Here is a 54,113-nt window from a genome sequence, read left to right as displayed (position 1 = left end):
CGGAGGCCGGGCGCGGCGCGGCTTAAGCATGATCGGGCTAAGTTCCTGCGAAATTGTCCAATTCCAGACGTCGGGGCTTTACCATGACCTTCGCATCCCGCTTTCTTACCCGTTCCTACCGCCCTGCCGAACCGGGCGCCGCAGACGCGGCAACGGATACGGCCCCGGCCAGCCGCGCCGAGGAAGCGCGCCGCGCGCTATTGGCGCGGATCGGGGAATTCGTGGAAACCCACGATCTTGCTGTCACCGCCAGCAATCTCGCGACCATCTGCGGCGGCCTGTCGGGTTCGCATCCCGAACTGGCGCAGGCTTTTACCGCGCGCGAGATTGCGGGCGAGCCGATCGACCAGCGCTGGCTCGACACGCTGGCGCGGCTCGATCCCGAGGGCCATTCGCGCATCGCCGGACTGGAGGCGCTGATGGACAAGCTCGAATATTCGCTGATGCGCTTCGCTCAGACCGCACGGTCGGCGCAAAACGAAACCAGCGATCATCGCGGTGCACTGGGCGCCCAGATCGAGGCGATGGCCGACATCGATCTCGCCCCGGCGGCGGCCGGCGAGCTGGCGCAGGTGATCGACCTGTCGCGGGCGATGCTGGCCCGGATCGAGCAGGCCGAAACCTCGATGGCGCGCAGCCGCGAGGAAACCGATCGCTTGCGCGAAAACCTCGCCAAGGCGCGGATGGAGGCCGATGTCGATCACCTCACCGGCCTGCCCAACCGCCGCGCCTTCGAACGGCGGCTGGTGTCCGCCTCGCTCGAAGCGCGCGCCAAGGGCGAGGCATTGAGTCTGGCGTTCTGCGATGTCGATCACTTCAAGCTGGTGAATGATCGCCATGGCCACGACGCGGGCGACCGCGTGCTGTGCGCGCTGGCAGGAACGCTGAACGAACACGCCGGAACCGCCTGCTTTGTCGCGCGCCACGGCGGCGAGGAATTCGTCCTGCTGTTCTACGGTATGGACAAGGAGGCCGCGCGCGCGAAGCTGGATACGATCCGCCGCGCGCAGGCAGCCCGCCAGTTGATGAACCGCGACAGCGGCCAGCCCTTCGGGCGAGTGACATTCTCGGGCGGGGTGGCCGAAGTGACCGAGGATACCGACACCCGCAGCGCCTTGGGGCGGGCCGATGCGGCGCTCTATCGCGCCAAGCAGGAAGGCCGCAACCGGGTGGTGGTGGGCTGACGGCTTACTCTGCCGACGATGGTGGCACCTGATCATAGGCAAGGCTGGCGTAGAGATCGTTATCATTGCCAGCGGTGATGATGGTTCGCACCGCAAACCCGCTGTCGGCCGCGCCCGCAGCCAGCGCCCGCGCCGCATCCCATGCCGCTGCTGCGCGCCCCGGCCCGTCTGAAACCCCGTTCCCCGCCTCGTAACGCGCGAACACCGTCAGCGTCGCGCGCGGATCATGCGGCTGGGCGGCGAGCCATTCGCCCAAGGTCGGCCCGCCTGCCATGGGGCGATAAAGCGCCTGCGCGGCAGCGATCTCTGCGGTGACGGAAGCCGCCCGTGCCTGCTCCCCGCGCACCGCCCGGACAGCTACCTTGCGCCCGGCCTCAGCCTCGGCAGCAGGCAGGGCGGACAGCATCAGCAGGAACAGGATCAGTGCAAGGTCGGCCAGGATCAGCTGCCAGCCATGACCGCCGCTTTTGATGGAAACAGTGCCCGCGCTCATGCCACACCCCGCAGATGGGGGCGCCCGTCATGCGGGTGCGCGGCAGGAGCGGCGATCTGATCGACGAACCAATCGGCCAGCGCCTCGCGCTGTTCCTCTCGCGCAAACCCGCGCCGCTCGATCGCGCCCGCCAGCGGATAACAGGCAAGATGGGCCAGCAGCGCGCCGTAAAGGGTCGAAAGTACCGAGGTCGCAACTGCCGCCAGCGTTGCGCCGATCGCATTCGCGCCGCTGGGCGGGGCCAGCTGGGTGAAGGCATAAAGCGTGCCGATCAGCCCGAATACCGGGGCCAGTTCGCCCGCCCATGCGAATACCTGCGCCGCTGTCACCCGCCGCGCCTCGTCGAGTGCGCGTTCGGATCGGCGAGTGCGTTGCAACGCCTCCGTCGAGCCGTGGCGCAGATAGGTTTCGAGCATCAGGGCGAGCGCCCGGTCGGGCGGCAGAGCCGGATCGGCGCGATGCGAACCGTCGCGCCGGATCGCCGTGACCGCCAGCGCCAGCGCCTTGCGATTGACCTCGGCATCGAAACCGGGCTTCGCCAGCCGGCCCGCCTCCCGCAAAGCCGCGCCGAAATCGCGCCAGCCGCAGCGTGCGGCGCAGGCCAGCACGGTACCCGCCACCACGATTGTGAAGGCGCCCGGATCGATCAGGGCGCTGATTCTGTCTGGCATTGGTTTCCCTCGCTGGCCGTCGCGCAAATCAGTGCGGTCGCAAAGGCAGAACGTCAGCGGCGGTGGCGGATTAAGAACTAGGTATTTGCGGCAGGGCCTTGCCGGAGAAGCGGCAAGGACTTGCCACATCGCCGCGCTTGCCCCTGCCCGCGCCCCCTTTCGGGCAAACTGGCACGCTTCGTGCTGATACGAAGCCGCACTGGCAGGCCGCCGCTTTTCATATGGTCTGCACGACACGGGAGGAACCCGCATGAACGAAAGACTGTTCGGTATTCACGGCGCGGCGCTGACCCTGCGGTCGGAACGCATGGGCGTGATCGCCTCCAACATCGCCAATGCCGCCACGCCCGGATACAAGGCGCGCGATATCGATTTCCGCGCCGCGCTCGATGCGCGGCTCGCCAATCAGCGCGGCAACAATGTCGCCGATCCGCAGGCCGGAATGGTGTGGCGCACGCCGACCATGCCCACGCTGGATGGCAACACGGTCGAACTGAACCGCGAACAGGTCGCCTTTGCCGAAAACGCTGTGGCTTACTCGGCGACGCTCAGCTTCGTGCAGGGCAAGGTCAACACCATCACCCGCGCGCTGAAGGGGGAATGAGGATGCCCGAACGCGCCCCGATGACGCTGTTTTCCATGACCACCCGCGCGATGAGCGCGCAGATGGTGCGGATGAACGCGGCGACATCGAACCTCGCCAATGCCGGCTCGGTCTCTACCACCGAGGAAGGGGCCTATCGCCCGATCCGCGCTGTATTCGCTGTCGAACTCGATCGCGCCTCAGGCCTTGCCGGGGTCACCTCAAGCGGGCTGGTACGCGCCGAAACCGCTGCCACCAAACGCCACGATCCCTCCCACCCGCTCGCCGATGCCGATGGTTACGTGTTCGAAGCCCCGGTCGATGAAACCGCCGAAATGGTCGAGATCATGGAGAGCGCGCGCCAGTACCAGAACCTGGTGCAGGCGCTGCAGACCGCCAAGCAACTGATGCTCGAAACCCTGAGGAGCCAGTAATGACCACCACCAATGCCATCACCCCCGCCGCGCAGAGCACGCTCGACCGGCTCAACACCCCTTCGCGGCTGACCGGCGGCGGGCTGGGATCGCTCGACGGCGGCGATTTCCTGCGGCTGCTGACGACGCAGCTGACCTTTCAGGACCCGCTCGAACCGGCCGACAACGAAGCGATGCTGGCGCAGATGGCGCAATTTTCCTCGCTCGCGGCGACCACCGAGAGCGGGGCCACGCTGGATGATATCTCCGCCAAGCTCGACCGGCTGATTGCCGCGCAGGAGGCTGCCTTGCAGCCTGCCGTCACCCCCCAGACCTGACCTCGCCCAAACCGAAAGGATAACCCGACATGTCGTTCTTCACTTCCCTCAGCGGTCTGCGCAATGCCGAGACCGATCTGCGCGTCATCGCCCACAACATCGCCAATGCCGAAACGGTCGGCTTCAAGAAAAGCTCGGCGCAGTTTGCCGATCTGGTCGCCAGCGGTTCGGCCACCGATCCGCGCCGCACTGCCGGGATCGGCGCAACCGTGTCCGCAATCACGCAGGATTTCGCGCTCGGCCCGCTCGAACAGACCGGCCGCAGCCTCGACATTGCGATCGATGGCGATGGATTCTTCGCGCTGGAAAACCCGTTTTCAGGCGATCTCAGCTTTACCCGCAACGGCAATTTCCAGCTGCTCGCCACCGGCGACCTGCAGGACTCGCTCGGCAACCGGCTGCAGGCCTTTCCGGTCGATGCTGCCGGGGTCGCGACCTCGACCGTGCCCGCGCCTGTGGTGGTGCCGCTGACCAATGGCGCGGGCTCGGCGCTGGCCAATGTCACCATCGACAATCGCGGGATTGTGAATGCGGCCTATGCCGATGGCACCGCAACCCCGATTGGGCAGGTTGCGCTCGCCACCTTTGCGGCGCCGGGTGGCCTGCGCGCGATCGGCCAGACCAAGTGGCAGGCATCCGGCGATTCCGGCCCGCCGACCTTCGGCAATCCCGGCATCGGCGCGAATGGCGATCTCATCAGCGGCGCGCTGGAGCGTTCCAACGTCGATCTGGCCGAGGAAATGGTCTCGCTGCTCACAGCCCAGCGCAATTTCCAGGCCAACGCCCGTGCGATCGACACCGCCACGCAGATCTCCACCACCGTCATCAATCTGCGGCAGCAGTAAGGGCGGCTGACCGATGGACCGGATGATCTACACCGCGATGACCGCGATGAACGCGGCGATGGACCGGCAGCGGGTGGTGGCGAACAACCTCGCCAACGCCAGCACGCCGGGCTTTCGCCAGGAAATCTTCGCGGTCACGCCCGCCACCCTGAAGGACGGATCGCTGGAGGCCCGCGCCATGGCGCGCGGCAATGTGCGCGGCGCGGACATGACCGCGGCGCGCGTGGTGCCGACCGGCAATCCGATGGATGTCGCGCTCGAAGGAACGGCGCTGCTGGCCTACCAGTCGCCCGACCTTCAGGGCGAGATCTACTCCCGGCGCGGCGACCTGCGGGTGTCGGCATCGGGTGTGATCGAGAATGGCGAGGGGCTTGCCGTGCTGGGCGAAGCTGGCACGCCGATATCCGTGCCGCCGGGATTCAGCATCGCCATCGCCGCCGATGGCACGATCATGGCGAGCGACCCGTCCGCGCCTTCCGCCCCGGCCGAGGCGCTCGACAAGCTGCGGCTGGTGACGCCCGGCGGCAGCCCGCTGGCCAAGGGGATCGATGGCTTCCTTAAGGTGCCGAATGCCAACGGTCTCGGGGGCGTCCTGCCCCCCGATCCGACCGCGCGGCTTTCCACCGGCGCGCTCGAACAATCCAATGTCGAGACGGCCGATACGCTGGTGCAGATGATCGAAGCCCAGCGCGCGTTCGAACAGCGCGCCAAGATCATCGCCACCGCAGGCGATCTCGATGAAGCCTCCAGCGGCCTGATGGCGCTTCGCTGATTTTCCAAAGGGAGCACTGACCAATGCCCACTTCCGCCCTTCACGTCGCCCGCACCGGGCTTGAGGCTCAGGATGCGCGGATGCGCGTCATTGCCAACAACCTCGCCAATATCGGCACCACTGGGTTCAAGCGCGACCGCGCCGATTTTGCCACGCTGGCCTATCAGGAACAGCGGGTCGCGGGGCAGGCATCGACCGGGCAGACGGCGTTTGCGGTCGGCCTCAATCTCGGCACTGGGGTGCAGGTGCAGGGCACCACGCGCATTTCGACGCAGGGCACGCTGGGCACCACCGGCAATGCGCTCGATCTCGCGCTGGACGGCGACGGGTTCTTTCAGGTCGAACTGCCGCCCGGCGGACAGATCGGCTTCACCCGCGCGGGCAATTTCACGCTGTCGAATGATGGCACGCTGATTACCTCGCAGGGCTATGCGCTGCAGCCGCCGTTGCAGGTGCCGGCGGGCGCGCAGTCGATCACCATCGCGCCCGATGGCACGGTGAGCGCATTGACGCCGGGCGATGCCGCGCCGACGCTGCTGGGCCAGCTGACGGTCGCCAGTTTCGTCAACCCGGCGGGCCTGCGCGCGATCGGCGACAATTTCCTCGTCGAAACCGCCGCCTCCGGCCCGGCCGAACTCGGCTTTGCGGGCGAAAACGGGCGCGGACAGATCCGGCAGGGGATGCTCGAATCCTCCAACGTCAACGTGGTCGAGGAGCTGGTCGAGATGATCGAGGCCCAGCGCGCCTACGAAATCAATTCCAAGATGGTCAGCGCGGTCGACGAGATGCTGCGCAACGCCAACCAGACATTGTGAGACAGATCATGACCGCTCGATATTTGATCCTTGGCGCGACGCTGACGCTGGGCGCCTGCATGGGCACCGGCGGCAGCGGGCCGCAGGCCGGCTTCACCGCGCCCCCGCCCCCCGGTGCACCGATGGTGGCGGCCGGCGTGGCCGACCCGCTGCTGATTGCCGCCCCGCAATCGCTGCGGCAGCAGGCTAGCGCGGGCGCGATCTTTCAGGCGGGCACCGGATATGCCGGCCTCGTCACCGGCACCCGCGCTCGCTCGCTAGGCGATATGGTGACGATCATCCTCACCGAAAACACCACCACCACCAAGAGCACCGCCGGGCAGACCAACCGCTCCGGCAGCTTCGGAATCACCCCACCCGCCTCCGGCCCGCTCGATTTCCTCAACCCCGACGCCCTTAAAGCTGCGGCCGAAGGGTCGTTCAGTGGAGGGGGCAATGCTGCGCAGCAAAGCCGCCTGAACGGTGCGGTCGCGGTGACCATTGCCGCGATCTACCCCAACGGCACCGCCGAAGTGGTCGGAGAAAAGCAGATGATGTTCAGCCAAGGCGAGGAATGGGTGCAGTTCGCCGGGCGCATCCGGCTGATCGATATCGACAGCGATAACCGCTTGGCCTCCTCGCAGGTCGCCAATGCCCGGATCATTTATTCGGGCCAGGGCGCGGTGCAGCAGGCGAGCCGTCCGGGCTGGCTGAGCCGCTTCTTCAACGCCATCTCGCCGTTCTGAGGAGAGCCGACATGATCCGCATTCTCTCCCCCCTGTTCGCCCCCCTGTTCGCCCCGACGTTCGCCGCCGCGCTCGCGCTGCTGGCGGCCCTCGCCCCTGCCCCTGCTGCTGCCGAGCGCATCCGCGATCTTGGCCAGTTCGAAGGTCTGCGCGCCAACCAGCTGACCGGTTACGGCGTCGTCGTCGGCCTGCAAGGCACCGGCGACAACAACCTGCAATACGTGACCGAGGCAATGCGGGGCGTGTCCGGCAGGCTCGGGCTGCAATTGCCGCCTGGCGTTTCGCCGATTTTGCGCAATGCCGCGGCGGTGATCGTCACTGCCGAACTGCCCGCCTTCGCCAAGCCGGGCCAGCGGATCGACATTACCGTGTCCACCCTCGGGCAGGCCTTGAGCTTGCGCGGTGGGGCGCTGATCCTGACGCCGCTCTATGGTGCGGACGGGCAGATCTACGCGATGGCGCAAGGCAATGTCGCGGTCGGCGGGCTGGGCGTAACCGGGCGCGATGGGTCGCAGCTTACCGTCAATGTCGCCACCGTCGGCCGGATTGCCGATGGTGCATCGGTGGAACGCGCCGTGGCGACCGGGTTCGACCAGTCCTCGACCTTGCGGTTCAACCTGCACGAGGCCGATTTCCTCACCGCCGCGCGCGTGCGCGATGCGATCAACAGCCGCTATCCCGGCATCGCCACAATTGCCGACGGGGTCAGCATCGAACTGGCGCTGCCGCTGGGCAATGATGTGCGGTCCGGCGTCATGGCCGAGATCGAGATGCTTTCCGTCACCCCTGCGCCGGTCGCGGCGCGGGTGATTATCAACAGCCGCACCGGCACGGTGGTGATCAACGACGCGGTGCGATTGTCGCCTGCCGCCGTCAGCCACGGCAAGCTGGTGATCCGGATCGACGAGAACCCCACCGTGGTGCAGCCCGAACCTTTCAGCCGCGGCCAGACCGCGGTGGAGCAGGACACCGACATCACCATCAACGAACGCGCGGACCGGGTCGCCTATATGCCCGGCGCGGCGTCGTTGTCGGAAATCGTCGATGCCCTGAACCTGCTCGGTGTGGGCGCGTCCGATCTGGTGGTGATCCTCGAAAGTCTCAAGCAGGCAGGCAGCCTGCAAGCCGAGATGGTCGTGTTGTGACCGGCCCGCTGATCCCCGCCGCTCAATCGCTTGGCCCCCAATCGCTTGGCCCCGCCCCTCGCAGCTCGGCGCGCAATTCGGATATCTCTCCGGAACGCGCCGAGTTGCGGGAAGCGGCCGAAGGGTTCGAGGCGATCATGATCCGCAAGATGCTTGCCACCGCGCGCGCCGCCGGCCTTGCCGAGGAAACTCCGCTGACCGGCGGCGGGATGCAGCAGTTCCAGACCATGCGCGATGAACACTTCGCCGATCTCGCAGCTGCCAGCGGCGCCTTCGGGTTTGCCCGCAGTATCGAGGAACAGCTTGCGCAATATCTTTCTGCGAAAAGCGACGGATAATGCCCAGCGCGATCTTCACCATCGGACGGAGCGGTCTGACCGCATCGCGCCTCAGTCTTGAACTGACGGCGCAGAACGTCGCCAATGCCGCCAACCCCGATTATTCGCGCCGTTCGCTCACACAGAGCGAGTTGGTGATGACCGGCAATATCGGCATCGGCGCGTCGGCAGATTCGCTCGGCGGCGTCCGCCCCGGCGTGGTGGTGCGGGCCGAAAGCGCGCTGGTGCAGCGCCAGGCGCGCGACACATCGTCGGGCCTGGCGGCGGCCGAGACGGAATTCTTCGCCATGCGCGAGGCGGAAAGCGCGCTGGAAACCTCCGGCCTGTTCACCGGCCTCGTCGCATTCGAAGCCGCCCTGACCCGGCTGGAAGGCAACCCGCTGGAACCGGCGCTACGGCTCTCGGCACTGGAAAGCGTGCGGACGATGGCGGCCAATTTCCGGGTCGCCGACAGCACGCTCGCCAATGCCCGCAGCCTGGTTCAGGACGAAGCGGCGGCGATGGTTCCCGATATCAACGAACTTGCGGCCGAACTCGCCAAGGTCAACCGCGATCTGGTCGCCTCGCGCGAAGGCACAGCAGGCCGCGCGGCGCTGCTCGATGCGCGCGACAAGGCGCTGCGGGGGCTGGCCGAAGAATTCGGGATCGCCGCCACCATCAACGCCAACGGCACCGCCGACGTTACGATCGACGCCGCCCCTCCGGTGGCGCTAGTCACAGGCGGGGTTGCCGCCAGCGTCAATCTTGCCTTCGCTGCCGATGGCACGCTTGCCTTCGACATCGGCGGCACCGCCTTTGCCCCCACCGGCGGGGCGATGGCCGGACGCGCCGCCGCGCTGGATCAGATGGTAGGGCTGCAGACCGGGGTCGACAGTCTCGCCGCTTCGGTGATCGCAATCGCCAACACGGCGCAGAGTGCCGGAGTCGATACCGACGGTAATCCCGGTCAACCGCTGCTTTCGGGCACGAGCGCCGCCGATATCGACGTGGCGCTGGCCTCTGCCAACGGGCTCGCCACCGCCCCCGCCGGTGCGCCTGCAGGCAGCCGCGACACCGGCAATCTTGCCGCGCTGCTGGCTTCGCTGGGGGCCGCAACCGGCCCTGCCGCCGGGGCCGATACGCTGCTGCTGGGCCTGTCCAGCCGGGTGTCCGCACTCGACACGCGGCGCGAAGGGCTGGGCATTGTCGCCGCCAGCGCCGAGGGCGAGCTGCTGCGTGCGACCGGCGTCGATCTCGATACCGAGGCCGCCAATCTGGTGCGCCTGCAACAGGCGTTCGAAGCCAATAGCCGGGTGATCCAGGTTGCCACCGAATTGTTCGATACACTGCTGGGCCTCAGGTAACAGGATCGCGCTGCCATGAGCTTTATCAGCAACTCCGCCGGTTCGTTCTTCAACCGCTCGCTCGCGCAGATGGCTGATCTACGTGCAGGAATTGAGCGCCAGCAGACGCAGATCGCCACCGGGGTCAGGATCGAACGCGGCTCTGACGATCCTGCCGCCGCCGCGCAGTTGCGCAGCATCGCCCGGCGCGAGGCACTGGCCGGGGTGGAAGGCGATAATGCCGCGCAACTGGATCAGGATCTCGGCGCGGCCTCGACCGAACTCGAAGCCGTCACCGCGCTGCTTCAGCGCGCCCGCGAACTGGCGGTGCAGGCCGCCAACGACCCGACCGGTGTGGACGGACGGCAGGCGATCGCATTCGAACTGGAGCAGCTCTCGGAAGAATTGTTCACCCGCGCCAATGCCACATCCTTGACCGGCGAGCCGCTCTTTGCCGGCCTGTCTTCCGGAACCGCGTTCACCCGCGATGGCTTGGGCAATGTGATCTACACTGGCACACCCGCCAGCGGCGCGGTTCCGGTTGCGCCGGGCACCGTGATCGACCGCGGATTGCCCGGCAATGCAGTGTTCGAATTTGTGTCCGGCGGCACCCCGACGAGCGCCTTTGCGGTGCTCGGCGGGCTGGCGGCTGCGCTGGGCGGCGGATCGCCCGATCCGGCGGGGGCGGCCAATGCCGCGTTAGAAGGCATCGATGCCGCGCTCGACACCGCGGGCCGCGCGCAGACCATCATCGGCACCCGCATGGCGTGGGTCGATCAGGTGCAGCAACAGCAGGACACCCGCGGCGTTGCGCTGGCGGAACGTCGTTCGCGCATCGGCGATACCGACATCGCCGAAGCCATCGCCCGTCTGCAGCAATCGCTCACCGCGCTCGAAGCGAGCCAGGCCGCCTTCACCCGCGTCAGTTCGCTGTCGCTGTTCGACGCGCTGCGCTGACGGGAGCCCTGAGCGATGTTTGTTGCAATCGGCATAGTCGTGTTGTTGGTGATGGTGTTCGGCGGCTTCATGCTGGCCGGCGGCGCGATGGGGCCGGTGCTGGCGGCGCTGCCGTTCGAATTCATGATGATCGGCGGCGCGGCGGTGGGCGCAACTCTGATCGGCAATTCGATGCACGCGATCAAGCTGCTCGGCAGCGGTGTCACCAAGGTGTTCAAGGGGCCGAAATACACCGACGAGGATCACATTGACGCGATCGCGCTGACATCCAAGCTGATGAAGCTGCTGCGGTCCGAAGGCGCGGTGGCGCTGGAAAGCCATGTCACCGAACCCGGTTCGTCCACCATCTTCAGCGAATATCCGCGCCTTCAGGCCGATCCTGTGGTGACCGCGATGATCTGCGATCCGCTGACTCTGATGGTGGTGTCGTCCGGCACGCTGGATACCCACGCGGTCGAGGAAGTGATCGATTCCGCGATCAAGACCCAGCTTCACGAGATGGACGAGCCTCAGCACATGATCCAGACGCTCGCCGATGCGCTGCCGGCGCTGGGGATCGTCGCAGCGGTGCTCGGCATCATCAAGACGATGGGCGCGATCGACCAGCCGCCAGAAATTCTCGGCAAGATGATCGGTTCTGCGCTCGTGGGCACGTTTCTGGGGGTGCTGCTGGCCTATGGGTTTGCCGGACCGCTGGGGTCACGGCTGAAGCAGATCAACACCCACGACAGCCAGATCTTCCATTCGATCAAGCAGGTCATCATCGCCAGCCTGCACGGCTATCCACAGCCGCTGGTGCTGGAAGCCGCGCGTTCGGGCCTGCCGCCTGCGCATCGTCCCAAGCTGACCGAACTGCTCGACATGATGCGGGGCCGATAGAATGGCGCTGTCCGATCCGACCCAGTCGGGCGAAGGTTCGGCGGCGGCGATCCCCGCTCCGATCATCGTCAAGAAGGTCACCATCGTCGAAGGCGGCCACCACGGCGGAGCGTGGAAGGTCGCTTACGCCGATTTTGTGACCGCGATGATGGCGTTCTTCCTGCTGCTGTGGCTGCTGGGCGCTACGGTCGAAAAGCAGCGCAAGGGCATCGCCGACTATTTCACCCCCACACTGGTCAAGATGCGCAAGGAAAGCGCCGGATCGGAAGGGCTGCTGGGCGGATCGTCGATAACCGATCCGGATAACTATCCCAATGCCATGGGCCAGACCGGCACGCGTGCGATCACCATCCCGCGCGGCGTTACCGGCGGCCCGGTGGAAGGCGGCGGGCGCGGAGAACTGGATTCGGACAAGCTCAAGGAATTGCGCGACACCATTGCAAAGAAACTGGTGCAGCGCCGCCAGCTTGCACACCTCGCGCGGCAGGTGCGGGTCATGCGTGCGCCCGAAGGCATCCGGATCGATCTGGTCGACGATGCCGATTTCTCGATGTTCGAACTCGGCACCACGATCCTGACCACGGACGCGCGCGGGTTGCTCGAAGTCATGGCCGAAACGCTGAAGGATCAGAGCGCTCCGCTGATCCTGCGCGGCCACACCGATTCGCTACCGTGGCGTAGCGGCGTGACAGCCAATAACTGGTCGCTGTCCACCGGGCGTGCCGAGGCAACCCGCCAGGCGCTCGTGCTGGGCGGCGTGCCGCAACCGCGCATCGCCCGGATCGAAGGCGTCGCCGCTACCGAGCCGCTCATCGCCGACAATCCCGCCGACCCGCGCAACCGCCGCATTTCGCTGCTGTTGCTGGACGGCAAGCCCGCCGACAGAGGCGCGGCGCGCGCTATTCGATAGGCCGCTGGGTATCGAGCAGATCGCTGCCGGCTGCACTGCCGCGTTCCTCGCTGACGAGCTTTTCCACTGCGCGATCCGGCTCGGCCCTATCAGCAACCGCCGACGGCGCTTTGGCGGATTTCCGTGCTGCGGGCGCCGGGCTGGATTCGGGGGTAGGCGCGTCGGCGGGAGCTGGCTCTGACGATTTGCGCCTGTCATCAACCCGGATCCTGTAGATCGGCTCGGGCAGTTCGTAGCCAGCCTCTTCCACTGCATGCTTGGCCGCCTGAATCGCAAGGCTTCGCCCTTTGAGGAAATCGGTCGAGCGTTGATCGATCCAGGCAAAAAACCGCAGGATGATGCTCGATTCCCCCACCGTCTGGATGATCGATTGGCTGCGCGGTTCGGCCAGCACGAACGGCAAGGCGCGGATCGCCTGCAGCCCGACCTCCATCGCGCCCAGCGGATCATCGGCGGAATCCACCCCCAATTCGAACTCGAACCGGCGCTGCGGGTTGCGCGTGTAATTGACGATGATCGCCTTGAAGACCTTGGCATTGGGAATGCGCAGATGGTTGCCCTCCAGCGTCATCAGCACCGTGGCGCGCGATGTCAGCCGGATCACGTGGCCTTCGCATCCGTCGATCACCACATGGTCGTTGGCCCGGAAGGGTTGCCTCAGGCTGAGCATCAGGCTCGACACGTAATTGTCGACGGTGTCGCGCACCGCGAAACCCAGCGCGATCCCGATGATGCCTGCGCTCCCCAGCACCAGCCCGAGCATGGCGGTGGCATCCACGATCTGTAGTGCCACGACCAGACCGGCAAGGATCGCCACCACCCGGATCGCACCGGCCAGCAGCTCGGCGAGGAAGGGGTTGGGCGTGGCCCACAGCCACAGCCGTCGCCGTCCGGCGAGCAGGTAGCCCAAGGCAGCGATCACCACGCCGATAACCAGCGCCACGCCGAACAGCGGGAGGCCCCGCACCAGCCCACGCATATTGTCGATCAGCGTTTTGACTGCGGGCGAGACATTGGTTTCCACTTCGTAGGAACGATCGATGCCGTTCTCCACCGTCACCACGCCTTCGATCCGGGCAGCGATGGCCTCGGCCCGTTCGCGGTCGGCCTGATTGGTCACGGTGCCCGACAGCGTGACCACGCCGGATTGGACCGCGATGCCGACATCGCGCAGCCCTTCGATCTGGGTGAAGACATTGGCGAGGCCGCTGGCGATTGCGCGATCGGTCTCCTCTGTCAGGTTACCGATATCGATCGGATCGTCCGGCGCGGCCTCGGTCGGCTCCGCTGCCGGTGCCCCGGTAAGGTCGGCGGCGCTCTGCGCGTTCAGCGCGGTGGAGAGGCACAGCAACAGGGCTGCGACTATCGCCGGGAAGATCGCACGGATTGTCACTTCGTCTGCCGCATCATCATTCACCGCCCTTCGCGGCAAGGCTGCCCCGGCTCCGGCGCGAAAACGACCCGAACGCAGCCGGATTGCCGTGAGACGGTGCGGACAGGCGACGGACCGAGCGCGCAGGCCGCACCTACGAAAGCCCGGAGCCTTGCGGCTCCGGGCTTGGTGGTCGTCCCGAAGGGGGAACGAGGACGACGCAGATTAGTGCGGCGGAATTTACCGCAGCAGCGACAGCACGTTCTGCTGCGACTGGTTGGCCTGGGCCAGCATCGCGGTGGAGGCCTGGCCGAGGATCTGCGCCTTGGCGAGATTGGTGGTTTCGGCCGAGTAATCGGCGTCTTCGATGCGCGAACGCGCGTCGGTCAGATTGGTCGAAACATTGGTGAGGTTGTTCACCGCCGACTGCAGGCGGTTCTGCGACGCACCCAAATTGGCGCGGGTAGTCGAAACGAGGTTGATGGCTGTGTCGAACAGCGCCAGGTCGCCGGCTTGCACATCCGTAACGTCAACCCCCGCTGCGTCGGTCATAGCCCCCTCCGCTGCCAGATCGACCGAAAGGTCAAGTGTGATCACGTCGACCTCATTGGCGCCGGCCTGAACCGTCACCATACCATCGCCCGCTGCGCCAGCCTCACCGGTGAACAACTTCTGGCCATTGAATTCGGTGTTGGCCAGGACCGAAGTGATCTGCGTGTTGAGAGCGGTGATTTCGGCGGCGATGTTGGTGAGATTGCCGGCGGAATAGGTGCCGTTCGATGCCTGGACGGTCAGCTCGCGCTGGCGCTGCAGCATGTTGGTGACTTCGTTAAGCGCGCCTTCCGCGGTCTGCGCCATCGAAATGCCGTCGTTGGCATTCCGAATGCCCTGGCTCATCCCGCGGATCTGCGAGGTCATGGAATCGGCGATGGCGAGACCCGCCGCGTCATCCCTTGCCGAGTTGATGCGCTTGCCGGTCGACAGACGCTCCATCGCGGTGCCGAGCATGTTGTTGGCCGAAACGCTCGCATTGGTTGCGCGCAGGGCCGAGATATTGGTGTTGATAACGGACATATTGGTAACTCCCGAATGGTCAGGCAGGACGAACAGGCCCGTCGCTGCTGGCCCTTAGAGCGGCCGGTCGCCGGGATGTTTAAGCGGCAAAGTTTTCACTCTTCGGCTCGCCTGTTTACCACGCTCGCATCCTGCCCCTCTTTCCCGCCCCTGGCCGGAACCTTCTCCGGCGACCGGATGCCAAATGCGGCAAGGCTCAGCCGTCCGGTTACCCGCTTGCTTCATCGCGCCGACCCCGTACCGCGTGCGACCTAAGGGAAGGTACGGGGGCTTAAATTTGCGACATCTTTGACGTCCGGGCGGCAAAAGCTTGCCATCAGGGACGAACAGGGGCGAATTCATGACCAATCCGGCGCGCACAGGGGCGATATCGCCAGCAAGCCCATCTGCGGGGCAAGACCCGGGCCATGACGCGTTGATCGGCGCAACGGTGCCGCTGATGGGCCGCCGCTGGCAGCGCGAGCGGATCGTGTTCGGCGATGGCGCGGCCCGCTGCCCCGGCATGATCGGGATCGGACTGTCCCGCACCGAAAGCCCCGCGCTGACGCTCACCGGCCCCAACCGCATCACGCTCGCCTATGATCCCGCTGCGTTAACCCCTGCGCGCGCCGCGCTGCTCGCGGCCGCATCGCATGGCGGCTGGCCGATCGCCGGGGACGCGCAGTCGATGGCGCTGCTGACGCTGGCCGAACGCATCTCCGCCAGCGACATCCCGGTGCTGCTCGAAGGGCCGACCGGCACCGGCAAGGAAGTGCTGGCGCGGTTCGTCCACCATCTCTCCCCGCGCGGGACCGGCCCGTTCGTTGCAGTCAATTGCGCGGCCATGCCCGAAGCGATGCTCGAAGCTTTGCTGTTCGGCCACAAGAAGGGCGCCTTTACCGGCGCGGCCGATGCGGCCGAAGGGCTGTTCCGTGCCGCCGACAAGGGCACGCTGCTGCTCGACGAAATCGGCGAATTGCCGCTGGCGCTGCAATCCAAGCTGCTGCGCGCGTTACAGGAAGGCGAGGTGCTGCCGCTGGGTGCGACCCGCCCGATCAAGGTCGACGTGCGGATCATCGCCTGCACCAACCGGCATCTCGCCGCCGAGGTCGAAGCCGGGCGGTTCCGCGAGGATCTGCTGTACCGCCTCAATGTCTTCCCCCTGCGCATTCCCGCCTTGCGCGACCGGCCGGGCGATATCGCCCCGCTCGCCTTCGGAATGCTGCTGCGTCATGCATCCGCGCCCGGACAGCCGGGCTGGATCGACGCGGCGGCGCTGGCGCTGCTGGAGACCCACGCATGGCCGGGCAATGTCCGCGAGCTGGAAAACGTGATCCGCCGCGCGATCCTGTTGGCTGGCGAAGGCCCCACGATCATGGCGGAGCACATCATGTTCGATACTGCAGTGCGTGCGGTGAGCGACGGCGGTGCAAGTCCCGTGACCGACACCGCGCCTTCCGCTGCTGCTGCCCGCACGCTGTCCGATGTCGCGTTCGCCTCGGAATCGCAGGCGATCCTCGGCGCGCTTGCCAGCCACGACGGCAACCGCAGCGCGACCGCGCGCAGCCTCGGCATCTCCGAACGCACCCTGCGCTACCGCCTCGCCTCGATGCGCGCCAACGGCGTGATGGCCGCTGCCGCTGCGGGAGGCCGTGCATGAGCACGATTCGTCCCGGTTTCGGCGCGGCCGACGTGATGGCGCTGCGCCAGCAGGTGCTTTCCCGCAGCGCCGCGCTGCAGGATGTGCGCGCGGCCAGCGCCGCGCCGCCCGCAACCGGCCCGGCAAATGTGCCTGCCGCCGGCTTCGCCGATACGCTCAACAATGCGCTGCAACAGGTCAATTCCGTGCAGCAGCGCTCGTCCGATATGCAGGTCGCGTACGAACGCGGCCAGGTGACCGACATCGCCGAAGTGATGCTGGCCAGGCAGGAAGCGGGCGTCGCCTTCGAGGCGACCCTGCAGGTGCGCAACAAGCTGCTCACCGCCTACCAGGACATAATGCGGATGGGGGGCTGATTAGATGGCCGAAACAAGCCTTGCCGTGGCCGCCGATGCGACGGGTCTTCCCGCCGCGCCGCCGCAGCCGAGCTGGCGCACCATGCTGCCTGAGCCGGTCGCCGGATTTTTGGCGCAGCCAGCGCTTTCGCGTGCACTTCCTGCCCTTGCCGGGGTCGGCGCACTGGCGGCGGCGGGGCTGTTGTGGATGACGCTGGCGTCCGGGCCTGACCGCCTGCTCTATTCCAGCCTGACCGACGGCGAGCGCGCCAAGGTGGTCGACACGCTCGAAGCGGGCGGGATCGGCTATGCCATCGACAACCAGACCGGCGCCTTGTCGGTGTCCGAAAACGATCTCTACCGCGCCCGGATGCTGGTTGCCAGCGATGCCGGGATCGCCGCCCCGCAAGGCGCGAGCGAGATGCTCGACGCAATGCCGCTCGGCACCTCGCGCACATTGGAAGGCGAACGTCTGCGGCTGGCGCGCGAACGCGAGTTGATGCTGACGATCCGCGAGATCGACGGGATCGAATCCGTGCGCGTTCACCTCGCCACGCCCGAACGATCGGTGTTCGTGCGCGAGAACAACGCGCCATCGGCATCGGTGATGCTGCGGCTGGTGGGCGGGCGCAGCCTGTCGCAATCGCAGGTCGAAGCGATCGTAAACCTCGTCGCGGCATCCGTGCCGGGCATGAGTGCCGATGCGGTGCGGGTGGTGGATCAGAACGGCCGCCTGCTGTCCTCCCCGCGCGAGGAAGCGCTCGACAGTCTGGTGCTCCAGCGCGAATTCGAATCCAAGCTGCGCGATCAGATCGACGCGCTGCTGCTGCCCCTGCTGGGCGACGGTAATTATTCGGCGCAGGTGCAGGTCCAGCTCGACCAGAACGAGATCACCTCGGCGCGCGAAAGCTACGAAAAGGAAGGCGTCGTCCGCAACGAAAGCGAACGTAACGCGACCCGCAGCGGGGCTGCGCCGGTCGGCGGCGTTCCGGGGGTTCCCGCCAACACCCCGCCTCCGCAAGCGACGCTGGTCGATGGCCCGCCGCAGCCCGCAGCGCCTGCCCCGGCAAACGCGACCGACACCGAAAGCGCGGTGCAGCGCAGCTATGAACTGGGGCGCGAGGTCGCTGTCACCAGCACCCGTCCGGGCGGCTTGACCAAGCTTTCGGTCGCGGTCGCGGTGAGTGACGAAGCGCTGAAAGCCGCCGCGCCGATGACTGCTGCCCAGCTTGAAGCGCTGGTGGGCGCAGCGGTGGGTGCCAATGCCGATCGCGGTGACCGCGTGGAAGTGGTGGCCAGCAAATTCGAACCGTCAAACCTCGAACCGCCCGCCTTCTACGAACAGCCGTGGTTCGCCATGCTGGTGCGTTACGGAACGGCGCTGCTGGCGGTGCTGCTGGTGCTGATGCTGGCGGTGCGTCCGCTGATCGGCAAGCTGCGCGGGCGCGGTGAGGCTGCTGCTCAGGTGGCCCTCACCGATAACGCTGCGGTATTGCTGGCCGATGCCGGTGAATCGGTTGCGCCCGGCGTGGATGGGGTCGCCCTCGGCGATCTGCCGCGTCAGGTCGAATTGGCCCGGCAGCTTGCCACCAGTCAGCCCGAACGCGCGGTCGAAGCGTTACAGCGGATGCTCGCCGCACCCGATGCCAGCGTGAAGGCGAGCGCGACATGAGCGTCGACCTTGTTCTCGACACCGCAGGCGATGCGGCTGCGTCCGAAACCCTGCTGAGCCGGATCGACCGCGCTGCGGTGTTCCTGATGCTGCTGGGCGACGAGGAAGCCAGCGGCATCCTTGGCCGGCTCAGCCCCGTCGAACTTGAAAGGCTGGGCGCGGCGATGATGGCGCTGGGCGAGATCGACAGCGCGCGCATGGCCGAAGCCCTGGCCGATTTCGCCAGCGAGGCGGGGCGCGAAATCCTGCCGCAGCGCGGCCGCGATGACCGGGTGCGGGCCTTGCTTGACCGCGCGCTCGGCCCGGCGCGGGCGGACAGCATGATGCAGCGGATCGAGCCCCAGGCCCGGCCGCTCACCCTCGAAATGGCGCGCTGGCTGGTGCCGCCGGTGCTGGTCCGCCTGATCGAGGACGAACATCCGCAGGTGATCGCCGCGCTGCTGTTGCTGATCGAACCCGAACCCGCCGCCGAAGTGCTGGCCGCGCTGCCGTTCGAATTGCAGACCGTGGTGGTCGAACGCGTCGCGAAGAGCGGCCCGGTTTCCGCGCGCGCCATTGCCACCATCGATACCCTGCTGACCCAGCGCATCACGGCCACATTCGGTTCGGCGGCGCTGGCGCTGGGCGGCCCGCGTGAGGCCGCGAGCCTCATCAACCTTGCTGCAGGAGACCTGCGTCACACGGTGCTCCCGGCGATTGCGGAGCGCGACGGCCCGCTTGCCACACGGATCGAGGAGGAGCTGTTCACCTTCGAAATGCTGTTCGATCTCGCTCCGATGGCGATGGGCCGTCTGCTGCGCGACGTGGATTCCGAAAAGCTGATCGATGCCCTGAAAGGCCTCAAGGAACCCGAGCGTGCACCTTTCTTCGCCGCCATGTCGAGCCGCGCAGCCGACGGGGTCAAGGACGAGATCGAACTGCGCGGACGCCTGGCCAAGAGCGAAGTTGCCGCCGCGCAGAAGGCTATTGTCGACATTGCCCGCAGTCTTGCCGAAGCGGGCGAAATCGTGATCGGAAGCGGCGATGGCGAATTCGTCTGAGTGGCTCGGCGCGCTGGCCGCGCCCTCATCGCCCGAGCCCGGCTGGCTGGCGCTGCTAGGCGCACCGGCGGAGTTCCGCGAGGCGCTGCCGTTCGGTACGCCGTCGGCGGAGCCCGAACTTGCCGTTGAACTGGAGCCTGCGCCGGATCCCGATCCTGCGCCAGACGCGCTGGCGCTGGCCTATGCCGAAGGCGAAGCGGCAGGCCGCGCCGCCGCTTTGGCCGAGGCTCAGCGCGATGCGGCCCGCCAGCGTGCGCTGCGGCTGGCATTCCGCGCTCTGGATGAAGCCGCGCTGGAAGTGCTCGCCGATGATCTGGCCGAAACCGTGATTGCGCTGTGCGACGGGGTGCTGGCTGACCACGCAACCGACCGCGAGGCACTGCTGGCCCGCTGCCGTACGGCTGCAGCACGGATCGGCGGCGCAGCAGACGCATTGCGGCTGCATCTTCACCCCGATGACATCGACCATCTTGGCCCGGACCCACTCGCCGATTGGACGGTGATCGCCGACAGCGCGCTGGAACGCGGCGCGCTGCTGCTCGAAGGACCGGACGGCGCAGTGCGCGAAGGCCCCGCCGACTGGCGCCGCGCGATAGCCGCTGCGGTGCGCGGATGATCGCCGAATTGCAGCTCGATCTGGCGCGGATGCGCGCCGCGCCGGTCGATACAGGGCCGGTGCGGATGGGCCGGGTGGTCGCCTGCGACGGCGGGCTGATCGAAGTCGCGGGCCTGCCGCTGCCGGTCGGCTCGCTGGGCGTGATCGAGAACGGCGCCGAGAACAGGGGGGCCAGCGATTGCCTCGCCGAAGTGATCGGCTTTCGCGCCGGACATTCGCTGATGATGCTGCTGGGCGATACGATGCTGCTGCGTCCGCGTGCGAGCGTGCGCGGCTTGGGCAATCCGGGCGAGGTGCGCGTCGGCGAGGCGCTGCTGGGCCGCGCGGTCGATGCGCTGGGCGCGCCAATCGACGGCGGCCCGCGGCTCGATCTGCCCCACGCCTGGCCGCTCGCCGGACAGCGCGAAGGCGCATTGGAACGCGCCAGTGTTGCGGCCCCGTTCGATTGCGGCGTGCGCGCGATCAACGCGCTCGCTACAATGGGGGTCGGCCAAAGGCTCGGCATCATGGCCGGATCGGGGGTGGGCAAATCGGTGTTGGTCGATACCATCGCGGGCCATGCGGTCGCCGATGTCACTGTGGTCGCCCTGATCGGTGAGCGCGCGCGCGAGGTGTCCGATTTCGTGAACCGCCATATGGCAGGCCATCGGCGCGGAAAGATCGTGGTGGTCGCGGTGCCTGCCGATCACGCCCCCAACCTGCGGCTGCGCGCGGCGCAATATGCCAGTGCCATTGCCGAATATTTCCGCGGTCAGGGCAAGCGCGTGCTGCTGATCCTCGACAGCCTGACCCGCGTTGCGCACGCCGCGCGCGAATTGGCGTTGGTGCTGGGCGAACCGGGCGCTGCACGCGGCTATCCGCCATCCGCGCTCGCCGCGATCACGCGGCTGGTGGAGCGCGCGGGCAATTCGGCGCGCACCGGCGGCGCGGTGACGGGGATTTACACCGTGCTGGCCGATGGCGACGATGCCAATGATCCGGTGGTCGATACCGCACGCGCCATTCTGGATGGGCATATCGTGCTGTCACGCGAACTCGCCCAGCGCGGGCATTACCCGGCGATCGACGTGCCCGCTTCGCTGAGCCGGGTAATGGATGATCTGGTCACGCCTGATATCGCCCGCGCTGCGCGCCGCCTGCGGGCGCTGATCGCCGCGCGCGAGAGCAATCGCGATCTGGTGCTGATGGGCGCCTATCGCGCCGGAAGCGATGCGTTGCTCGACACCGCATTGGCGCTGAGCGGAACGATCGATGGCTTTCTGACGCAGGAGCGCGGGGGCGCGGAACCGCTCGCCGCCAGCCACGCGGCGCTCGCTGCGCTGATGGAGGGCGCGGTTGCGTGAGGCGCGCCGCCTTGCGCTGATCCGGCGGCAGGCGCTGATTGCAAAGGTGGCGCGGCGCCAAGCGCTCGCAGGCCTTGCCGAAGCGCTCGATGCCGAGGCCCGCAGCACCGCGCTGGCCCAGCGCAGCCGCCAGCTGGTTGCTGCCAGCACGCCGCAGCCCGGAGCGATGGCTGCCGAGGTGTTCGCCGCGCGCGCCGTGTTCACCGCCAGCCTCGTGCAGCTCGCCGACAGTGCCGCCGATGCTGCGACAGACGCCGCGCGCCAATCCGCTTGGCAGGCCGACACGCTGGCGCAGGCAGAGACCCGCGCCAAACGCCTTGCCGAGCACGAGGGAGAGGCCCGCGCCGCTCTGGTGGCGGTGAAACTGCGCCGCGCCGAAGCCGAAGCCCCGTTGCTGGCACGCAAGTTGCACTCCAAGCCGCAACCGTGATTGCCACGCCCTGTTCGACCCGACTTCAAGGACAATGCGATGATCTCTTCCCTGCCCGATCTGTCCGCCACCTCCGGTGCTGCCCCGTCGCTGCCCCGGCAGCTCGGGGCGAAGTCGGAGCGGGCAAGCGCGCCGCTCGACTTCGCCGGGCTGCTCGATGCCGCCCTGCCCGCCGAGGTGGATCTTGCAACGGACGCAGCCACGCCGGTCGCCTTGCCCGGTGTCCCTGCGACTGAACCTGCGGAGCCTGCTGCGCTGGCTGCGCTTCCGGCGGCGGGGCTTTTGCCCGAGCCTGGTGGCGAAGCGCCCTTGCCGGCCGGCACGATTCCGCCGCAAACCGGCACGGCCTTGCCGCCATCCGGCGCCGATGTGCCGCTTGCCTCTGCCCCGGCGACGGGAGCCACTCCGCCGACGTTAGCGCAAACCGACTCCGCCGCTCGCCCAGCGCTGCGCGGCACCGCCGCTCCGCAGCCCGCCACGGCGGTGCTGCTGGCCGTGGCCGTGCCGCTTGCTGCTCCCGCTGCCGCTACATCCGCCGCTTTGTCCGGCCCTGTTGCGGTTCCCGCACCGTCTGCCGCGCAAGCCGCCCCCGCCATGTTGCGCAGCACAGCTGCACCGCGCGCGCTGGCCGCGTCGCTGGAGCCGAGTGTCGATGATGCGCCCGAAGGATCGGCCTCCGGCGCGCTGCTTGCCGATGCTACCGAGCCCGCGCTTCCGTCTGCCGCCTCGTCCGCGTCCGGCAGCCCGGCTCCGCAGTCCGCGGCCACCGCGCTGGCTCAGGCTGCGCCGGTCGTCCCGCTTGCTGCCGCCGCCGAACGCGCCGAGCCGCGCACCCCGGCCCCGCAAGTCGAAAGCGCCATCGCGCAGGTCGGCGACATTCGCGAGGCATTGCGCGCTGCGCGGCCCGAGATGACCTTGCGCCACGCCGAATTCGGCATGATCTCGCTGCGCATCGAAGCGATCGGCGCGGCGCAGGATTGGCGTGCGGTGCTGGCCAGCCGCGATCCGGGCTTTGTCCCGGCGATTCAGGCCGCGCTGGCAGAACGCGCCGTCACCGCTTCTGCCGAAACCTCCAGCACCGGGACGGGAACAGGCACGGGCACCAATTCCGGCCAAGGCTCCGGCTCATCCGACCCGCGCTACGGGTCTTCCCTAGGGTCGGGGCAGGGATCGTCTCAACCATACCTGGCGCAATCCGGTCAGCGCGACGAAGGGGCTTCGCAGCACCAGCGCCACCAGCAGGACCGCGCCGACGAGGCCGTGTCTGCCGGTGCGCCGGACAATGACCGTCCCGACCATCGCGAGCGCGGGTTGTTCGCCTGAGTCGACCGACTGCAACAGGGAGTAGACGTTCATGTCCAAGGACAAGGACAATTCGGAGTGGGACGGCATTGATCGCCGTCAGTCCAAGCAAAGCTCAGGAAAGGGCGGGATGATCAAGCTCGTCCTCGGCGCTGTGCTGCTGCTCGGGCTGGGCGCGGGCGGGGCTTACGGAGCCTATGCCGCGGGCCTGTTCGGCAGCGACAAGGGCACGGCCGAGCCGGACCAGCCCAAGCTGATTCTGAAGGGCGAGACCGACCCGTATCCCCTGCCCGGCGCCGAAAAGGACGCCGCCGCACCCGTCTATGGCGAAGGCGGCAGCAAGTACCGCACTGCCTATTACAGCTTCGACGAAAGCTTCACCTCCAATCTTTCCGATTCGCCCGGCTTGATCCAGGTCGAACTGGCGGTCTCGACCCGCCGCGATGGCCGCGTCCTGCAATGGGTTCACAACCACGAACTTGCGATCCGTTCGGCGATCATCGCTCAACTGGCCGCGACTTCGGAGGCCGACGTCTATGCGGTCACCGGCAAGCAGAAGCTGGCTGTGCGCCTGACCAAGTCGATCAACGACGTGCTCGAGGAAAACGAAGGGTTCGGCGGCATCGACGCGGTGCATTTTCGCGGGTTTCTGGTCCAATGAGGATGCAGCACGAATTCGCCGCTGCCCGCACCGCCGCGCAGCATTGCCGCGAGCTGACCACCCATTCATCCGGCCGCGGGCCGCGCCCGGAAGAACGCGCGGTGCTGCTGGCGGCGTGGCGGCGCGATCTGGCGGGCGCTTTGGCACAGGATCTATCCGGTTTGTTGTCGGGCGACCGGCTCGACGTGAGCGTTTCGGAGCCTGAAACCCTGTCCGGCAGCGCCGCGCTTTCCCGCATCGGCCCGATTGCGGCCAATTCCCTGTTACGCGTGGGGGCTGCAGGCGGCGCGAACAGTTCAAGCGGCGAAACAGCGCTGCTGTCCTTCGATTTCGCTACGGCGATTGCCCTGACGGACCGTTCCTTCGGCGGCGACGGCACGCTGGCCGACAAGGCACCCGACCAGCTCCCCCGCTCGGCCGCGCTGCTGGCGGACGAGGCCGCCGCCACCATTGCGCAGGCCGTCACCAAGGCCGCATTCGGCAGCGGCGCTCCGCCACCGGGCGCAGCGATGGGCGGCGAGGTGATCGTCCGCAGCGAAACCGCTTCGCGCCTGAAGCCGTTCGATCCCGAGGCCGATGTGCTGCTGTTCACGCTGGTCATCGCCAATCGGGGCGGATGCGAATGGCGCTGCGTTCTGGCCATCGCCGCCGAGCGGATGGAGCGCCTGCTTCCTGCTCCCGGCCGCTCTCGCCCGCAGTCCGGTGTCCGCGCCCCGCGCACATCGGCAAGCAGCATGGCCGCGCCGTTCGCTGCGATCCCGCTGCCGCTGCATGTGGTGCTGGCCGAAGTCGATCTCTCGCTCGCCCGGTTGCAGATCCTCGCACCCGGCGCTTGCATTCCGCTGGCAATGGGCCGGCAAGTGCCGCTGATGCTGGGCGAAAAGCTGATTGCGCATGGCAGCATCGGCACGCTCGAAGATCGCATGGCGATCCGCATCACCCGATTACCCGCAGAAGGACCTGCCCGATGAGTGATTTCAGCCCCTCGCAATTTCACCGCTTCGGGGCGGTTTCCGTGCGCCTGTCGGTCGAACTGGGCCGCACCGAAATGGCCCTGCGCGATGTCCTCCAGCTTGGCGAAGGCAGCACCGTCGCGCTCGACCGGCTGACCGACGAACTGCTCGACGTGACCGCCAATGGCCGGGTGATCGCGCGCGGTGAGGTGGTGGCGGAAAAGGGCCGCTTTGCTTTGCGCATCGTCCATCTGGTGGGAGAGGACGGGCAGGACGTGCCGCCCGCGCCCGCGCCTGCCAACACGGCCGGTTCCGCTGCGCCCGCCGATCCGGCGTTCGGCGCGGCCGACGCGCTCTGACAGGGCGGGGCGATGCTCGAATATCTTCTGCGCCTTGCGCTGCTGCTGCCGCTGCTGGCGGGGCTGATCTGGGGAAGCCTGTGGCTGACCCGGACCATGCAAACCCGCCTTGCCGGGCAACCGGGTAGCGCGATGCGCGGGGGCGGGCGGCATCTGCAATTGATCGAAACCAGCCTGATTGCCCCCGGCGTGAAGCTGGCCGTGGTGCGGTTCCGCGAGCGCGAGATCCTGCTCGGCCTGTCGCGCCACGGAATGGTGCGGCTGGCTGAAGCCCCTGCCGAAAAGCCGGAGAGCGAGTAATGCGCCCGGCGTCGATTGTCCGCGCAGCCTTGGCGTGCCTTGCCGCGTTAACCATGTTTCTGGCTCTGCCCGACATGGCCCACGCCGCCGCGCCCGCGCCTGACCCGATCACCGCCGGGGTCGGCACCGCGATCGAACGCGCCCTCGGCGAGAACGGCGCTGGCGAAGCAGGGGGGGACAGCCCGCTGAGCCTGTCGCTGCAATTGCTGGTGGTGATGAGCCTGCTCACCATCCTGCCCGCGCTGGTGCTGATGATGACCAGCTTCCTGCGCATTCTGGTGGTGCTGGCAATATTGCGGCAGGCGTTGGGCCTGCAAGGCTCGCCGCCGGGACAGGTGCTGGCGGGGCTCGCCCTGTTCCTCTCGCTGTTCGTGATGGCGCCGACGCTGGAACTGGTGAACGCGCAGGCGATTGCGCCCTATGCTGCCGGGACGATCGGCGCCGATGCGGCCATCGCGCAGGGCGGAGAGGCGTTCCACGCCTTCATGCTGCGCCAGACGCGTGAAGCGAACCTGATGATGTTCACCGATATTGCCGGAGGAGGGACGTTTGCCAGCGGCGCGGACGTGCCGTTCTCGATCCTGCTCCCCGCTTTTGTGACCAGTGAATTGGAAACCGCGTTCCAGATCGGCTTCATGATCTTCCTGCCGTTCCTGGTGATCGACCTGGTGGTGGCGAGCGTGCTGATGAGCCTCGGCATGATGATGCTCAGCCCCACGATTATATCCCTGCCGTTCAAGCTTTTGCTGTTCGTGCTGGTCGATGGCTGGGCGCTCTTGATGGGCAGCCTAGCGATGAGTTTCGCCTGATGCAGGAAGATGCCGCCTTGCTTGCACTGGCTGACCAGACCCTGTGGGTGACCGCGCTGATCGCGGGGCCGGCGCTGATTGCGGCGCTGGTGGTGGGCCTTGTCGTCGGCATCATTCAGGCCGCGACATCGGTCAACGAACAGACGCTCAGCTTCATCCCGAAACTGGCCGTCACCGCGCTGGTGTTCGTGGTTCTGGGCGCGGCGATGATGGGCCTGCTGGCCGATTTCATGCGCGAGATCATGGCCCAGATCACGCAGATCGCGGACTAGTCGCGTGGAAGTGCTCGATCTCGGCTTCGGCAGTCTCGAAGGGCAGCTGTGGCAGATATTTTTCCTGTCGATCCGTTGCGGGACGGCGCTGATGGCCGCGCCGATGGTGGGCGGCATGGCGGTGCCCGCGCCGGTACGCATCCTGCTGAGCATCGTAGTGGGGTTCTTCGTGGCCAACTGGGTGCCGCTCGCGCCTGCGCCTGCGATGCTGAGTTTCGCCGCTGTGCTGGCGGTGCTGCAGGAAGTGCTGGTGGGCGCCGCGCTGGGGTTCGTGCTGCAACTCGCCTTTGCGATCCCGCTGGTCGCGGCGGAGCAGATTTCGGGCACCATGGGCCTTGCCATCGCCACCTCGATCGATCCCAGCAGCGGCGCGCAATCGGGCGCGCTGGGCACGTTTTTCGGGCTTGTGCTCAGCCTGCTGTTCTACGCAATCGGCGCGCATCTGCTCTGGTTTGAACTCCTTATCGAAAGCTACCGCCTACTGCCCGCCGGAGAGTTCGCCTTCAGTGCTTGGCGGGCGCAGGGCGTGGTGATGTTCATGGGCTATGGCCTCGCTACGGCAGCTGCCATCGCACTGCCGGTGGTGCTGGTGCTGCTGTTGGTGCAGGTGGTGACCGGAATGCTCGCGCGCTCGGCCCCGGCGCTCAACCTGTTTGCGCTCGGCCTGCCTGCGGGCGTGCTGGCGGGGATCGCTGCGCTGATCATCGCGGTCCCGGTGATGGTGGAACAGTTCGCGGACGTGATCGAAGCCGGACTCGACCAGTCGCGCGCCCTGGTGCTCGAGGCGCCCGGATGAGCAAGCAGATGAGCCATGGCTGAAGAAACTCCGGGCGAAAAGACCTTCGATCCCACCCCCAAGCGTCGCAGCGATGCCGCCAAGAAGGGCGACGTTCTGCGGTCGAAGGAAGTGGCGACCGTGGCTGCGACCGGCACCGGCGCGCTGGCTCTGCTGGGGCTGGGGCCGTGGCTGGCCGACAGCGTGGCGGCGACCGCTCGTGCGGGCTTCCTGTTCGACCGCGGCGCGCTCGATGGGTTCGCGCCGGGCGCGGCAATGGCGAACGCTGCCGCTGCAATCCTGCCGCCGGTGATGGCGCTGGGGCTGGTGGCGGCGCTGGTGACGGTGGTTTCGCAATTGCTGCTGGGCGAAGGGCGCTTCGTGCCCGGCAACACGGCGTTCAAGGGCTCGCGCATCAATCCGCTTTCCGGGCTCAAGCGGATCTTTGGCTGGCAGGGCTTGATCGAACTCGGCAAGGGCTTGCTGAAATTGGCGCTGCTGGGCGGGATCGCGTGGTTCTGGGCGGCGGCGCAGCTACCCGCGCTGCTGGTGCTGGGCCGCAGCCCGCTGGAGGCGCAGATCGGGATTGCGACCGATGCGATCACCGGGCTGGTCGGCGCGCTGCTGGCGGGGCTCGCGGGAATCGCGATGATCGATTATCCGCTGCAACGCTTCCAGCGCGACAAGCGATTGAAAATGAGCCTGCAGGACCTGCGCGACGAGCACAAGCAGGCCGAAGGGTCGCCCGAAATGAAATCCGCCCGCCGCCAGCGTCAGCGCGATCTGGCGCGCGGCGGGGTCGCCAAGGCGATGAAGAACGCGCAGTTCGTGATCGTGAACCCGCTGCATTTCGCGGTCGCGCTGACTTATGATCCCGCGCTGGCCCCTGCCCCGGTGGTGCTGGCCAAGGGGCGCGGCGATACCGCGCTCGCCATGCGCGAGATTGCAGGCGAGGACGGATTGCCCGTGCTCGAATATCCGCAGCTCGCCCGCGCGGTCTATTTCACCACGCAGGCAAACCAGATGGTGCGCGAGGAATTGTATGTCGCAGTTGCCGCACTGGTTGCCTTCGTGCTGGCGCTGAAACGCGGGCAGCACCCGCGCCGCCCCATGATCGACGTTCCGCCGGAGCTGTGTTTCGACGGGGATGGAAAGCTGCCGACGCAGGCTTAAACCCGATCGCCGATGTCCGTTATTCAGGACATGGAAAATCCCGGCTCCTCGATCATCTCGGCCCTTGGCGCCGGCAGCGGCATCGACTTCATCGGGCTGGCCAACGATATCTCCGAGGCCAGTTTCGCCTTTCAGCGCAATACCGTGGAGGCGCGGCGCGAAACGCTCGAAGCGCAGATTTCCGCCGCCGGACAATTGCGCAATGCTGTCACCAGCCTTGCCAGCGCATTGGGTGAGCGGATCCGCAATGGCGATCTTGCCCCGCGCGGCCAGCTTGGCAACGCCGGCGTGGCGCAGGTCAGCGTGCCTGTGGGATTGAGCCCGCGCGGTTCGTTTGCGTTGGAAGTCACCAGCCTTGCGCAGGGGCAGACGCTGGTCGGCAATGCCTTTGCCAGCGGCAATGATCCGGTCGGCGAAGGCACGCTGAACATCCGGTTCGGCACGGTCGGCGCTGGCAGCTTTTCCGCCGATACCGGGCGCGATCCGCTGGCAATCACTGTCACTGCCGACGATACGCTCGCAACGCTGGCGGGCAAGATCAACCAGGCCAGCGGCGGCGCAGTCACCGCCTATGTCGCCACCGGCGCCGCCGGCGCGCAGCTGGTGCTGAAGGGTGCGGAGGGCGCGGCCAGCGGCTTCGTGATCGAGCCTGTGGGGGCGGGTGGCGGCGCGGTGCCGGGCGATCTCAGCTATCTCGGCTGGAACCCGGCCAGCGACGCGGGCGAACTGCGCGCCGCGGCCAGCGATGCTGCCTTCGCGCTCGATACCGTGGCGATGACCAGCCCCACCAACCGCGTCACCGGCCTGCCGGGCGGTTTCACCCTCAACCTCACCGGCACCAACACCGGGGCGCCAACCAGCCTGACTTTCGCCAACAACATCGACGCGATTTCAGGCGTGATGGGAGATTTCATCGCCGCGCTGAACGATATTTCCGCGCAGGTGAGCGAACTCGCCGCCCCGGTCGGCGGCGTGCTCGGCAATGATTCGGGCGCGCGTGAATTGCGCCGCGATCTGGCGGCGCTGGCCGGGCAGGTGGTGATGCCGGGCGCGGGCGCAGGCGAGCCGCGCACGCTCGGCGATCTCGGGCTGGCGCTGAACCGCGATGGCACCTTCCGGCTCGATACGGCGCGGCTCACCCAGGCGCTCGAAACGAGTCCGGATGGGGTCACCGCAATGTTCACCGTCGGGCCTTCGGGCGTGTTTGCCACCATTGACCGGTTCGCGCGCGAAAACAGCCTCGTCACCGACCCCGGCTCGCTCGGCGGGTCCGTGCGGCGGTTCGAAACACAGCTGGAACGCAGCGACGATCGGCTGGCCCGCATTGCCGAGCAGCAGGAAAGCCTGCGCGAACGCCTGACCCGCGATCTGGCCGCGTCCGAACGCCGGGTCGCGGCCTCGCAATCGACGTTGAGCTTCCTGCGCCAGCAGGTCGATATCTGGTCGGCGGACAGATAGGGGATTGGACCGATGCTGATGCTGTCCCGCAACCCCGCCGCAGCCTATCGCCGGGTCGAACTCGACGCCCGGATCGAGGCATCGAGCGCTGCCGATCTCACCCGCATCTGCCTGGAGGAAGCGACCGCGGCACTCGGTCAGGCATTGCTGGCATTGGAGCGCGCGCCGGACGCCGTCCCGCGCGATGCGCTGGCACGGGCGCAGACGATCACCTTGTGGCTCGCCCGCTCGGTCGCGCCCGAACACCCACTGCACGGCAGTCTCGTCACCTTCTACGGCGGATTGGCGCGCCAGATCGGGGCGAATTTCGCCCGCGCCCGGTCAGAGGAAATCGCCCGGGTGCGCGACGATCTGCGCGATCTGCTGGCGGCGGCGGGCTGAGCATCTCGCAATGTTTCACGTGAAACATCGCGAGAGAAATGCCCCTCAGCCGATCATCCCGGCGATGATCCGTGCGGCGTCCTCCGGGTCTTCGAACGGGTGGAAGTGGGTGCGGTCGGGCCGGTACAGGTCTTCGCCCTGTGGCAGGATCGCGGCAAGTTCCGGCCAGGTCGGCGAGCTTTTGAAATCGGTAAGGCTGCTCGCCTTGGCGCGCACCACCAGCACGGGCAGCGCAACGGTTCTTGCCGCCTCCAGAATAGCGCCATTGCTGCGGCTTGAGGCATAGACGCTGGCCTCGACCTCGGGCGCGCAGGCCAGTTCGTAGCCCTCGCCCGATGCGGCGGGGACCAGTCCGTGGCGGCAGTAATCCTCGAATACGCGGGCCGCGAACAGGCGATAGGGATCGCGCGCGCGGAACCGTTCCATCATCGCCTCGGGCGAAGCGAAATCGCGCTTGCGGCGGCTCGCCGGGTGCGGGTTGTCGGCTGTGAAGAGGGCCTCCGAGGACGTGTAATAAGCCGGCGGCAGGATCACCGGATCGAACAACACCAGGCGGCCTAAGGCCTGCGGGTGATCGGCGGCCACCTGCAACAGCGTGTGCGCCCCCATCGAATGGCCGATGCCGACGGCGCCGGTAATCTGCGCCTGTTCGAGGAACTCGGCGACATCGCTGGCGACAACCCGCCAATCCTTGATCGGCCCGCCGCCCGATTGCCCATGTCCGCGCAGGTCGATGGCGTAGGCGGGATGGGCGGGGAACTGTTCGATGATGGCGTCGAACACCCGGCCGTGAAACCCGGTCGCATGGGCGAAGACCAGCGGCGGCATATCCGGGTTGTGGGCCGGACTGAGGGGTGAACTGCCTGTGATTGCCTGCCATTCGTGGACAGCCAGATCGATGCCGTTGACGGTGTATGTGCGGGTGGTCGGTGCGGGGCGCGGTGCAGTCATGCCGCCGCACAACCGCATCGCGCCGACAGTGTCAATCACCCGCTTTCGCCGGGCGCTCAGCTGGCTGTGGCAGGCTCGGCCTCACCCCGTTCGCGCAGGAAGCGCAGCGCTTCGGCGATCCGTTCGGGCGCGATCAGGTGCAGCGCGGCGCCGTAAAGCCCGATCCCGAGCATCACCGCCAGCACCAGCGCCACCAGCGGCAACACCGGCGGCAGCAGGTGCAGCGCCAGCGCCACGCCCGCCGCCATCGCCAGCGCAGCGGCCAGCGGGGGGCCGATTGCGCGGGCAAGGCCGCCAATCCTGAGCCCCAGCACCGGCCGTGACAACAGCATCGTTGCCCCCGTCAGCACGGCCATCCCGCCGACCCAGCCCCACGCAAAACCGGCCACCCCCCAGCGCGATCCGATCAGGAAGGCGCAGGGCATCACCACGCTGCCGATCATCGTCACCCTGAGCGCGATACCGGGGAAGCCCCGCGCATTGGTGGCCGGCGAAAACAGAATCTGCAGCGTCAGCATCGCCATTGCTACGGCGAGGATCGGCAGCAGCGGGACGATCTCGATCCACTTTTCGCCCAGCAGCACCGGCACCAGCACCGGGGCGACCACGGCAAGGCCGGCATAGGCCGGCAGCGCCACCATCATCACCAGCCGGATGGTGGCGAGCAGCGGCTCCGGCCCCATTTGCTGCTGACCGGTTCCTTCCTGACGCGAATAGGCGGCATAGGCGACTTCGTTGATCGGCGGCACGAACTTGGCGGCTAGCAGCTGCGCGAGGAACAGCCCGGTGGTGTAGACCCCCAAGGTATGCGTATCCAGCACGCGGCCCGCGATCATCACGTCGGCCTGGCTCTGCACGAACCAGAACAGCTGGGTCGCGGTCATCACTCCGCCGAAGCCTGCGATATGGCCTGCGCCTGAAAAGCGGAAGCTGGGCCGGATCGGCGCGCGCGCGGCCCAGGTCATGCCAACCGCTTCGGTGACGATCATCGCCAGCGGCGCGGCCACCAGCGTCCACACGCCCCAGCCCGATAGCGAACCGGTCAGGGCAGTTGCCGCCCCCGTCAGCGCCGCGGCGAGTCGCACCTGCGCCGGGCGGCGGAAATCCATCTTGCGGCTCAACATCGCGTGCGGCAGCGCACAGAACGGCACCGCCAGATAAAGCAGCGATTGCACCCGCAGCAGGTCCGTCACCATCGGTTGTTCGAACCATAGCGCCACCAGCGGCGCGGCGAGGAACTGGATCAGGGCCAGCCCGAAATTGAGCAGGATCAGCATCCCCAGCGTCTGCCGCAGGCGTTGTTCGGTGACGTCCTTCTCGCGGATCAGCGCGCTCGCCAGTCCCCACCCGTTCATGGTGGAGAGCAGCACCAGCATCACCTGCGCCATCGCGAACAGGCCGTAATCTTCCGGCGCCAGCAGGCGGATGACGATCAGGGTGGAACACCAGGATACGATCTGGGTCAGCACCTGGCTGCCCGAACGCCAGATCACCGCCGTGCGCACCTGCGCGGCGAGCGAGGGCCCGGCGGAAAGCGGATCGGCCTCAGCCATCGGGGCTTGCAGGCCCGGCCTTGGCGGGCGCAAAGCGGGCGCCGGTTTCCAGCGTGAACGCGGCGGCTGCGATTTTCGGTTCGAACATCAATCACCTGCTGCGCCGTCCGGGGAAATTGGCGCTTCGTTCTCCCCCTAGCGCCGCAGCGTAACCACCCGGTTAACCAAGCAGGTGTTTTGTGCTGCGGTGGGAATGCGCCGGAACCTGTGGCGGCGGCATTGATTGACAAGCTGCCGATGCGCGGGGCAACGCAGCCCCCGCGCCGCGCTTGCGCCTGTTTTCTGCCTGTCCCGCCACTTTGTCCGGAGAGCCTCTTGCCCGATTCCCTTAACCCGGCTGACTTTCGCCAGCTGATGGGCCAGTTCGCGACGGGGGTGGCGGTGGTGTCGGTGCTGACGGAAGCGGACGGCGCAGAGGTCGGCGACGTGGCGGCGATGACAATCAACTCGCTGGTTTCGGTCTCGCTCGATCCGATGCTGGTGTGCTGGAACCTGCAGAATTCCTCCAGCCAGTTCGCGCTCTATGCCGGGGCGGAGCGGTTCGCGATCAGCATCCTTGCCGAAGGGCAGCAGTCGCTCGCGCGGCGCTATGCCGCGCGCGGCAGCAGCGCGTTGAGCCCCGCGGATTTCCAGACCGGGCCGGATGGCCTGCCGGTGATCGCGGGCGCGTTGGGCCATGTCGCCTGCCGCCGCTTCGCCGCGCACGAAGCGGGCGATCACACGCTGATCCTCGGGCAGGTGGAAGGAATGGCGCAGGCCGCATCGCCGCTGCGCCCGCTGGTGTTCTTCGGCGGGCGGTTCGAGGAAATCGCGCTTTAGAACAACGCCCTAGAACACCACCACGCTGCGGATCGACTTGCCTTCGTGCATCAGATCGAAGGCGGTGTTGATCTCCTCCAGCCCCATCACGTGGGTGATCATCGGATCGATTTCGATCTTGCCGGTCATGTACATGTCGACGATCTTGGGCACGTCGGTTCGCCCCTTGGCCCCGCCGAAGGCCGTGCCTCGCCAGTTGCGCCCGGTCACCAGCTGAAACGGGCGGGTGGCGATTTCCTTGCCCGCTTCGGCCACGCCGATGATGATGCTGGTGCCCCAGCCGCGGTGGCAGGCTTCCAGCGCGGTGCGCATCACTTCGGTATTGCCGGTCGCATCGAAGGTGTAGTCCGCGCCGCCATCGGTCATTTCGACGATGCGGGCGACGGTCTCCTCGCGGCTCAACCCTGAAGAATTGAGGAAGTGGGTCATGCCGAACCGCTTGCCCCATTCTTCGCGCGCGGGGTTGATATCGACCCCGATGATGAGGTTCGCGCCTGCCAACCGTGCGCCCTGAATGACGTTCAAACCGATGCCGCCGAGGCCGAATACCACCACGTTGTCGCCGACCTGCACCTTGGCGGTGTTGGTCACCGCGCCGACGCCGGTCGTCACCCCGCAGCCGATGTAACAGGCCGACTGGAACGGCGCGTCCTCACGAATTTTGGCGACCGCGATTTCGGGGAGGACGGTGAAATTGCTGAACGTGGAGCAGCCCATGTAGTGATAGATCGGCTGGCCTTTGTAGCTGAAGCGCGTGGTGCCATCGGGCATCAGCCCCTTGCCCTGTGTGGCGCGGATCGCGGTGCACAGGTTGGTTTTGCCGGACAGACAGCTTTTGCACTGCCGACATTCGGGCGTGTAGAGCGGAATCACATGATCGCCGGGCTTCACGCTGGTCACGCCCGCGCCCACCTCGCGCACGATACCGGCGCCTTCATGACCCAAAACGCTGGGGAAGATGCCCTCGCTGTCGAATCCGTCCAACGTATAGGCGTCGGTGTGGCAGATGCCGGTCGCCATGATCTCGACCAGCACCTCGCCCGCTTTTGGACCTTCGAGGTCAAGCTCGACGATTTCGAGCGGCTGTTTGGCGGCAAACGCGACGGCGGCGCGGGTTTTCATGCACAGGTTCTCCTTGCCCTGCCGCCTATTCCTGCCGAGCCCCGCTTGGCAAGCGTCACGTGCGGCGCTTTACCGCCTCGTGATCGTAGGGACAGTGGCGGCACGCCGATCCGCAGCACTTGCCGCGCGCCAGGTGCGCCGTCCGCGTGAACACCATGTAGCCGGTGGCCGGATCGCGATAGGTCGCCTCCCCGCGGGCGCAGGCGGTTTCGTGCAGGGAATGCCAGGCGGGTTCGGTCATGATTTGGGAGATAGGGCCAAAGTGTTCTTGTTGCCATGCACGAAACAAAATTGCCGGGATTTGCAGGATAACGGCTTGCGTGCCTCAGCCTTTTGCGCTCTTTCGTGTCATCGTCCGTCTGTCACATAACCGGAGAACGCCCTTGCGTTTCGCGCTGTTTGTCGCTGCTTTGCTGTTTGTCATCCCCGCCTTCGCACCCGCGAATGCACAAGGCATCGAACAGACCAAGGGGGATTTCGAGGACAAGTTCCGTCAGCTCGACGAAGTGCTGCCCACCCCCAACGTCTACCGGAACGCCAGCGGCGCGCCGGGACACGAATACTGGCAGCAGCAGGTCGATTACAGCATCGCGGCGGAACTGGACGAATCTCGCCGCCGCCTGACTGCACGGGCGACGATCCGTTACACCAACAACTCGCCCGATGCCCTGCCGTGGCTGTGGATGCAGCTGGATCAGAACATCTTCCGCACCGATTCCATGGCGGAATTGACCGATGCTTTCGGCGGCCCCGGACGGCGCGGGCCGAAGGTCAGCCTCGGCACGGCGACCGAGCCGACCAAGCTGTCGATGGAGGAACTGCGCCGCCAGCAGGCGATGGCGGACAACACCTATGGCTATGATATCGACGCGGTGCGCGACATGGCGGGCGCTGACCTGCCGCACACCATCGTCGGCACGCTGATGCGGATCGACCTGCCCGCGCCGCTCGCGCCCGGCGAGAGCACCGAATTCACTATCGAATGGGCGTTCAACATTGTCGAGGAAGACGCGGTCAGCGCGCGTTCGGGCTACGAACATTTCCCCGACGATCCGCGCAAGGGCGGCAATGACATCTTCCTGCTGGCCCAGTGGTTCCCGCGCATGGTTGCCTATTCGGACTACGAAGGCTGGCACAACAAGGAATTCCTCGGTCGCGGCGAATTCACGCTCGAATTCGGCGATTACGAGGTCGCGATGACAGTGCCTGACGATCACATCGTCGCCTCCACCGGCGTGCTGCAGAACCCGGAAGCGGTGCTCACCGCGACCCAGCGCCAGCGGATCGAGGCAGCCAAGAACGCTGATGCGCCGATGTTCATCGTGACGCCGGAAGAAGCCGCCGCCGCAGAGCGCGGCAACCCGCGCGGCACCAAGACGTGGCAGTTTTCGGCCACCAACGTGCGCGATTTCGCCTGGGCATCCAGCCGCAAGTTCATGTGGGACGCACAGGGCCACAAGCAGCCCGGTGCGCAGCACGAAACCGTGCTCGCCATGAGCTTCTGGCCCAAGGAAGGCGGCGATCTGTGGCGCAAATATTCGACCGCGGCCGTGGTGCACACCATGAAGGTCTATTCGCGCTTCAGCTTCGATTATCCCTATCCGACCGCGCAGTCCGTCAACGGGCCGGTCGGCGGGATGGAATATCCGATGATTACCTTCAACGGCCCGCGTACGATCCTGAACAAGGATGGCAGCCGCACCTATTCCCAGGCCACGAAGGTGGGTCTGATCGGTGTGGTGATCCACGAAATCGGCCACATCTACTTCCCGATGACGGTCAATTCGGACGAACGCCAGTGGACGTGGATGGACGAAGGGCTGAACTCCTTCCTTGATTCGGTCGCGGGCTACGAATGGGACCCGGATATGCCGTGGACCCGCAGCCTGCCGCGCGATCTGGTCAGCTACATGGTGTCGAGCCAGCAGGAACCGATCATGACGCAATCGGATTCGGTCACCAATCTCGGCGCCAATGCCTATGGCAAGCCGTCAGCCGCCTATCACATCCTGCGCGACACGGTGATCGGGCGCGAGCGGTTCGATTTCGCGCTCAAGGAATATGCCCGCCGCTGGAAGTTCAAGCGGCCTACTCCGGCTGACTTCTTCCGCACCATCGAAGAGGCTTCGGGCACCGACCTCGACTGGTTCTGGCGCGGCTGGTTCTACACCACCGATCATGTCGATATCGCACTGGATTCGATCTATAGCCTGCAGATCGACACCGCTAATCCCGATATCGACCTGCCCCGCCGCCGTGCCGAAAGCGATGCGGAGCCGGAGGCGATCGGCAACACGCTCAACCGCCAGCAGCGCCTGCCGATCTGGGTGCTGGAAAACCGCGGCGTCACCGATTTCTACGACGCCAATGACGAATTCACCGTCACGCCGAAGGACCGCAAGAAATATACCGGTTTCCTCGACGGCCTCGACCCGTGGGAGCGCCGCGTGTTCGACCGCGCGGTGAAGGAGGACGCGAACTATTACGTTCTCAACTTTGCCAACAAGGGCGGGCTGGTGATGCCGATCATCCTCGGCCTCACCTTCAAGGACGGCAGCACGCAGAAGCTGAACATTCCGGCCGAAATCTGGCGCCGCAATGCGCGTGAAGTGGCCAAGCTGCTGGTATTCCCCAAGGGCAAGGAGCTTGTGCAGGTGGTGGTCGATCCCGACTGGGAAACCGCCGACGCCGATATCGAGAACAATTACTATCCGCGCCGGATCATTCCCAGCCGGATCGAGGCGTTCAAGGACGAGGCAAGCAAATCGCGGGTCAGGCGCGATCTGATGGGCGAAGCGGCAGGCGCGGAGCCGGACGGGCGCAAATGATGTTGCGCCGTCTCGTCCTGCTGTGTGCGCTGCTGCTGGCGGTCCCGCTGGCGCTGCCTGTGGCCGCTCACCAGCAGAAGATCGCGATCAGCACCGTGTCGGCGAACCCCCGCACCGACCGCCTCGAAGTGGTGCATCAGGTGCCGGTGCACGATGCCGAACACGCGCTGAGGGCGCAGGGCGTCAAGGTGGCCGACATCGTCGGCAGCGCTGACAGCCGCGAAGCCTTTGCACGCTATGTCGCGCGCCGGTTTCTGCTGGAGGCGGACGGCGTGCCGGTCGGTCTGGAATATGTCGGCAGCGAAATTACCGGCGGCAGCCTGATGGTCTATCTCGAAGCTCCTGCCCCGGCCGCCAATGCGACGGTGCGGGTCAATTCGCAGATTCTGACCGATGTCTGGGCGCGGCAGGAAAACCGCGTCAACCTCGGTAGCGGCACTAATGTGACGACCTTCATCTTCACCGCCGGTGACGGCCCGCGCGAAGCACCGCTGACGCTCTGAGGCGCAATTCGGCCAAGCCCGTCCCCCGGACGGGCTTGAGTCCCGGATAGCTGGTGCGGGTGGCGGGACTCGAACCCGCACGATCAAAGATCAGGGGATTTTAAGTCCCCGGCGTCTACCATTCCGCCACACCCGCAAAAGCGCGATGGCCCTTGCCACAACTTGCCTGCTGAGCGCCAGAGCTTGTCAGAGTTTGCGCGAACGCCCATTTGTCTGAACATTGGCTGCAAGATGAGCGGCAACAGGGGCGGACATGGCAGGCGATCCGGTACACGACGCGCATTCGGTGGTCGCCACGATCCAGCCGGCAATCACTCTGCTCGGCCTCGGCATCGGCGCGGCGCTGGCCAGCCGCGCGCTGCGGCTCAATCCGATCGTCGGCTATATCGGGCTGGGACTGGGGCTGGCGAGCCTCGGCATGGCGCCCGATTTCAGCGGGCCGCTGGTCGCCGCGATGGCCGAAGCGGGGGTGATGTTCCTGCTGTTCAACCTCGGCCTGCATTTCTCCTTGGGACGCATCCGGGCCGAGGCGGGCAATATCTTCGGCTTCGGCGCCTTGCAGATGGTGATCGCGGGCGGCGCGTTTGCGGCGTTGTTCGCCGCGCTGGGTCTGCCGACCGGCTTTGCCATCATTGCCGGGTTTTCGATGGGTCTGTCATCCACCGCAGTGGTCATCGGCCTGATCCGCGAGCGCGATCAGGATGATTGCCCGGTGGGCCGCGCAGCGCAGGCGATCCTGATCTTTCAGGATATCGCCGCGATCCTGCTGCTGGTAGCGGCGGGCGCGCTGGCAAGCGGCGGGTCGCTGGCTCCCATGCTCGGCCTTGCCGGGGCCAAGGCGCTAGCCGCGTTCGGCATCGCGGTGCTGTTCGCGCGCTATCTGACCGAGCCATTGTTCCGCCTGATCGCAAGCGCCGGGACGACCGAGGTCTACACCGCGACCGCGCTGTTCATCGCGCTGGCGGCAGGGTGGGCGACCGGCATGGCCGGGTTATCGCTGACCTTGGGCGCGTTTCTGGGCGGGATGGCGGTGGCGGATTCGCGCTACCGCATTCTGGTGCAGACCGAGATCGACGCGTTTCGCGGGCTGTTCCTGAGCTTTTTCTTCATCTCGGTCGGCCTGAGCATCGATCCGGCGCTGCTGGCGCAGGATTGGCACTGGGTGCTGCTCGCCGCAGCAGGCCTGATCGCGATCAAGTGCGCGCTCAACGTGATCGCCGCGCTGGTCAATCGCTGGTCGGTGCCGGGTTCGATCCAGCTGGGCTTCCTGCTGGGGCAAGGGAGCGAGTTCACGCTGGTGCTGCTGGCGCTGCCCGCCGTCGCCGGGCTGGCGGAGCCGCGGCTGGTGGCGATGCTCGTCACCGCCATTGCCATCAGCCTTGCCGTCACCCCGCCGGTTTCCAACCTCGGGCGCAAGCTGGCAGGCCGCCTGCGCTCCGGTCCGCCCGATTCCAAGCTGGCGGTCGACGATGCGCCGGTGGTGATCATCGGCCTGACGCCTGCCGGGCGGGCGGTGGCCGACGCGCTGGCCTATAACGGCATCGGCTATCTCGCCATTGAGCCCGATCATGACCGGTTTCAGCTGGCGTTGGCGGACGGTTATCACGTGCACAGCGCCAATCCCGGCGATCCGCGCAGCTGGGACGCGATCGGCATGGGACGGCGCGATGTGGTGGTGGTGGCGACCGGCAACCTCGCGGTCTCGCGCGAACTGACCCCGCTGGTGCAGGAGCGCATGCCCGGCATTGCGCGGATCATCGCGCTGCCCGGCCCCGATGCAATGGAGGAGTTCGGCGCGCTCGGCATGGTGCCGGTCGACGTCAGCCGCGACACCGGGAGCGAGCGCTTGGCCGATGCGGTGTTCGCCGCGGTCGGCCGCGAACGCCGGCACGCGGCATTCGGCTGGGCAGACGAAGAACGCGTCAGCGCCGCCGCCTGAGCAGGGCGCCCGCGTTTTTCGGTCTAGCCTTCGTTCAGGCGTTCACGGATTTCCTTGCCGGCCTTGAAATAGGGCACGCGCTTGGAGGGCACGTCCACCGTTTCGCCGGTGCGCGGATTGCGCCCGCTGCGGGCTTCGCGTTCGCGGGTCGAAAACGCGCCGAAACCGCGCAGTTCGACCCTTCCGCCCTCGGCAAGCCGCTGGGCGATTTCGTCGAAGAATATGTCGACCACCTGCTCGATTTCCTCGGCACGCAGTTCGGGATTGCTCTTGTGCAGTTCCTGCAACAACTCGGATCTGATCATCGCGATCTCCCGGCGTTCATAAGCTCACCTGTCCCATGTAACGCCGTAAGCGGGTTTGCCCCGCGGTTTTATGTACTCGCCTCCGACCCGAAAGGCGCCCCTTTAATCGCAGCACGCAACGCGATGCAATCCCATTGCGTTCTGCGGTGCATAAAGTGTCACAAATCGAAAGGTTGCGCAATGTTCACATCGACATAGCCGCGCCTGCGTCAGGACGAGAGCGCAAGATCCGCAGGATCGAGGCCGAGGCGGCGCATCCGGCTGCGGATTTCGGGCCATTCCTCGTGCAGGAAGGCTTCGCGCTCGCGGGCGCGCAACCGTTCCGCCGCGCCCTTCACCACATACATACCGACCCCGCGTTGCACTTCGACCAGGCCGTCGTTCTGGAACTGCTGGTACGCTTTCGCCACCGTCAGCGGGTTCGCACCCTGCTCCGCCGCCAGCGCGCGCACCGATGGCAGCATCGCGCCTTCGGGATAGGCGCCGTCAATGATGGCGGCGGCGATCTGGTCGCGCAGCTTGAGATAGACGGGCCTGTTGGAGTGGGGGCGATTGGGGTTCATCGTGGTGCAGTGTCCCTTGCGAGGTGCATCAGTGCCATAATACAGCCATGCGCGTCAAGGATCGCAGGGAAACGGTTACATCCGAAACAAAAGCTTCACATGGGCGATTGAGGCGCTAGTTTGCCGCGCCATGGGACCGCGCCGGAGAGAGGCGCGCATTAGGGATCTATCTTGCACATGGTCGAAGGCCTCTTCTTCACGTTCGGTTCGCAATTCGAGATGTGGGCGTTCCGCCTCGCTTCGTTTGCGCTGGCCGCGTTCCTTATGGGCGGCACCTTCCTCATCACCCGTCCGCAGGCGGAGGTCGTCGGCCACCCGAAAGGCCTTTTTCTGCTGTTCATGGCAGAGATGTGGGAGCGGTTTTCCTACTACGGGATGCGCGCGCTGCTGATCTTCTACCTCGTGCAGCACTGGCTGTTTTCCGATGCCGAAGCCTCGATCGTCTACGGCGCCTACACTGCGCTGGTCTACATCACGCCGGTGGTCGGCGGTTACCTCGCCGACCAGTATATCGGTCAGCGCAAGGCGGTGCTGTTCGGTGCCGTGCTACTCACCTTCGGCCACTTCTTCATGGCTTTCGAAGGCGGCGGCGGGCAGGACGACCCGATCATCAACGTGTTCTGGCTGGCGCTTGCTCTCATCATTGTCGGCTCGGGCTTTCTGAAGGCGAACATCTCGGTGATCGTCGGGCAGCTCTACACCCGCACCGACGTTCGCCGCGACCCGGCCTACACAATCTTCTACATGGGCATCAACGTGGGCGCCGCGACCGCGTCGATCATCTGCGGCTATCTCGGCCAGACCTATGGTTGGCAGTATGGGTTCGGTCTTGCCGGGTTCGGGATGCTCATCGGCCTCGTCTTCTTCGTGCTCGGCAAGCCGCTGCTGCTCGGCAAGGGCGAGCCGAAGGACCCAGCCAAGATCCGCGGCGGCAAGGAATGGGCGATCTATGGCGCGGGGCTCGCCATGGTGGCGCTGTGCTGGTTCGCAATCCAGTATCAGGCAATGGTAGGCTATGTGCTCGGCGCTTTCGGCGGCGGCTTGGTGCTTTACGTGCTGTTCACCGCTGTCACCAAGCTGCAGTCGCAGGAGCGTGACCGCATCTTCGCCGCGCTGTTCCTGATCCTGACCTCGATCGTGTTCTGGGCATTGTTCGAACAGGCAGGCTCTTCGCTCAACCTCTTCACCGACCGCCATGTGGACACACAGGGCGTTAACGCCTCGATGTTCCAGTCGATCAACGCGATCTACATCGTGCTTCTGGCTCCGCTGTTCGCAATGTTGTGGCAGGGGCTCGGCAAGCGCGGGGCGGAACCTTCCACCCCGCTCAAGTTCGGGCTCGGCATCGTGCAAGTCGGGCTCGGCTTTCTCGCGCTGGTCTGGGGCGCGAACAGCGTCGGGGTCGATGTTGCCGTGCCGGTGGTCTTCATCTTCCTGATCTATCTGCTGCACACCACGGGCGAGCTGTGCCTCAGCCCCGTGGGCCTTTCGGCCATGAACCGGCTGGCACCGGCGCACATGGCATCGCTGATCATGGGCACGTGGTTCTTCGCGTCGGCCACCGGCAATTTCGCCGCCGGACTGATCGCTGCGGCGACCGGGGGCGAGGGCGTGGGCGAGGAAGCCGGCAGGGACGTAGTGCTCGGCGTCTATTCGACCGTGGGCTGGTTTGCCGTGGCGGTCGGCGTTGGCGTGATGGTGATCAGCCCGCTGGTGAAGAAGCTGATGCACCTCGACACGCTGCGCGACGACAATGTCGGTGACGATCTGGAAGGCCAGAGCGAAGCCGGTCTCGAAGCGCAGCAGGCCGGTGTCCATCCTTCCACCCGTCCGGCGGAATAGACCAACCCGACACCAGGTTCGTTCAACCGCATAGACACACCCCCGTTTCCCCGCCACACTCCGCGCCGGGGAAACGGGAAGGTCTACATATGAAACAACGATTGAATTTGCGGGTGCGCAGCGGCGCACTTGTCACGCTCGTCAGTGCGATTGCGCTGAGTGCCTGCGCCACCACTGGCTCGGCAGGCGATAGCGCCAGCACCAAATCCGACGCGAAGGAATTTGCCGCGAGGACCGAGGCCGAGGGCGTGTTTACCTCGACCTACAAGGCCTATCCCGGCACCGCCACCGCGCTGAAGGGCGCGACCGTGTTCGACGGTAAGGGCGGCAGAATCGACAACGGCGTGGTGTTCATGTCCGGCGGCAAGATCGTCGCAGTGGGCGGCCCTGACACCCCGATCCCCGCTGACATTGCGGTGTTCGATGGCACCGGGAAATTCGTCACCCCCGGCATCATCGACATCCACTCGCACCTGGGCGATTACCCCTCGCCCGGTGTCGACGCGCATTCTGACGGCAACGAGGCGACCAGCCCGACCACGCCCGAAGTCTGGGCCGAACATTCGGTCTGGCCGCAGGATCCCGGCTTTGCCCGCGCGCTCGCCAATGGCGGGATCACCGCACTGCAAATCCTTCCCGGATCGGCCAACCTGATGGGCGGACGCTCGGTCACATTGAAGAACGTGCCGGGGCGCACCACCCAGCAGATGAAGTTCCCCGGCGCGCCCTATGGCATGAAGATGGCCTGCGGCGAGAACCCCAAGCGCGTCTACGGCAGCCGCGGCCGGATGCCTTCGACCCGGATGGGCAACCTCGCGGTCAACCGCGACACCTGGCTCTCCGCAATCGATTATGCCAACGACGACAAGGCCAAGCGTGATCTCGGCAAGGAAACGCTGGTCGGCGTGCTGAAGGGCGACATCCTCATCCACAATCACTGCTACCGCGCCGACGAAATGGCGCTGGTGATGGATATGGCCAAGGAGATGGGCTACAAGGTCACCGCCTTTCACCACGCGGTTGAAGCCTACAAGATCGGCGATCTGCTGCGCGAAAACGATGTGTGCAGCGCGATCTGGGCCGATTGGTACGGCTTCAAGATGGAAAGCTACGACGGCATCCTCGAAAACGCGGCCTTCCTGCAACGCGAAGGCGCGTGCGTGGTGATCCATTCGGACGATTCGAACGATATCCAGCGGCTCAATCAGGAAGCGCGCAAGGCGCAGAAGGCTGGGCTGCGGCTCGGGATCGACATCTCCGATGCGACCGCGATCCAGTGGATCACCTACAACGCGGCCAAGGCGATGGGGATCGAAGACATGACCGGCAGTCTCGAGGTCGGCAAGATGGCCGATGTGGTGCTGTGGAACGGCGACCCGCTGAGCGTCTATTCGCGGCCCGAGAAAGTCTGGATCGATGGCGCTCTGATGTACGACGCGCTTGACCCCAAACGCCGCCCGGTGAGCGATTTCGAACTCGGTCAGCCCGGTGAAGGAGATGTGAAATGAAGCGGCTCCTTCAACTTGCAGCAAGCGCACTGGCGCTCTCGGCCGCCCCCGCGCTGGCGCAGGATGTGACCATCACCAATGCCCGGCTGGTGCTAGGCGATGGCGGCGCTCCGATCGACGGCGGTACCGTGGTCGTGCGCGACGGAGCCGTGGTTTATGCCGGGCCTGCCAGCGGTGCGCCGACCGGCGGGGCGGGCCTCGATGCGGGCGGGGCATGGGTCACGCCTGGCATTTTCGCCACCATAACCTCGCTCGGCCTCTCGGATGTTTCGGCGGTCAGCGATTCGAACGATATCCGGGCAGGCGGAACACCGTTCAGCGCGGCGCTGGATGCGGCGACTGCGATCAATCCGGTGTCGCAGCACATCCTCGTCCACCGCGCCTCGGGCATTACCCGTGCGGCGACCACGACGCTGCCGACGGGATCGATCTTTGCCGGACAAGGCGCGATCATTGATCTCGACGGCGATAGCCGGCCTGTGATGCAGGCCCGCGCGTTCCAGATGATCAATCTGGGCGAAGGCGGCGCACGGCTAGCAGGTGGCAGCCGAGTCGCGGCACACGCGTTGCTCAAGGCAGCGCTGCGCGAGGCGCAGGCACTCGAAGGCAAGGCCGGCATTCCCGAAACCACCGAAATCGCCAAGGACGATGAAGTGCTCCTCAGCCGCTTCGATGCCGAGGCGCTGGTATCGGTCGTAACGGGGCGGCAGAAACTCTATGTCGCGGTCGAGCGGGCGGCGGATATCCGCGCCGTGCTGGCGCTGAAGGATGACTTTCCGAAGCTTGATCTGGTGCTGGTCGGCGTGACCGAAGGCTGGCTGGTGGCGGATGAAATCGCCGCGGCCGGCGTTCCGGTAATCGCCAATGGATTGCTCGATCTGCCCGACTCCTTCGAACAACTGGGCGCAACCCAGAGCAATGCGGGGCGTCTGGCCCGCGCCGGAGTGAAGGTCGCGCTGAATGCTGCAACCATGCAGGATCCGCGCCGCTTGCAGCAGGTAGCGGGCAATCTGGTTGCGCTCACCCGTGTGCCGGGCGCTACCGGCATGGACTGGGGCAAGGCGTTCGCCGCGATCAGCTCCGTCCCGGCCGAAATCAGCGGCATGGGCGGCAAGGCGGGCGTGTTGAAAGCGGGCGCGCTGGGCGACGTGGTGCTGTGGGACGGCGATCCCCTCGAAGTCGGATCGGTACCTACACGGGTGTTCATCGGCGGGGTCGAGCAGAACCTCGAAAGCCATCAGAGCCGCCTGCGTGATCGTTACCGCGACCTCGATGAAAGCGAACTGCCCAAGGCTTACGATTGGTGATGTGCATGCCTGCAAAGCTGGCGGTTGCCGGACTGGCTGGCGCGCTGCTGTGCGCCGGTCAGCCCGCCTTGGCGCAGGATCGGGCGGTTGACCCCGCAGTCGATCCCAGGGCGCAAGATTCCGTCTGGCATTCACAGCAGCAGATCTATCTGCTCGGCCTGACAGCGCAGGACGGGTGGCATTTGATAGACGGCGGGGTGCGCTGGCGCTGGCTCACGTATCTTGCATCGGACCGCAAGCCGACCGTCGCCGACCGGATCACCGTCCATTACGAGGGGCGCTTGCTCGACGGGACGGTGTTCGACAGTTCGTATCAGCGCGGCAAACCCGCGACCTTCCCGCTCGGTCGGCTGGTCGAAGGCTGGCAGCGCGCCATCCCTCAGATGGGGGTGGGTGAGACCATCGAAATCGCGATCCCCGCAGACCTCGCCTACGGCCCTGTTGGGCGGGGGCCGATCCCGGCCAACGCGACACTGGTTTTCAAGGTGGAGTTGATCGGAATCGAAGACTAGGTTCGGGCGTTGCTTTGGGGGTGGGGTAATGAACGAAGTTTGGTGGATTCTCGTCGCGGCGAATATCGCCTTCGTCGGTACGCATTTCGCGATGTCGCATCCCTTGCGTGCGCCGATGGTCAAGGCCTTGGGCGCGGGCGGGTTTCAGGCGGCTTACATCGTCGTCAGCTTCGTCACACTGGCATGGGTCTATTTCGCCTTTGTCGCCGCGCCGCCTGCCGACTTGCCGGGTTCGGGTGAGGTTGGCTGGATTGCCGCGACCATCATCACACTCCCCGCCATGATCCTGCTGGCGGGATCGTTCATCGGCAACCCCGCGCTGCCCACGCCCATGGCCGAGGCGCAGGCACGTGCCGACCCCGGCGGCGTGTTCCGTGTCACCCGTCACCCGATGATGTGGGGGATCGGATTGTGGGCGCTTTCGCACATGGTGCTGTTCTGGAGCATCCGCACGATGGTCACCGCGCTGGCGATGGGCATTCTTGCGCTGGTCGGCGCGAAGTTTCAGGACGCCAAAAAGAAAGCGCTAATGGGCGATGCCTGGGCGCAATGGGAGAGCAAGACCAGCTACTGGCCGCGGCTTGGCCAGTTCCCCAGCGTCGGGGCGGTGCCGCTGTTGGCGGGCACGGCGCTGTGGCTGGCGGGAAGCTGGGTGCACCTGTGGCGCGCGGGAATCCCGGCGGGGGTGTTCCGGTGGATCGGGTAACTACTCGCCTCTGAACACCGCAGCGCGTTTCTCGATCAGGGCGGCCACGCCTTCGGCATGATCGGCGGTGGTGTGCATCATCGCCTGCGTGTTCGCCGCCAGTTCGAGCGCGCTGTCGTAGCTTACCTGCTGCCCCTGCCGCAGCAACATCTTGCTCTGCCTGAGGGCGTGCGGCGGCATCGCGGCGATCTTGGCGGCCAGCGCGCGGGCTTCGTCCATCAGTGTCTCGGCAGGCACCACCCGGCTGACAAGGCCCCACTCATGCGCGGTGGCAGCGTCGATCACGTCGCCAGTGTAGAACAATTCCGCCGCACGGCTCATCCCGATCACGCGTGGCAGTATCCACGTCCCACCATCACCGGGGATGATGCCGAGCTTGAGAAACGTGACCCCGAATTTGGCCGCTTCGCTGGCGATGCGGATATCGGCGAGACAGGCGACATCGCAACCCAATCCGATCGCAGGGCCGTTGACCGCCGCAATTACCGGTACGCGCAACCCGTGAAGCGCACGCAGCATCAGGTGGATATTGTCGCGGTACCCGTCGGAAATGGCGGGCGCGGTGCCGCCGAAGGTGCCGGTCTTGCCTTGCATCGCCTTGATATCGCCGCCCGCGCTGAACGCCCGGCCCGCACCGGTCAAAATCACCACCCGGCACTCCATGTCACGGTTGATCGCATCGGCGACGCCGACAAACGCATCTCCGTCGCCCGGTGCGCCGAGCGGGTTCATTGTCTCACCCCGGTCGAGCGTGAGGATGGTGACGGCGCCTTCGCGGGCGATGCGGATCAGGGATTGAGGGGGGCTGCTGGGCATTGGAGGGGGCCTTGCACAAAGTCGACATACAGTTCAGCGTAGGTATAGGCGGAGGACAGCAGGGAGGGAACAAAGGATTATCATGCCGAACCTTGCACTTATCACTATCTCCCACCCCATGCTGAGCGCCGCGCTGGTGGTGTCCGGCCCGGCCGAGCCGCAGAAGGCTCCCGCGCTCGCCCCGCTGACATGGTCGCTGCAGGCGGCACAAGGCAATGCTCCGCCTGAAGGCAATCTGCCACTGGACGAGGAGCAGATGCCGCCTGATGAGGCCAACGAAATCGTGGTCGAAGGTGCCTATGGCCCGCCCGAAGGTGATCCGGCGGAAAAGCTCAACGCCGAAAGCTATCGGATTACGCAGGCGGTCGATGAGGCGCTGATCGAGCCGGTCGCTTATGCCTATCGCGACGGCTTGCCCGAGCCTTTGCGCGATGGCCTCGGCAATGTCGTGCGCAATCTCGGCGAGCCGAGCAATGCGCTCAATTTCCTGCTGCAAGGCAAAGTCGGAAAGGCGTTCGGCGCTCTGGGACGGCTCGCGATCAATTCGACGCTGGGGCTGGGCGGGCTGATCGACATCGCGGGCAAGCCTGGCATCGGCATTCCCTATCGCCGCAACGGCTTTGCCAACACGATGGGGTTTTATGGCGTGGAGTCCGGGCCGTATCTCTACTTGCCGGTGACCGGTGCGACCAGCTTGCGCGATATCATCGGCAGCACGCTCGATCAGGCGCTGCTGCCGTTTGCCGTGGGCAAGCCGTTCAACCAGCCGGAATATGCAGTGACCTATTTCGTGGTGAACGGGCTTGACCAGCGGCTCGAGGTCGATGCCGAACTGGCCGAAATCCGCGCTTCGGACGATCCCTATGCCGAGCGGCGCGACACCTATCTGGCCAAACGCGAACGCGAGATCGCTGCGCTCAAAGGCGAAGCCATCGAGGATGAGGCGCAGCCGGAACCGGCCGCCCCGCAGGCCAGTACCCCGGATCAGCCGCCGCTATCGCTGATAGAGCAGGTGCAGCTGACCGCGCGGAGCAGCCCTGCGACACGTTGATGGGGGATAGGCCCCGCGCCCCTCCTGCTTCAATCCGACTGGCTCGTCCCAGAGCGTGGCCCCTGATCGAGCCAGCGTCCGAAGTTACGCGCCGTCACCGGCCAGTCTTCGGGCCATTCGGGCTGGTCGCTCTCCGCAAACCCGCGCTGTTCGGCCCACGCACGCGGCCAATCCATGGCGATATCGTCATCATCAATGCGCAGATCCTTGATCAGGTCGTCATCGGGGTGAGGCGTCAGCCCGGGGCTGACATAGAAAGTCGCCTGCCCCCAAAGAAATTGCGCCGCCTGCGGCGAGCAGTCGTCCGCCATCATTGTGAGGAACTCCGCCTCTGTAGGGTTTGGGCGCCGCGCCGCCACCTCGGCGTGCGCCCGCCGGATACCCCAGAAGCCGAAACCCATCCAGATCGCCAAGGCGAAAGCGGCAAATGCTGTCACAGAGACCCATTCGGGGAGGCCGAGGAGGTTGCCCATCGGTTGGTCCGCCACCCGATAGGTTCAGGCGCGCGCCTCTTCTTCGATTCCGGCGCTGTTGTGCTTCAGCGCCTTTAGCACCGTCTCGACGATGTGCGGGGCGTTGAGGCGGGCCTCGTCATACTGCTTTGCCGGATCGTCGTGATCGATGAAGCTATCGGGCAGGCGCATGGTGCGCACCTTCAGGCCCCCGTTTCCGCTGTCGGCGTCGGTCAGCCCTTCGTCGCTGGCATAGGTGAGCACGTGCGCGCCCAGACCGCCGATCGCGCCTTCCTCGATCGTGACGACCACCTCGTGCGTGCGCATCAGGCGGGCGATCAGGTCCTCGTCCAGCGGCTTGGCAAAGCGCATGTCGGCAACCGTGGTGGAAAGCCCCTTGGCCTCCAGCATGTCGGCGGCCTTCAGCGCCTCGGGCAAGCGTGCGCCGAGTGACAGGATCGCAACCTTGGTGCCTTCACGCACCAGCCGTCCCTTGCCGATTTCCAGCTTCTGCGGAACGTCCGGCAGCGCCACTCCGGTGCCGCTACCGCGTGGGTAGCGGAAGGCAATCGGGCCGTCGTCATACTCGGCGGCGGTGTAGGTCATGTGGACCAGCTCCGCTTCGTCGGCGGCGGCCATCACCACCATGTTCGGCAGAGTGGCGAGATAGGTGACGTCGAAACTGCCGGCATGGGTCGCCCCATCGGCGCCGACCAGACCCGCGCGGTCGATGGCGAAGCGCACGGGCAGGTTCTGGATGCACACGTCATGCACTACCTGATCATAGGCGCGCTGCAGGAAGGTGGAATAGATCGCCGCAAAAGGCCGCATCCCTTCCGCCGCCATCCCCGCGGCAAAAGTCACCGCGTGCTGTTCGGCAATGCCGACATCGAAGGTGCGGGTCGGGTGCGCCTTGGCGAACTTGTCGACCCCGGTGCCCGACGGCATGGCCGCGGTGATCGCGCAGATGCGGCTATCGGTTTCGGCCAGCTTCGCCAGCGTCAGGCCGAACACGTCTTGATAGGCGGGTGGGCCGGCCGCCGCCTTTTTCTTCTCGCCGGTGATAACATCGAACTTGGGCACGCCGTGGTATTTGTCGGCGCTGTTCTCGGCAGGCGCGTAGCCCTTGCCCTTTTCGGTGACGACGTGGATCAACACCGGCCCTTCGGACGTGTCGCGCACATTTTCCAGCACGGGGAGCAGGTGATCGAGATTGTGCCCGTCGATCGGGCCGACATAGTAGAAGCCCAGTTCCTCGAACAGGGTCCCGCCGGTCACCATGCCGCGGGTGAATTCTTCCGCCTTACCGACTGCATCATGCATCCGGCGGCTCATCTTCTGGATCACGCGGCTGGCGAGGCTGCGGATGCCAAGATATTCGCTGGAGGACACCATCCGCGCGAGATAGGCGGACAGCCCGCCCACCGGCGGCGCAATCGACATATCGTTATCGTTGAGGATCACCACCAGCCGATTGCCCGCCTGCGCCGCGTTGTTCATCGCCTCATAGGCCATCCCGGCGCTCATCGAACCATCGCCGATAACTGCGATTCCGCGCCCCGGTTGGCCTTTCAGCTTGTTGGCGATGGCAAAGCCCAGGGCCGCGCTGATCGAGGTCGAGGAGTGCGCCGCACCGAACGGGTCGTATTCGCTCTCCGAACGCTTGGTGAAGCCTGACAGGCCGCCGCCCTGCCGCAGCGTCCGGATCCGGTCGCGCCGCCCGGTGATGATCTTGTGCGGATAGCACTGGTGGCCCACGTCCCACACCAGCTTGTCGTCGGGCGTGTTGAAGACATAGTGGATGGCGACGGTCAGCTCGACCACGCCCAAGCCGGAGCCGAGATGTCCGCCCGAAGTGCTGACCGCGTCGATCATTTCGGAGCGGAGTTCATCGGCAAGCTGGCGGAGCTGTTCGGGCTTGAGGCGGCGCAGGTCGTCGGGAGTGTCAACCTGATCGAGCAGGGGTGTGTAAGGCGATTGTGTCATAGGGCTTAGCTTTACACATTGGGAACCAACCTGTCGATGCAGGGTTGATCACGCTCAAACTTCGCGGCGCTTCACGTGCAGCTCCTGCACAAACCGCGAATCTCCAACACCGGACGCTCCGCCTTGAACTGACGTGCCGCGGCAATCGCCCGCACTGATCGACTCACGTCCTCGTCATCGATATGGGCGGCCTCGCCGCATTCGTCGCACACCAGAAATATGCAGTCATGCGCGCAGCCGGGGTGCGTGTTGGCGAGGTAGGCGTTGGCGCTTTCCACCCGCAGCGCGAGGTTGTTCGCCACGAACACATCGAGAATGCGGTAGACCGAATTGGGCGCGACCCGCTTGCCCCGCGCCGCCGAAAGATTGTCGGCGATGTCGTATGCCGACACCGGGCGTTCGTGCTGCGCCAGCTCGGCGAACACCGATTCGCGCATTGCCGTCCATTGCTCGCCCGCAGTCGTCAGCGCGCGGGCGGCGGCGGCGACCAGGCTTTCACCCGCGTGTTCGTGGTGCGCGTGGCTGTGCGGAAGATCGTTTGCTGGCTGGCCCATACCGCAGAATATAGGCGCTGTTTCATCGTTTAGCCAAGCGGTTCGCGTGCTCAGCCAGCGTCCCGCAGGAAGGTGGCGCGGTAGTGGGCCGGAAACAGCGCCTTCAAGGCATCGACCTTGGGCTTGTCCCAGCGCATGATATAGCCATGGCGCGGGTTTTTCGCCATGAAATCCTGATGATAGCTCTCTGCCGGGTAGAACGCCTTGTAGGGTTCGATGGCGGTGACCAGCGGCTTGGACCACAGGCCTGCCTTGCCGAGCTGGGCGAGATAGGCGCGGGCCACCGCCGCCTGTTCCTTGCTCGTCGGCACCAGGGCGCTGCGATAATGCGCGCCGACGTCCGGTCCCTGCCGGTTCTTCAGCGTCGGGTCGGCCACCACGGAAAAGTAGATGCGCAGCAATTCGTCATAGCGCACCACTGACGGATCATAGGTGACCTTCACCGCTTCGGCATGATCGGTGACGCCGCTGGTGATGATATTGTACTTGGCGCTGGCCGCGTTACCGCCGTGGAAGCCCGACACTGCGGATTTCACGCCTTTTACGTGGCTGAACACGCCTTCCACGCCCCAGAAACAGCCGCCCGCGAAGATCGCGGTCTTGAGGCCTCCGGAACCTTCCTTGGCAATGCGAGCCGAGGCGGGGGCGTTCACCGGCTCCTCGGCAGCGATCGCCGGTCCGGCGCAGGCCGACAGGGCGAGCGATCCGGCCAGCAGCAGGGCGGAAATCTTGTTCATCAAAGTGGCTGTTCCGGTGCAATGACAAATTCGGCGGTCGGCTCCAGCGCCTCGGGCATCGTCGCGGCCTGTGCAGGCGAGGACAGCTCGCCGCCCCAGCTTTCGGCGTTGGCCCCGGCGATCAGCAGCGCGCCGATCGCGAATCCGATCGAGAAATTGCGGAGAAGTTCGGGAGAGAAAAGGCGCATGGGCTTGCTCGCGATTCGTGTTTCCGTTCGTCCTGCCTCTTGTGGAGGACGCCGACTTGCACCGGCCTGAACGCCGCAGTCAGCCACCATTAGGGCAAGGAGACGATTTAGTTACGAGGCGAAGAGCAAAAAGTTGCGCCAGAGCCGTCAGCTGGCGCGGGTGAACCACCAACAATCGAGCAACTGTGTCAGCAAAACGGCCCAAAGGGCCGCAAGGCCGGAGCCGAAGTCGAAGACGCAGGCGTGCGAAGCACACCTGTACGGCCGCCCGCAGGTGCTCGCGCGCAGCGCGAAACAGCACCGAGGACGAAGGCGCGGAGGCGCCTTCGAAACCCAAGTCAGTGCCGGAAATGCCGCATCCCGGTGAACACCATTGCAAGGTCCGCAGCGTCGGCGGCGGCGATCACTTCATCGTCACGGATCGAACCGCCCGGCTGGATCACGGCGGTCGCGCCCGCTTCGGCGGCGGAGATCAACCCGTCGGCAAAGGGGAAGAACGCGTCCGAGGCAACCGCGCTGCCATGCGTGCGCGGGGCGTCCCAGCCATGAGTCTCGGCGGCTTCTTTCGCCTTGATCGCAGCGATGCGCGCCGAATCGCGCCGGTTCATCTGGCCTGCGCCGATACCGGCGGTTGCGCCGTCCTTGGCATAGACGATGGCGTTCGACTTGACGTGGCGCGCTACTGTCCAAGCGAACAGACAGTCCTTCAATTCCTGCTCTGTGGGCGCGCGCTTGGTGACGACCTTGAGATCGTCACGCGTGACCGCGCCTGCATCGCGCGACTGGAGCAACAGGCCGCCAGCGATCGTCTTCATCGCCAGACCTGCACGGCGCGGATCGGGCAGCGCGCCGGATTCGAGCAGGCGCAGGTTTTTCTTCCTGCCGAAGATCTCGCGTGCCTCGGCACTGATCGAGGGAGCGATCACAACCTCGGTGAAGATCCCTGCAATCGCCTCGGCAGTGGCGCCGTCGAGTTCGCAATTAACCGCGACGATCCCTCCGAATGCCGAAACGCTATCGCACGCCAGCGCCGCTTCCCATGCTTCGAGCAGACTTCCAGCCTGTGCCACGCCGCAGGGGTTGGCGTGCTTGACGATCACCACCGCAGGTTCTTGGCCTGCAAATTCCGCCGCCAGTTCCAGTGCGGCATCGGCATCGTTGAGATTATTGTAGCTCAGTTCCTTGCCCTGCAGCTGCGCAGCCTGCGGTACCCCCCGCGCGCCGATCGCTTGCGGGACATAGATCGCCGCGTTCTGGTGCGGGTTTTCGCCGTAACGCAGTGTGTCGGCGCGCTTGAACGCCATCGGCAGGGTTTCGGGGAATAGGGTGGGTTCATCGCTCGCGGTCGGCGAGAACGCGAACCAGCTGGCAATCGCCGCGTCATAGGTGGCGGTGCGGGCATAGGCCTTGCCGGCCATCCGCGTGCGGAACGCCTGCGAGGTCGCGCCGTCATGCGCATCCAGTTCCTGCAGCAGCGCCGGATAATCCGCCGGATCGGTCAGGATCGTCACAAAGCC

At 66.2% G+C, this 54,113-nt stretch carries 59 protein-coding genes and 1 tRNA gene (1 of these 60 cut by a window edge); 42 read left to right on the top strand and 18 right to left on the bottom strand.

All coding sequences use genetic code 11. The features are described from left to right. Positions 1-83: 83 nt before the first annotated feature. Positions 84-1,184: a GGDEF domain-containing protein gene (locus tag J3454_RS09140; protein WP_349513459.1), complete on the top strand. Its 1,101-nt coding sequence runs from the start codon at positions 84-86 to the stop codon at positions 1,182-1,184. Between the two features lie 4 nt (positions 1,185-1,188). Here J3454_RS09140 and J3454_RS09135 read toward each other — a convergent pair whose 3' ends face one another. Continuing rightward, on the bottom strand, positions 1,189-1,677 hold the full coding sequence (locus tag J3454_RS09135) for a hypothetical protein (protein ID WP_349513458.1): 489 nt from the start codon (positions 1,675-1,677) through the stop codon (positions 1,189-1,191). Continuing rightward, positions 1,674-2,348 carry a MotA/TolQ/ExbB proton channel family protein gene (locus tag J3454_RS09130; RefSeq protein WP_349513457.1) on the bottom strand — a complete coding sequence of 225 codons (675 nt, stop codon included), beginning with the start codon at positions 2,346-2,348 and terminating at the stop codon, positions 1,674-1,676. The genes J3454_RS09135 and J3454_RS09130 overlap by 4 nt, the downstream gene beginning before the upstream one ends. A gap of 250 nt (positions 2,349-2,598) precedes the next feature. On the opposite strand from J3454_RS09130, the gene flgB reads away from it, so the two are divergent. The 13 genes from flgB to J3454_RS09065 are packed head-to-tail and all read left to right on the top strand — an operon-like array spanning position 2,599 to position 12,390. After that, positions 2,599-2,952: a flagellar basal body rod protein FlgB gene (gene flgB / locus J3454_RS09125; RefSeq protein ID WP_349513456.1), complete on the top strand. Its 354-nt coding sequence runs from the start codon at positions 2,599-2,601 to the stop codon at positions 2,950-2,952. A gap of 2 nt (positions 2,953-2,954) precedes the next feature. After that, a complete protein-coding gene (gene flgC / locus J3454_RS09120; protein ID WP_349513455.1) occupies positions 2,955-3,365 on the top strand; it encodes a flagellar basal body rod protein FlgC in 411 nt (136 codons plus the stop codon). After that, positions 3,365-3,682 carry a flagellar hook capping FlgD N-terminal domain-containing protein gene (locus J3454_RS09115; RefSeq protein WP_349513454.1) on the top strand — a complete coding sequence of 106 codons (318 nt, stop codon included), beginning with the start codon at positions 3,365-3,367 and terminating at the stop codon, positions 3,680-3,682. The genes flgC and J3454_RS09115 overlap by 1 nt, the downstream gene beginning before the upstream one ends. Before the next feature lie 29 nt (positions 3,683-3,711). Beyond that, positions 3,712-4,527 carry a flagellar hook-basal body protein gene (locus J3454_RS09110; protein WP_349513453.1) on the top strand — a complete coding sequence of 272 codons (816 nt, stop codon included), beginning with the start codon at positions 3,712-3,714 and terminating at the stop codon, positions 4,525-4,527. 13 nt (positions 4,528-4,540) lie between these two features. Continuing rightward, positions 4,541-5,299 (top strand): flagellar basal body rod protein FlgF, encoded by a 759-nt coding sequence (locus J3454_RS09105; RefSeq protein WP_296719073.1) that lies wholly within the window; start codon positions 4,541-4,543, stop codon positions 5,297-5,299. Positions 5,300-5,322: 23 nt separating this feature from the next. Continuing rightward, positions 5,323-6,114 (top strand): flagellar basal-body rod protein FlgG, encoded by a 792-nt coding sequence (gene flgG, locus J3454_RS09100; RefSeq protein ID WP_349513452.1) that lies wholly within the window; start codon positions 5,323-5,325, stop codon positions 6,112-6,114. A gap of 8 nt (positions 6,115-6,122) precedes the next feature. After that, positions 6,123-6,839 (top strand): flagellar basal body L-ring protein FlgH, encoded by a 717-nt coding sequence (locus J3454_RS09095; RefSeq protein ID WP_349513451.1) that lies wholly within the window; start codon positions 6,123-6,125, stop codon positions 6,837-6,839. A gap of 11 nt (positions 6,840-6,850) precedes the next feature. Beyond that, positions 6,851-7,984: a flagellar basal body P-ring protein FlgI gene (locus J3454_RS09090; RefSeq protein ID WP_349513450.1), complete on the top strand. Its 1,134-nt coding sequence runs from the start codon at positions 6,851-6,853 to the stop codon at positions 7,982-7,984. After that, on the top strand, positions 7,981-8,322 hold the full coding sequence (locus tag J3454_RS09085) for a flagellar biosynthesis protein FlgJ (protein WP_349513449.1): 342 nt from the start codon (positions 7,981-7,983) through the stop codon (positions 8,320-8,322). Before J3454_RS09090 ends, J3454_RS09085 begins: the two co-directional genes overlap by 4 nt. Continuing rightward, entirely contained in the window at positions 8,322-9,665 is a 1,344-nt protein-coding gene (flgK, locus tag J3454_RS09080) for a flagellar hook-associated protein FlgK (protein WP_349513448.1), read from the top strand. Before J3454_RS09085 ends, flgK begins: the two co-directional genes overlap by 1 nt. 15 nt (positions 9,666-9,680) lie before the next feature. Next, positions 9,681-10,601 (top strand): flagellin N-terminal helical domain-containing protein, encoded by a 921-nt coding sequence (locus J3454_RS09075; RefSeq protein WP_349513447.1) that lies wholly within the window; start codon positions 9,681-9,683, stop codon positions 10,599-10,601. Between the two features lie 15 nt (positions 10,602-10,616). Further along, positions 10,617-11,480, top strand: coding sequence for a flagellar motor stator protein MotA (motA, locus tag J3454_RS09070; protein WP_349513446.1), 864 nt, complete (start codon positions 10,617-10,619; stop codon positions 11,478-11,480). A 1-nt stretch (position 11,481) separates the two neighbouring features. Continuing rightward, the gene (locus J3454_RS09065; protein WP_349513445.1) at positions 11,482-12,390 is read left to right on the top strand and encodes a flagellar motor protein MotB; all 909 of its coding nucleotides are present in this window, start codon (positions 11,482-11,484) and stop codon (positions 12,388-12,390) included. Here the strand turns inward: J3454_RS09065 and J3454_RS09060 are convergent. Then, the gene (locus J3454_RS09060; protein WP_349513444.1) at positions 12,380-13,807 is read right to left on the bottom strand and encodes a mechanosensitive ion channel domain-containing protein; all 1,428 of its coding nucleotides are present in this window, start codon (positions 13,805-13,807) and stop codon (positions 12,380-12,382) included. The two genes, J3454_RS09065 and J3454_RS09060, sit on opposite strands and share 11 nt — an antisense overlap. 195 nt (positions 13,808-14,002) lie before the next feature. Then, a complete protein-coding gene (locus J3454_RS09055) occupies positions 14,003-14,836 on the bottom strand; it encodes a flagellin N-terminal helical domain-containing protein (protein WP_349513443.1) in 834 nt (277 codons plus the stop codon). A gap of 340 nt (positions 14,837-15,176) precedes the next feature. Between J3454_RS09055 and J3454_RS09050 the strand changes: the two genes are divergently transcribed. The 18 genes from J3454_RS09050 to J3454_RS08965 are packed head-to-tail and all read left to right on the top strand — an operon-like array spanning position 15,177 to position 30,354. Then, the gene (locus J3454_RS09050; RefSeq protein WP_349513442.1) at positions 15,177-16,475 is read left to right on the top strand and encodes a sigma-54 interaction domain-containing protein; all 1,299 of its coding nucleotides are present in this window, start codon (positions 15,177-15,179) and stop codon (positions 16,473-16,475) included. Continuing rightward, positions 16,472-16,831, top strand: coding sequence for a flagellar hook-basal body complex protein FliE (gene fliE, locus J3454_RS09045; RefSeq protein ID WP_349513441.1), 360 nt, complete (start codon positions 16,472-16,474; stop codon positions 16,829-16,831). Before J3454_RS09050 ends, fliE begins: the two co-directional genes overlap by 4 nt. Before the next feature lie 4 nt (positions 16,832-16,835). Then, entirely contained in the window at positions 16,836-18,482 is a 1,647-nt protein-coding gene (fliF, locus tag J3454_RS09040) for a flagellar basal-body MS-ring/collar protein FliF (protein ID WP_349513440.1), read from the top strand. Beyond that, entirely contained in the window at positions 18,479-19,522 is a 1,044-nt protein-coding gene (fliG, locus tag J3454_RS09035) for a flagellar motor switch protein FliG (RefSeq protein ID WP_349513439.1), read from the top strand. Before fliF ends, fliG begins: the two co-directional genes overlap by 4 nt. Further along, on the top strand, positions 19,506-20,138 hold the full coding sequence (locus J3454_RS09030; RefSeq protein ID WP_349513438.1) for a FliH/SctL family protein: 633 nt from the start codon (positions 19,506-19,508) through the stop codon (positions 20,136-20,138). The genes fliG and J3454_RS09030 overlap by 17 nt, the downstream gene beginning before the upstream one ends. Further along, positions 20,135-21,481, top strand: coding sequence for a FliI/YscN family ATPase (locus tag J3454_RS09025; protein ID WP_349513437.1), 1,347 nt, complete (start codon positions 20,135-20,137; stop codon positions 21,479-21,481). Before J3454_RS09030 ends, J3454_RS09025 begins: the two co-directional genes overlap by 4 nt. Continuing rightward, positions 21,474-21,911 carry a hypothetical protein gene (locus J3454_RS09020; RefSeq protein ID WP_349513436.1) on the top strand — a complete coding sequence of 146 codons (438 nt, stop codon included), beginning with the start codon at positions 21,474-21,476 and terminating at the stop codon, positions 21,909-21,911. The genes J3454_RS09025 and J3454_RS09020 overlap by 8 nt, the downstream gene beginning before the upstream one ends. Positions 21,912-21,950: 39 nt before the next feature. Further along, positions 21,951-23,234 (top strand): hypothetical protein, encoded by a 1,284-nt coding sequence (locus J3454_RS09015; protein WP_349513435.1) that lies wholly within the window; start codon positions 21,951-21,953, stop codon positions 23,232-23,234. A 31-nt stretch (positions 23,235-23,265) separates the two neighbouring features. Further along, complete coding sequence (locus J3454_RS09010) at positions 23,266-23,874, top strand: flagellar basal body-associated FliL family protein (RefSeq protein ID WP_349513434.1); 609 nt, start codon at positions 23,266-23,268, stop codon at positions 23,872-23,874. Then, positions 23,871-24,845 carry a FliM/FliN family flagellar motor C-terminal domain-containing protein gene (locus J3454_RS09005; protein WP_349513433.1) on the top strand — a complete coding sequence of 325 codons (975 nt, stop codon included), beginning with the start codon at positions 23,871-23,873 and terminating at the stop codon, positions 24,843-24,845. Before J3454_RS09010 ends, J3454_RS09005 begins: the two co-directional genes overlap by 4 nt. Further along, the gene (locus J3454_RS09000; protein WP_349513432.1) at positions 24,842-25,186 is read left to right on the top strand and encodes a FliM/FliN family flagellar motor switch protein; all 345 of its coding nucleotides are present in this window, start codon (positions 24,842-24,844) and stop codon (positions 25,184-25,186) included. Before J3454_RS09005 ends, J3454_RS09000 begins: the two co-directional genes overlap by 4 nt. Before the next feature lie 12 nt (positions 25,187-25,198). After that, positions 25,199-25,486: a flagellar biosynthetic protein FliO gene (locus tag J3454_RS08995; RefSeq protein ID WP_349513431.1), complete on the top strand. Its 288-nt coding sequence runs from the start codon at positions 25,199-25,201 to the stop codon at positions 25,484-25,486. After that, positions 25,486-26,295: a flagellar type III secretion system pore protein FliP gene (gene fliP / locus J3454_RS08990; RefSeq protein ID WP_502878573.1), complete on the top strand. Its 810-nt coding sequence runs from the start codon at positions 25,486-25,488 to the stop codon at positions 26,293-26,295. Before J3454_RS08995 ends, fliP begins: the two co-directional genes overlap by 1 nt. Further along, positions 26,295-26,567: a flagellar biosynthetic protein FliQ gene (locus J3454_RS08985; RefSeq protein ID WP_349513430.1), complete on the top strand. Its 273-nt coding sequence runs from the start codon at positions 26,295-26,297 to the stop codon at positions 26,565-26,567. The genes fliP and J3454_RS08985 overlap by 1 nt, the downstream gene beginning before the upstream one ends. A gap of 4 nt (positions 26,568-26,571) precedes the next feature. Then, positions 26,572-27,363, top strand: coding sequence for a flagellar biosynthetic protein FliR (locus tag J3454_RS08980; RefSeq protein ID WP_349513429.1), 792 nt, complete (start codon positions 26,572-26,574; stop codon positions 27,361-27,363). A gap of 15 nt (positions 27,364-27,378) precedes the next feature. Next, positions 27,379-28,515, top strand: a complete 1,137-nt coding sequence (locus tag J3454_RS08975) for an EscU/YscU/HrcU family type III secretion system export apparatus switch protein (protein WP_349513428.1) — start codon at positions 27,379-27,381, stop codon at positions 28,513-28,515. A 12-nt stretch (positions 28,516-28,527) separates the two neighbouring features. Beyond that, positions 28,528-29,973: a flagellar filament capping protein FliD gene (gene fliD / locus J3454_RS08970; protein ID WP_349513427.1), complete on the top strand. Its 1,446-nt coding sequence runs from the start codon at positions 28,528-28,530 to the stop codon at positions 29,971-29,973. 12 nt (positions 29,974-29,985) lie between these two features. Then, positions 29,986-30,354: a hypothetical protein gene (locus J3454_RS08965; protein WP_349513426.1), complete on the top strand. Its 369-nt coding sequence runs from the start codon at positions 29,986-29,988 to the stop codon at positions 30,352-30,354. Positions 30,355-30,399: 45 nt separating this feature from the next. Here the strand turns inward: J3454_RS08965 and J3454_RS08960 are convergent, their stop codons facing one another. Together J3454_RS08960 and J3454_RS08955 are read right to left on the bottom strand one after the other, a co-directional pair. Beyond that, entirely contained in the window at positions 30,400-31,344 is a 945-nt protein-coding gene (locus J3454_RS08960) for an alpha/beta fold hydrolase (RefSeq protein ID WP_349513425.1), read from the bottom strand. Positions 31,345-31,361: 17 nt separating this feature from the next. Then, the gene (locus J3454_RS08955) at positions 31,362-32,858 is read right to left on the bottom strand and encodes a lipopolysaccharide biosynthesis protein (RefSeq protein ID WP_349513424.1); all 1,497 of its coding nucleotides are present in this window, start codon (positions 32,856-32,858) and stop codon (positions 31,362-31,364) included. Positions 32,859-33,173: 315 nt separating this feature from the next. Between J3454_RS08955 and J3454_RS08950 the strand changes: the two genes are divergently transcribed. Next, positions 33,174-33,677 (top strand): flavin reductase family protein, encoded by a 504-nt coding sequence (locus J3454_RS08950; RefSeq protein ID WP_349513423.1) that lies wholly within the window; start codon positions 33,174-33,176, stop codon positions 33,675-33,677. A 9-nt stretch (positions 33,678-33,686) separates the two neighbouring features. On the opposite strand, the gene J3454_RS08945 is transcribed toward J3454_RS08950, so the two are convergent. Together J3454_RS08945 and J3454_RS08940 are read right to left on the bottom strand one after the other, a co-directional pair. Further along, entirely contained in the window at positions 33,687-34,799 is a 1,113-nt protein-coding gene (locus tag J3454_RS08945; protein WP_349513422.1) for an S-(hydroxymethyl)glutathione dehydrogenase/class III alcohol dehydrogenase, read from the bottom strand. A gap of 55 nt (positions 34,800-34,854) precedes the next feature. Next, positions 34,855-35,040 carry a C1orf53 family protein gene (locus J3454_RS08940; protein ID WP_349513421.1) on the bottom strand — a complete coding sequence of 62 codons (186 nt, stop codon included), beginning with the start codon at positions 35,038-35,040 and terminating at the stop codon, positions 34,855-34,857. 142 nt (positions 35,041-35,182) lie between these two features. Here J3454_RS08940 and J3454_RS08935 point away from each other — a divergent pair, with 142 nt between their 5' ends. Next, positions 35,183-37,627 carry a M1 family metallopeptidase gene (locus J3454_RS08935; protein ID WP_349513420.1) on the top strand — a complete coding sequence of 815 codons (2,445 nt, stop codon included), beginning with the start codon at positions 35,183-35,185 and terminating at the stop codon, positions 37,625-37,627. Then, positions 37,624-38,130, top strand: coding sequence for a DUF6702 family protein (locus tag J3454_RS08930; protein ID WP_349513419.1), 507 nt, complete (start codon positions 37,624-37,626; stop codon positions 38,128-38,130). Before J3454_RS08935 ends, J3454_RS08930 begins: the two co-directional genes overlap by 4 nt. A gap of 51 nt (positions 38,131-38,181) precedes the next feature. Here the strand turns inward: J3454_RS08930 and J3454_RS08925 are convergent. After that, positions 38,182-38,266: transfer RNA gene (locus J3454_RS08925), tRNA-Leu, on the bottom strand. A gap of 117 nt (positions 38,267-38,383) precedes the next feature. On the opposite strand from J3454_RS08925, the gene J3454_RS08920 reads away from it, so the two are divergent. Next, positions 38,384-40,069, top strand: coding sequence for a cation:proton antiporter domain-containing protein (locus tag J3454_RS08920; RefSeq protein ID WP_349513418.1), 1,686 nt, complete (start codon positions 38,384-38,386; stop codon positions 40,067-40,069). A 23-nt stretch (positions 40,070-40,092) separates the two neighbouring features. Here the strand turns inward: J3454_RS08920 and J3454_RS08915 are convergent, their stop codons facing one another. Next, positions 40,093-40,374: an integration host factor subunit beta gene (locus J3454_RS08915; protein ID WP_349513417.1), complete on the bottom strand. Its 282-nt coding sequence runs from the start codon at positions 40,372-40,374 to the stop codon at positions 40,093-40,095. Positions 40,375-40,583: 209 nt separating this feature from the next. After that, positions 40,584-40,937 (bottom strand): GntR family transcriptional regulator, encoded by a 354-nt coding sequence (locus J3454_RS08910; RefSeq protein WP_349513416.1) that lies wholly within the window; start codon positions 40,935-40,937, stop codon positions 40,584-40,586. Between the two features lie 177 nt (positions 40,938-41,114). On the opposite strand from J3454_RS08910, the gene J3454_RS08905 reads away from it, so the two are divergent. From J3454_RS08905 to J3454_RS08885, 5 genes are all read left to right on the top strand, one after another. Next, positions 41,115-42,779 (top strand): peptide MFS transporter, encoded by a 1,665-nt coding sequence (locus J3454_RS08905; protein ID WP_349513415.1) that lies wholly within the window; start codon positions 41,115-41,117, stop codon positions 42,777-42,779. A gap of 89 nt (positions 42,780-42,868) precedes the next feature. Then, entirely contained in the window at positions 42,869-44,287 is a 1,419-nt protein-coding gene (locus J3454_RS08900) for an amidohydrolase (protein WP_349513414.1), read from the top strand. Next, complete coding sequence (locus J3454_RS08895) at positions 44,284-45,594, top strand: amidohydrolase family protein (RefSeq protein WP_349513413.1); 1,311 nt, start codon at positions 44,284-44,286, stop codon at positions 45,592-45,594. The genes J3454_RS08900 and J3454_RS08895 overlap by 4 nt, the downstream gene beginning before the upstream one ends. Beyond that, positions 45,594-46,106, top strand: coding sequence for an FKBP-type peptidyl-prolyl cis-trans isomerase (locus tag J3454_RS08890; RefSeq protein ID WP_349513412.1), 513 nt, complete (start codon positions 45,594-45,596; stop codon positions 46,104-46,106). The genes J3454_RS08895 and J3454_RS08890 overlap by 1 nt, the downstream gene beginning before the upstream one ends. A gap of 28 nt (positions 46,107-46,134) precedes the next feature. After that, complete coding sequence (locus tag J3454_RS08885; RefSeq protein ID WP_349513411.1) at positions 46,135-46,812, top strand: NnrU family protein; 678 nt, start codon at positions 46,135-46,137, stop codon at positions 46,810-46,812. Here the strand turns inward: J3454_RS08885 and J3454_RS08880 are convergent, their stop codons facing one another. Further along, positions 46,813-47,628 carry a crotonase/enoyl-CoA hydratase family protein gene (locus J3454_RS08880; RefSeq protein WP_349513410.1) on the bottom strand — a complete coding sequence of 272 codons (816 nt, stop codon included), beginning with the start codon at positions 47,626-47,628 and terminating at the stop codon, positions 46,813-46,815. Between the two features lie 82 nt (positions 47,629-47,710). On the opposite strand from J3454_RS08880, the gene J3454_RS08875 reads away from it, so the two are divergent. After that, positions 47,711-48,679: an MlaA family lipoprotein gene (locus J3454_RS08875; protein WP_349513409.1), complete on the top strand. Its 969-nt coding sequence runs from the start codon at positions 47,711-47,713 to the stop codon at positions 48,677-48,679. Positions 48,680-48,708: 29 nt separating this feature from the next. Here J3454_RS08875 and J3454_RS08870 read toward each other — a convergent pair whose 3' ends face one another. The 6 genes from J3454_RS08870 to purH all read right to left on the bottom strand — a co-directional run. Continuing rightward, positions 48,709-49,152: a hypothetical protein gene (locus J3454_RS08870; RefSeq protein ID WP_349513408.1), complete on the bottom strand. Its 444-nt coding sequence runs from the start codon at positions 49,150-49,152 to the stop codon at positions 48,709-48,711. A gap of 24 nt (positions 49,153-49,176) precedes the next feature. Then, positions 49,177-51,117, bottom strand: coding sequence for a 1-deoxy-D-xylulose-5-phosphate synthase (gene dxs / locus J3454_RS08865; protein ID WP_349513407.1), 1,941 nt, complete (start codon positions 51,115-51,117; stop codon positions 49,177-49,179). A gap of 71 nt (positions 51,118-51,188) precedes the next feature. After that, on the bottom strand, positions 51,189-51,671 hold the full coding sequence (locus J3454_RS08860) for a Fur family transcriptional regulator (protein WP_349513406.1): 483 nt from the start codon (positions 51,669-51,671) through the stop codon (positions 51,189-51,191). 50 nt (positions 51,672-51,721) lie between these two features. Further along, on the bottom strand, positions 51,722-52,408 hold the full coding sequence (gene msrA / locus J3454_RS08855) for a peptide-methionine (S)-S-oxide reductase MsrA (RefSeq protein WP_349513405.1): 687 nt from the start codon (positions 52,406-52,408) through the stop codon (positions 51,722-51,724). Next, entirely contained in the window at positions 52,408-52,596 is a 189-nt protein-coding gene (locus J3454_RS08850; RefSeq protein WP_349513404.1) for a hypothetical protein, read from the bottom strand. The genes msrA and J3454_RS08850 overlap by 1 nt, the downstream gene beginning before the upstream one ends. 338 nt (positions 52,597-52,934) lie before the next feature. Further along, a protein-coding gene (gene purH / locus J3454_RS08845; RefSeq protein WP_349513403.1) for a bifunctional phosphoribosylaminoimidazolecarboxamide formyltransferase/IMP cyclohydrolase crosses the window boundary here: on the bottom strand, positions 52,935-54,113 show its 3' portion. 423 nt of this gene lie beyond the right edge of the window; the window shows 1,179 of its 1,602 coding nt (coding positions 424-1,602); its start codon lies off the right edge, out of view; it ends in the stop codon at positions 52,935-52,937.

It is taken from the genome of Erythrobacter sp. NFXS35 (genome assembly GCF_040148725.1).
Classification (GTDB): Bacteria; Pseudomonadota; Alphaproteobacteria; order Sphingomonadales; family Sphingomonadaceae; genus Erythrobacter.
This window is presented reverse-complemented; position numbering and strand designations above follow the sequence as displayed.

What these genes read in the sequence shown, in the direction of transcription:
- J3454_RS09140 (WP_349513459.1), top strand. Translation starts at nt 84, where the DNA reads ATGACCTTCGCATCCCGCTTTCTTACCCGTTCCTACCGCCCTGCCGAA.
- J3454_RS09135 (WP_349513458.1), bottom strand. Translation starts at nt 1,677, where the DNA reads ATGAGCGCGGGCACTGTTTCCATCAAAAGCGGCGGTCATGGCTGGCAG.
- J3454_RS09130 (WP_349513457.1), bottom strand. Translation starts at nt 2,348, where the DNA reads ATGCCAGACAGAATCAGCGCCCTGATCGATCCGGGCGCCTTCACAATC.
- flgB (WP_349513456.1), top strand. Translation starts at nt 2,599, where the DNA reads ATGAACGAAAGACTGTTCGGTATTCACGGCGCGGCGCTGACCCTGCGG.
- flgC (WP_349513455.1), top strand. Translation starts at nt 2,955, where the DNA reads ATGCCCGAACGCGCCCCGATGACGCTGTTTTCCATGACCACCCGCGCG.
- J3454_RS09115 (WP_349513454.1), top strand. Translation starts at nt 3,365, where the DNA reads ATGACCACCACCAATGCCATCACCCCCGCCGCGCAGAGCACGCTCGAC.
- J3454_RS09110 (WP_349513453.1), top strand. Translation starts at nt 3,712, where the DNA reads ATGTCGTTCTTCACTTCCCTCAGCGGTCTGCGCAATGCCGAGACCGAT.
- J3454_RS09105 (WP_296719073.1), top strand. Translation starts at nt 4,541, where the DNA reads ATGGACCGGATGATCTACACCGCGATGACCGCGATGAACGCGGCGATG.
- flgG (WP_349513452.1), top strand. Translation starts at nt 5,323, where the DNA reads ATGCCCACTTCCGCCCTTCACGTCGCCCGCACCGGGCTTGAGGCTCAG.
- J3454_RS09095 (WP_349513451.1), top strand. Translation starts at nt 6,123, where the DNA reads ATGACCGCTCGATATTTGATCCTTGGCGCGACGCTGACGCTGGGCGCC.
- J3454_RS09090 (WP_349513450.1), top strand. Translation starts at nt 6,851, where the DNA reads ATGATCCGCATTCTCTCCCCCCTGTTCGCCCCCCTGTTCGCCCCGACG.
- flgK (WP_349513448.1), top strand. Translation starts at nt 8,322, where the DNA reads ATGCCCAGCGCGATCTTCACCATCGGACGGAGCGGTCTGACCGCATCG.
- J3454_RS09075 (WP_349513447.1), top strand. Translation starts at nt 9,681, where the DNA reads ATGAGCTTTATCAGCAACTCCGCCGGTTCGTTCTTCAACCGCTCGCTC.
- motA (WP_349513446.1), top strand. Translation starts at nt 10,617, where the DNA reads ATGTTTGTTGCAATCGGCATAGTCGTGTTGTTGGTGATGGTGTTCGGC.
- J3454_RS09065 (WP_349513445.1), top strand. Translation starts at nt 11,482, where the DNA reads ATGGCGCTGTCCGATCCGACCCAGTCGGGCGAAGGTTCGGCGGCGGCG.
- J3454_RS09055 (WP_349513443.1), bottom strand. Translation starts at nt 14,836, where the DNA reads ATGTCCGTTATCAACACCAATATCTCGGCCCTGCGCGCAACCAATGCG.
- J3454_RS09050 (WP_349513442.1), top strand. Translation starts at nt 15,177, where the DNA reads ATGACCAATCCGGCGCGCACAGGGGCGATATCGCCAGCAAGCCCATCT.
- fliE (WP_349513441.1), top strand. Translation starts at nt 16,472, where the DNA reads ATGAGCACGATTCGTCCCGGTTTCGGCGCGGCCGACGTGATGGCGCTG.
- fliF (WP_349513440.1), top strand. Translation starts at nt 16,836, where the DNA reads ATGGCCGAAACAAGCCTTGCCGTGGCCGCCGATGCGACGGGTCTTCCC.
- fliG (WP_349513439.1), top strand. Translation starts at nt 18,479, where the DNA reads ATGAGCGTCGACCTTGTTCTCGACACCGCAGGCGATGCGGCTGCGTCC.
- J3454_RS09030 (WP_349513438.1), top strand. Translation starts at nt 19,506, where the DNA reads ATGGCGAATTCGTCTGAGTGGCTCGGCGCGCTGGCCGCGCCCTCATCG.
- J3454_RS09025 (WP_349513437.1), top strand. Translation starts at nt 20,135, where the DNA reads ATGATCGCCGAATTGCAGCTCGATCTGGCGCGGATGCGCGCCGCGCCG.
- J3454_RS09015 (WP_349513435.1), top strand. Translation starts at nt 21,951, where the DNA reads ATGATCTCTTCCCTGCCCGATCTGTCCGCCACCTCCGGTGCTGCCCCG.
- J3454_RS09010 (WP_349513434.1), top strand. Translation starts at nt 23,266, where the DNA reads ATGTCCAAGGACAAGGACAATTCGGAGTGGGACGGCATTGATCGCCGT.
- J3454_RS09005 (WP_349513433.1), top strand. Translation starts at nt 23,871, where the DNA reads ATGAGGATGCAGCACGAATTCGCCGCTGCCCGCACCGCCGCGCAGCAT.
- J3454_RS09000 (WP_349513432.1), top strand. Translation starts at nt 24,842, where the DNA reads ATGAGTGATTTCAGCCCCTCGCAATTTCACCGCTTCGGGGCGGTTTCC.
- J3454_RS08995 (WP_349513431.1), top strand. Translation starts at nt 25,199, where the DNA reads ATGCTCGAATATCTTCTGCGCCTTGCGCTGCTGCTGCCGCTGCTGGCG.
- fliP (WP_502878573.1), top strand. Translation starts at nt 25,486, where the DNA reads ATGCGCCCGGCGTCGATTGTCCGCGCAGCCTTGGCGTGCCTTGCCGCG.
- J3454_RS08985 (WP_349513430.1), top strand. Translation starts at nt 26,295, where the DNA reads ATGCAGGAAGATGCCGCCTTGCTTGCACTGGCTGACCAGACCCTGTGG.
- J3454_RS08975 (WP_349513428.1), top strand. Translation starts at nt 27,379, where the DNA reads ATGGCTGAAGAAACTCCGGGCGAAAAGACCTTCGATCCCACCCCCAAG.
- fliD (WP_349513427.1), top strand. Translation starts at nt 28,528, where the DNA reads ATGTCCGTTATTCAGGACATGGAAAATCCCGGCTCCTCGATCATCTCG.
- J3454_RS08965 (WP_349513426.1), top strand. Translation starts at nt 29,986, where the DNA reads ATGCTGATGCTGTCCCGCAACCCCGCCGCAGCCTATCGCCGGGTCGAA.
- J3454_RS08955 (WP_349513424.1), bottom strand. Translation starts at nt 32,858, where the DNA reads ATGGCTGAGGCCGATCCGCTTTCCGCCGGGCCCTCGCTCGCCGCGCAG.
- J3454_RS08945 (WP_349513422.1), bottom strand. Translation starts at nt 34,799, where the DNA reads ATGAAAACCCGCGCCGCCGTCGCGTTTGCCGCCAAACAGCCGCTCGAA.
- J3454_RS08940 (WP_349513421.1), bottom strand. Translation starts at nt 35,040, where the DNA reads ATGACCGAACCCGCCTGGCATTCCCTGCACGAAACCGCCTGCGCCCGC.
- J3454_RS08930 (WP_349513419.1), top strand. Translation starts at nt 37,624, where the DNA reads ATGATGTTGCGCCGTCTCGTCCTGCTGTGTGCGCTGCTGCTGGCGGTC.
- J3454_RS08920 (WP_349513418.1), top strand. Translation starts at nt 38,384, where the DNA reads ATGGCAGGCGATCCGGTACACGACGCGCATTCGGTGGTCGCCACGATC.
- J3454_RS08915 (WP_349513417.1), bottom strand. Translation starts at nt 40,374, where the DNA reads ATGATCAGATCCGAGTTGTTGCAGGAACTGCACAAGAGCAATCCCGAA.
- J3454_RS08910 (WP_349513416.1), bottom strand. Translation starts at nt 40,937, where the DNA reads ATGAACCCCAATCGCCCCCACTCCAACAGGCCCGTCTATCTCAAGCTG.
- J3454_RS08905 (WP_349513415.1), top strand. Translation starts at nt 41,115, where the DNA reads ATGGTCGAAGGCCTCTTCTTCACGTTCGGTTCGCAATTCGAGATGTGG.
- J3454_RS08900 (WP_349513414.1), top strand. Translation starts at nt 42,869, where the DNA reads ATGAAACAACGATTGAATTTGCGGGTGCGCAGCGGCGCACTTGTCACG.
- J3454_RS08895 (WP_349513413.1), top strand. Translation starts at nt 44,284, where the DNA reads ATGAAGCGGCTCCTTCAACTTGCAGCAAGCGCACTGGCGCTCTCGGCC.
- J3454_RS08890 (WP_349513412.1), top strand. Translation starts at nt 45,594, where the DNA reads ATGTGCATGCCTGCAAAGCTGGCGGTTGCCGGACTGGCTGGCGCGCTG.
- J3454_RS08885 (WP_349513411.1), top strand. Translation starts at nt 46,135, where the DNA reads ATGAACGAAGTTTGGTGGATTCTCGTCGCGGCGAATATCGCCTTCGTC.
- J3454_RS08880 (WP_349513410.1), bottom strand. Translation starts at nt 47,628, where the DNA reads ATGCCCAGCAGCCCCCCTCAATCCCTGATCCGCATCGCCCGCGAAGGC.
- J3454_RS08875 (WP_349513409.1), top strand. Translation starts at nt 47,711, where the DNA reads ATGCCGAACCTTGCACTTATCACTATCTCCCACCCCATGCTGAGCGCC.
- J3454_RS08870 (WP_349513408.1), bottom strand. Translation starts at nt 49,152, where the DNA reads ATGGGCAACCTCCTCGGCCTCCCCGAATGGGTCTCTGTGACAGCATTT.
- dxs (WP_349513407.1), bottom strand. Translation starts at nt 51,117, where the DNA reads ATGACACAATCGCCTTACACACCCCTGCTCGATCAGGTTGACACTCCC.
- J3454_RS08860 (WP_349513406.1), bottom strand. Translation starts at nt 51,671, where the DNA reads ATGGGCCAGCCAGCAAACGATCTTCCGCACAGCCACGCGCACCACGAA.
- msrA (WP_349513405.1), bottom strand. Translation starts at nt 52,408, where the DNA reads ATGAACAAGATTTCCGCCCTGCTGCTGGCCGGATCGCTCGCCCTGTCG.
- J3454_RS08850 (WP_349513404.1), bottom strand. Translation starts at nt 52,596, where the DNA reads ATGCGCCTTTTCTCTCCCGAACTTCTCCGCAATTTCTCGATCGGATTC.